Here is a 57,671-nt window from a genome sequence, read left to right on the forward strand (position 1 = left end):
CCCAAATAATGCGCCTACCAAAAGAGTCTGATAGAGCGGCATTTAAGCAAGATTTTAAAGGTTATGCTCTGGGTTGGGCCGTAGAGAGCTATTTGGGTTATAAGCGTGTGGGCCATATGGGCGGGATATTGGGTATGGGCTCGCAAGTTGCAATGATCCCAGAAAAAGGGCTAGGGGTTGTCATTTTATCGAATCAACACGCCTACCCTGCGCTCAAAGCAATTACCAATGAAGTATTCGAACAGGCACTTGGTTTAGAACCTCAAGACTGGGTAGCACAAAGCTATCAGAGCTATAAACAACAGCGCGACGCGCTGTACAATAATCTTGGTCCTGAAAAAGTTATTGATAAGCAAGCGAGTTTACCTTTGAGCCACTACACAGGTACACTTCGCAGTCCTTGGTACGGGGACGTGATTGTGGAAGAAATCGCAGGGCAATTACATATTGATTTTACACATACCAAACTGTTGAAAGGGACATTGAGCCATCATAATGGCAATACCTTTGTGATTAAATGGCATGAAAAGCTATTAGAAGCTGATTCATATATTCATTTCACCATGCATGATCAGCACGTTAAAAGTGCTGATTTGGAGTGGGTAAACCCAGATGTTACTGACTTTAGTTTTGATTTTCATAATCTTGGGTTAGTCGCGGTGCCTCAAGAAGATTAAGGCAGAACGGGTTACTGGTATATCAAACCAAAGTATCAAAGCATGTAACCCCATGCTTTGATACACTGGTCACTCAGTTTTTGTAAGGACAGCGGATATGCGCACTGCAATCATCTCCCACCCATTGTGTCGTCGGCATAAAATGGCGAGTGAACACCCCGAATCACCGCAGCGTCTAGATGCGATTTCTGATCGGGTATTAGCTTCTGGGTTGGACATCGCGGTGACTCATTTAACTGCACCCAAAGCAGAAATGTCACATTATATATTGGCACATGATACTGAGCATGTTGAGCGGGTGTTGTCGGCAATTCCAGAGCATGGTCTTACGGACTTAGATGGTGATACGGCACTGTGCCGAGATTCATTCAAAGCTATAGAGCGGGCCGTTGGTGCGGGTATCTTGGCAGTCGATGAAGTACTTGCAGGGCGCCACGATGCTGCTTTTTGTTCAGTGAGACCGCCAGGGCATCATGCAAGTCAAAATAAGTCAGCGGGGTTTTGTATTTTTAACAATGTTGCGATTGCTGTCAAATATGCGCAAACTAAAGGCATTAAGCGCATTGCAATATTGGATATTGATGTGCACCACGGTGATGGTACACAAGCAATTGTAAAGGAGGATCCTAATGTTCTCTTTTGCTCTTTGTTCCAATACCCTTTTTATCCAAACTCTGAAATTGAAAATACCGAGACTGTCGTTAATTCGCCATTGGCCGTTGCGAGTGACGGCAATGATTTACGAGCATTGTACAGTCAACAATGGCTACCTAAACTGCGCGCATTTAACCCTGAGTTGCTCTTTATTAGCGCCGGGTTTGATGCTCATTTAGAAGATGATATGGGTGGGCTCAAATTTGTCGAAAGTGATTACGCTTGGTTTACTCAACAGATCGCGCTCTTAAGTAAAGAGCTTGATTGTCTTGGTATCATCTCATACCTAGAGGGCGGCTATGATTTGTCTTCTCTTGGCCGCAGTGTTGAAACACACATAAGAAACTTAGCTGAATCGTAAACTTTCTAGATAGTTTCCGCCATTAAACTAAATACCTGTTCTATATCAGAAATGTGTATTTTTGCAGTGCAGCAGTGACCTTCAGAAGCGAGCTTTTGTTGCACTAAAGGCGTTAAATTGGCAAAACTATCCAGCGTTATTGGCTCGCCATTGAGTGTACTTGCACTTCCATCCTTAAAAATACATGTGGTTGTTTTTATTTGCTTTTCAGTTAAATAAAACACACTTTCTTGCAGTGATTGTGGGCTGTCAACATACTCTATACTTTGGTCGAATATCAGCACTAATGGGTATGATTTAATCGTCATTATTTGTTCTCAGTCAAAGTTAGCACTAGGTAGCCAAGTATACTCAAGATGGTAGTTAGAATGCGAGGAAAGTGCTTATGATAGGTGACTCACGTCAGCTGAAAATTAAAGACGTGTTTTCGACTAGCTTGTTATCTTGTGATGAATCAACCAGTTTATACGATGCACTCGTCAGAATGCGACAGCATAGCGTAAGTTCCATTTTTATCACGAAAGATGGTGAGATAACGGGTATTTGGACAGAATCAGATTGTGTAAAGCTAGATCTTAAACATATTCACCTTACAGAGCTCCCTATTGGTGAGGTCATGACCTCGCCAGTGCACGATATTCTGCTTGATAAAACATTGAGCGAAGCAACCATTAAACTGCATCAACTTGGTATCCGACACTTACTGGTAATTGATTCGAAAAATGAACCGGCAGGTGTGGTTTCGCTATCAGATATAGTTCGTAATCAGGGCTTGGATCACTATCTGCATTTTCGTCCTATTGCCGATCATTATGACAGCTGTGTCAGTGTGTTGGATAGTCAGCAGTGCATCAGCGACGCGATTGAAATCATGCGCAGAGACAAAACAACCGCAGTGTTAGTTCATCACACTGAACTGCAAGAGTACGGGATCATCACACAACGTGATATTGCATATGCCATACTCGATCCGCAGTGGCAAATGCCATGCTGGCAGCTCGCGAGTTATCCTATGTTATCCATGACTCCGGAGGAAAGTTTATTTGATGCCTACCGTATGATGACGGCTAAGTCTATTCGCCACCTCGTTGTCAGAGATGCGACATCGAATGAAGTCATTGGTCTTTTGGCACTGAAAAATGTGCTTACAGAAATCGAAACAGCCTATTGCAGTGAGCTTGAGAATGTATTGGCACAGCGAGATATCGCATTACGCAAATCGGAGAAAAACCTCTATTTAGCGAATCGGATCATCGATGCATCACTCGATGGCATTATGATCACGCGTAGCAGTGGAGAGATCATTCAAATTAACCCAGCTTTTAGTGCTTTGACAGGCTATCAAGACTACGAGGTGATAGGGCAAACTCCGAGCCTACTGAGTTCAGGCCTTCACGATGAAAGCTACTATAACAGAATGTGGGAAGCGCTGAGAGAGAAGGGGGTGTGGCAAGGCGAAATTTGCAACAAAAAGAAAAGTGGGGATATTTATGTCGAGTGGCTCACAATTATTGAAATCAATGACCCCTATAGTGATGAAACGTTATACGCAGCGATATTCAGTGATATTACTGAGCGTAAAAATGCAGAAGAAAAAATTGCGCGCCTTGCATATTTTGACGAGTTGACAGGACTGCCTAATCGGCGCTTGTTTTATGATAGGTTGTCTATGGCATTGGCATCGGCACATCGCGACCAACATAAGATCAGCGTGATGTTTATCGATTTAGATCGCTTTAAAGAGGTAAATGACACCCTAGGGCATAGTGCTGGTGATAAGTTGCTCACGCAAGTAAGTGAGCGGATCAAAAGTATCCTCAATGAAGGGGATACCTTGGCACGGCTCGGCGGAGATGAGTTTGTGGTTTTGCTGACAGAAGTGGTCGATGTGGATTCTGTGGTTAATTTTGCAGATAAGCTGTTATTACAGTTTAATAAGTCATTTGACTTGGGAAACATCTGTGTTGCTGCCACTGCGTCATTGGGCGCGTCCATCTACCCCGATGACGGTTTGGATAGTGAGAGCTTATTAAAGCATGCTGATGTGGCTATGTATCGCTCCAAAGAGCTGGGACGAAACTCATTTCAAATGTATAAGGCTTCAATGAATGCTCGTTCATTAGAGCGCTTATCGATGCAAAGTCGATTTCAAAGTGCACTTGAAAATGGTGAGTTTGAACTTTATTTTCAGCCTCTAAAGTGCCTAGTAAGTAGCCGCTTGACAAGTTTGGAGTGTTTATTGCGCTGGCACGATCCCAATCTTGGGATGATCTCTCCTGCGCAATTTATCCCTCTAGCGGAAGAGCTGGGGTTAATTGTAAAACTGGATGAGTGGGTGATTGATCGCGCTTGTGCACAGCTTGCACATTGGAGGAAGACCAATATTGAAATACGGCACTTAGCTATTAATATTTCTGCGCAGCACTTAACACAAGGGGATCTAGTTAATACTTTACGCTATGCGTTAGATAAATATAACCTGAGTGGTACACAAATTGAGTTAGAGCTGACAGAGTGCAGTTTTGTCAGTAATTTTCAGCGAGCTAAGGCGGTACTGACTGAGCTGAAAACAATGGGGGTCAGTATTGCCTTGGATGATTTTGGCACCGGTTATTCCGCTTTAAGTTATTTAACTAAGCTACCGATTGATATCTTAAAAATAGATCCAAGTTTTATTGCCAAGATCCCTGATGAATATGGAAACAGCGAAATTGTCAGCGCTATTATTGCGATGGCCAAAGCGCTTAAACTGCACGTTGTCGCTGAGGGAGTAGAAAAGCAGGAGCAAATGCGTTTTTTACAAAAGCTAGGTTGTCATGCGATGCAAGGATATTTGTATTGCAAGCCGCTTACTCAAGCGGCTTGGTATGAGTTTTATCAAGCAGAAAAACTGACTTCGTAAGAGGTGAACTTACGAATGTTGATAACCCCATTGTCAAAGATCAAATACTGGCCTTTAATCCCTTTTAAGATCCCGGTCACAGAGGGTTCTTTGTCAAAATTAAATGAACTGATCTTGGTTGGGTAGTCTTCTACTGGGAAGGCTAGATCAACCACCTCTTCATCGAGGCGCTCGATTGCTGTGGCACCAAACAGCTGTGCAAGTTCATCGAGTTTTTCTTGGATCTGAGGGATCAACTCCTGAGCACTTTGCTTCAGATCTAACTCTGGGTTGATACCCTTGAGCATGTTGCGCCAATTGGTTTTGTCGGCAATGAAGTTTGCGAGCGCAACTTCTACCAAACCAGACTGGAGGCGAGTTTGTACTTTAAAGATTGGTAACGCCTGTGTTGCGCCTTGATCTATCCAGCGGGTTGGAATTTGAGTATGGCGTGTGATACCAACCTTCAACCCTGATGTATTCGCCAAGTAGACATAGTGAGGGATCATGCAATTGGCTTCTCCCCACTCAGGTTCGCGACAAGTACCTTGGTCATAATGACAAGTTTCAGGCTTCATGATGCACATATCGCAGCTAGCGAGTTTTTTCATACATACAAAACAATGGCCTTGGGAGTAGCTTTTTTTAGTCTTTTTACCACAACTACAGCAATATATATTACCCGTGAAAGTCAAAGTTATTTCCTGACCGAAATAGTCATTTAAATTAACTAATTGATCGCCAATGGGTAGTTGATATTGAATTGGGTTTGTGAGGGTGGCTTTAAGTTTACTTAGTGTGCCCTGCATCTTTACGCCCCTAAAGATGATACAAAAGGAGATCCTAGCAAGACAGCCAAAAAATACCAATGATAAAATCAAAAAAAATTATATATTTCAATTGTTTGCAATTGATATTGGTTTTTGTTTTTATTTGCGTTATTTAAAATTGAAATAAAAAAAGCGGCTAATTTTGAGCCGCTTTTATAGGATACCTAATTTGATTACTGCTCACGTGCAATGGCACGATAAGCAATATCAGTGCGGAACTCTACACCTTCCCAGTGGATATCTTGGACCAGTGCATAAGCGCGCTTTTGCGCCTCTGTTACTGAGTGTCCTAGTGCTGTCGCACAAAGTACACGTCCACCAGCCGTTACAACAGCACCGCCTTGCTGTTTAGTGCCAGCATGGAATACTTTCTCGCCTTCAGAGTAATTTACTTGAAGACCAGAGATTGCATCTCCTTTAGGGTAGCTTGCAGGGTAACCTTTCGCAGCGAGTACAACACCGACAGCAGCTCTTGGATCAAACTGAATCTCAGTTTGATCCAGCTCTTGGCGGTTTGCAGCTTCAATTAAAGATACAAGATCTGATTGTAAACGAAGCATGATTGGCTGTGTTTCAGGATCACCAAAGCGACAGTTATATTCAATGACTTTTGGTGTGCCGTCAGCTGTTATCATCAAGCCAGCATATAAGAAACCTGTATAAGGGTGGCCTTCAGCTGCCATTCCTTCTACCGTAGGGTAGATCACTTCATCCATAATGCGATTGTGGATCTCTTGAGTTACAACAGGCGCAGGCGAATATGCACCCATACCACCGGTATTAGGCCCTTGATCACCATTGTATGCACGTTTGTGGTCTTGGCTGGTGGCAAACGGTAAGACGTTTTTACCGTCTACCATGACGATAAATGAAGCTTCTTCACCTTCTAAAAACTCTTCAATTACCACGCGGCTGCCAGCATCACCAAATGCATTGCCTGCTAGCATGTCGCGGATCGCTTCTTCCGCTTCAGCTTCGGTCATTGCTACGATCACGCCTTTACCGGCTGCCAAACCATCTGCTTTGACTACTATGGGTGCACCTTGCGCTTTGACGTATGCAATTGCAGGGTCAATCTCGGTAAATGTCTGGTAGCTCGCTGTTGGGATTTTGTGTCTAGCTAAGAAGTCTTTAGTAAATGACTTTGAGCCTTCAAGTTGTGCTGCTGCTTGAGTTGGGCCAAAAATAGCGAGGCCTTCAGAGCGGAAGCGATCAACAACACCAATCACCAATGGTGCTTCAGGACCAACAATCGTCAACGATACTTTTTGCTCTTTGGCAAATGCAACAAGTGCATCAAGGTCTTCAACACCAATTGCAACGTTTTCTAATTTTGGTTCTAAAGCAGTACCAGCATTACCAGGTGCTACAAATACAGTTTTTACAGATGGGTTTTGAGCGGCTTTGAACGCAAGTGCGTGTTCACGGCCACCGCTGCCAATGACAAGTACATTCATGGCAAAGTTTCCTATTAAATCTTTTTAAACTTTAAAGTCATTCGGTCGCTTTCCCCAATCGCCTTGTATTGCGCTGATTTTTCATCACCCAACGCAAGTCTTGGCGGTAGTGTCCAAACACCGCGAGGGTGATTTGCACTATCAAGTGGGTTAGCGTTAATTTCACTGCTTGCTACCAATTCAAAGCCTGCTTTTTTAGCCATTTCTATGACATAGCTTTGCTTCATATAACCTGAACGCTTTTGATCTTCTGTATCACGGTGCTCTGGTAAGCGATGCTCAACCACCCCTAAGATCCCACCAGGCTTAAGCGCCTTATGGAATGCTTTGAATGATTTAAGTACACCTTCATCACCAGGGCGCATATACCAGTTATGAACATTACGGAAAGTTAAAACCATATCCGCAGAGCCTGCTGGTGCGATATCATGATGAGTCAATGCAGAGAATTCAGTCATTTTGATTTCGCTAAAACGTGTATCACTTGAAATCTTACCTTTAAATGCGGCTAATGACTTTTTGTAATACTCAACCTCGGAATCGGCCGGGAAGTGTGCTGCGTATAAAGTACCTTGGCCTTTTATTGTTGGCGCTAGGATCTCTGTATACCAACCGCCACCTGGTGCGATTTCAACGACAGTCATATTGGGCTTAAGACCAAAGAACTCCAATGTTTGGACTGGATTACGGTATTTATCACGCGCACGATTACTCTCAGCGCGTTCACTGCTTTGTGCCGCTTTTGCAATATTTGCATTTGAGCTATCAGAGCTTGTTGTACTGCTACAGCCTGTGATTGCAGTGACGATGCCTGCAGCGATTAATGCTTTAATACCTAATTTCATTATTCAGTTCCTTCAAGGTTATTGTGATTGTCTTTTGGTCAGAATACTTTAAATTGGTGCAAACAAAAAGCGCGAAACGTTAAACGTTTCGCGCTTTTCGATTAGTGGCGGAAATGGCGCATTCCGGTGAATACCATTGCCATGCCAGCTTCATCAGCCGCGGCAATAACTTCTTCGTCGCGCATAGAGCCTCCAGGTTGGATCACTGCGGTGATACCAGCCTCTGCTGCAGCGTCGATGCCGTCGCGGAATGGGAAGAATGCATCTGATGCCATAACAGAACCTTTCACTTCAAGGTTTTCGTCAGCGGCTTTGATCCCCGCGATTTTCGCTGAGTAAACACGGCTCATTTGGCCTGCGCCCACACCAATCGTCATACCATCTCGAGCATAAACAATGGCATTTGACTTAACGAACTTCGCTACTTTCCAGCAGAATAGTAAATCTTTTAACTCTTGCTCTGTAGGTTGGCGTTTAGAGACAACTGTTAGATCGCCCAATGTAACCATACCTTGGTCGCGATCTTGGATAAGTACACCACCGTTGACACGTTTGATATCAACACCTGTCGATTTCGCTTCCCACTGGCCACACTCTAAAAGACGGACATTTTTCTTTTCAGAAACAATCTCAGCAGCTTCAGCAGAAATGCTTGGAGCAATGATGACTTCAACAAACTGACGCTCGATGATAGCTTTGGCTGTCTCAACATCTAGTTCACGGTTGAAGGCAATGATGCCACCAAAAGCCGATGTCGGATCAGTTTTAAACGCTCTGTCATAAGCACTTAAAATGTCTTTGTCTTCAGCGACGCCACAAGGGTTAGCATGTTTGACGATAACACAAGCAGGCGCTTCGAAGCTTTTCACGCATTCAAGCGCAGCATCAGTGTCTGCAATGTTGTTGTAAGATAATGCTTTACCTTGCAATTGCTTCGCTGTTGCCACTGACGCTTCTTCAATATCATTTTCCACATAGAATGCGGCATCTTGATGAGAGTTTTCACCATAGCGCATGTCTTGCTTTTTAGTGAACTGCATATTGATAGTGCGCGGGAACTTGGTCTCTTCGGCTGCTTCTTCTGTGTAATCAGCAACAAGCTTACCGAAGTAGTTTGCTATCATGCCGTCGTACTGTGCTGTATGCTCGTAGGCAGCAATAGCAAGATCAAAACGTGTTTTATACGTTGTTGAGCCTTGGTTTTCTTTGATTTCAGCTAAAACGCGATCATAGTCGCTTGCATTGACCACGATTGTAACGTCTTTGTGGTTTTTAGCTGCGGCACGCACCATTGTTGGGCCGCCGATATCAATATTTTCAATTGCATCTTCTAGGCTGCAGTCAGCTTTTGCAACAGTTTGTGCAAAGGGGTATAAGTTAACTACAACCATATCAATAGCAGAGATACTGTTGTCTGCCATAACGTCTTCATCTTGGCCACGACGCCCCAAGATCCCACCGTGTACTTTCGGGTGGAGAGTTTTCACGCGACCATCCATGATCTCTGGGTGGCCTGTGTAGTCAGATACTTCCGTTACCTGAATGCCGTTGTCGGCTAGGAGTTTACAAGTACCGCCTGTAGAAAGAAGTTCAACGCCTGACTCAGCTAGAGTGCGGGCAAACTCAACGATACCAGTTTTATCTGACACGCTTAATAGTGCGCGACGAATAGGACGATGTATATCCATGATGGTTTTGATTTCCTCAATGATTAGTTAAGGGCTAGCTTAGAAAGGCTGTATTTTAGCTCAACTAGGATGAGAAAACGATGGAAATGATGTTAACGAGATTGAGAAATACTGAACTTTCTATATTGAGGAGGGTAAAGTTAGGATTTCAATATTAAAATTGGATGAGTTAAGCAGAATAAAATGTACTATCAGCATATCACTGAGCAGAAAAGGGGGCTCGAAAACGTCTTGGTAAAGACGTTTTCGAAAAATACGGATTAGTTCATGCCGTACTTTTTAAGCTTCTTACGAAGAGTACCACGGTTGATACCTAGTAAGATTGCAGCACGAGTTTGGTTACCACGTGTGTAAGTCATCACTTCTTCTAGTAATGGTGCTTCAAGCTCTGATAAAACTAGCTCATACACATCTTGCACGTCTTGACCATTTAACTGCTTTAAGTAGTGGTGGACAGCTTTTTTAACTGCATCGCGTAGTGGTTGCGGTTTCTCTTGTGACTGAACATGAGCGTTAGTGATAAAAGGAGAAGTCACATTTTGTTCGAACATCTTTATGTCTCTTTCTTAGTTAGCTGCTAGTGTTTCAAAATAGTTTTCTAATGCCTCGATTTGCGCTTTTGGCTCCTCAAGTGCATTGAATACTCGCCTAAATTGACCTTCTTGGTCATGGGACTGCAAGTACCAAGATACATGTTTGCGTGCGATGCGCGCACCCATTGGTTCACCGTAAAACTGATGGAGGTTTACAAGGTGCTCCATCAATATGCCACGCACTTCGGATACTTCCGGTGCTGGCAAGTGTTTTCCAGTTCGCAAATAATAGTCTATCTCTCGGAAAATCCAAGGACGACCTTGGGCGGCTCGACCAATCATGATGGCATCTGCGCCCGTATAATCCAAAACCTGTTTTGCCTTTTCTGGGGACGTTATGTCGCCATTAGCAACAACAGGAATAGAAACCGATTGCTTTATCGCTTTGATAGTGTCGTATTCCGCTTCACCTTTATACATGCATGCACGGGTTCTACCGTGTACTGCCAGTGATGCAATACGATTGCGTTCGGCTATTTTCGCAATTTCAACACCATTGCGGTTTTCCGGATCCCATCCTGTGCGGATCTTCAAGGTAACAGGTACATCGACTGCACCAACGACAGCTTGTACTATTTCCTCAACTAGATCTGGATACTGCAATAGTGCAGAACCTGCGAGTTTCTTGTTCACTTTTTTGGCTGGGCAACCCATATTTATATCTATGATTTGCGCACCATTTTTGACATTGAATTGTGCAGCCTGTGCCATTAGCTCAGGGTCTGCTCCTGCAATCTGCACAGAACGTATTCCTGACTCACCAGAATGATCCATACGGTTCATCGACTTATCAGTTTTCCAAACCTTTGGATTTGATGACAACATTTCTGACACCGCTAACCCTGCGCCAAGACGCCGACATAACTGTCTAAATGGTCGGTCTGTTATACCAGCCATTGGAGCTACGATCACATTGTTATCAAGTTGGTATGGACCAATACGCACTACTATTCATCTGCCTCATTTCAAGGGGCGCTAAGTTTACGGTTTTTTTTGCAAAAATCAAAGGCTATAAATTGAACATAAGTGTTTTTTTTTTGAACTTTTTGGGTTGACTTTTGGTAACAATATGAAGGGCTACATAAATTGCTGTAAATTTGTTCAAAAAATCTTTTTTGACTTAATTGAGGTCGGCCGATTGGCTGTAAATAAAGCGTAAAGCCTGTTAAGTTCAGGCCTTACGTGTAATAGATTACTAACTCAGAAGATAGTCGTTACACTTGTTATTGTTTTGTAATTCCGCTTACTCGTGTCCATTCGCCCTCTTGCTTTATTGCGTCTAAATCAATATATGGGGCGTATACATCTGCTACAGATTGAGCTTGCTCTTCTAAGATGCCTGACATTGCAATTGCACCTTGTGGCTTCAAAAAGCCAAGGATAATTTCATGGAGTTCGCGCAGTGGCTGTGCCAGGATATTTGCTACAACAATGTCGGCTTTAAAGTCAGGTTGGTTTTCTGGTAAATAAACTTCCAGCTTGTCTGCAACACCATTTCGTTCGGCATTATCTCTGCTTGCAACTAGAGCTTGCGGGTCGATATCTATGCCGATAACTCGCTCTGCGCCGAGTTTAATAGCTGCTATTCCTAAAATACCTGAACCACAACCAAAATCGACCACTGTTTTACCGCTAAGATCCTGTGCTTCAAGCCATTTTAAGCACAGCGAAGTGGTTGCATGTGTTCCGGTACCAAATGCTAGCCCAGGATCTAAAAGTACGTTTACTGCGTCAGGTTCCGGTATGTCACGCCAACTAGGGCAAATCCACAAACGTTCACCGAACTTGATTGGGTGGAAATTATCCATCCACTCTCTTTCCCAGTCTTTATCTTCTAGTTGTTCGACTTTATATTTTGGCGCTTCAGCCATGTTGGCAGTGAGGTAGTCAATGACGGCTTGCATGTCATGTGTCGCTTCAAACAAACCTATCACTGTTGTTTCAGGCCATAAAATGACTTCTCCAGGCTTAGGCTCATAGACAGGGTTATTTTGACTATCGATGAATGTGACAGAAGGGCATCCAATGTCCATCAACAAATCACTGATAAGGTCTGCTGTTTCTTTGTTAGCATCAATTCGGATTTGGATCCAAGCCATAGTGTTGTTCCTATTAAACTTTTTTCATCTATTGATTGCGCACAACATTTCACGGCTGTAGCACGTGAAAGAGCACGACAGATTGCGTGTATATGGCCTATCAGCTTATTTCAGCCGTTTTAGGGATGCACACATTTTATTCAAATAAAAAGGCCGCATAATGCGGCCTTTTTTTGTATTTATTACTCTTAGCCTTTGACGTCTAAGAAACTTTTCAGTAAATCAGAACGAGAAGGATGGCGAAGTTTACGTAACGCCTTCGCTTCGATTTGACGAATACGCTCTCGGGTTACGTCAAACTGCTTACCAACTTCTTCTAACGTGTGGTCAGTGTTCATATCAATACCAAAACGCATGCGAAGTACTTTTGCTTCTCTGGCCGTCAAGCCTGCAAGGACTTCATTGGTGGCACCACGCAGGCTTTCCATTGTTGCAGAGTCAATCGGAGATTCAATGGTTGTATCTTCGATGAAATCGCCTAGGTGCGAATCTTCATCATCACCAATTGGTGTCTCCATTGAAATTGGCTCTTTGGCAATTTTTAATACTTTGCGGATTTTATCCTCTGGCATCATCATGCGTTCTGCCAGCTCTTCAGGACTAGGTTCACGACCCATTTCCTGTAGCATTTGACGAGAAATACGATTAAGTTTGTTAATCGTTTCAATCATATGCACTGGAATACGGATTGTTCTTGCCTGATCAGCAATTGAACGGGTGATAGCTTGTCGGATCCACCAAGTTGCATAAGTTGAAAACTTATAACCACGACGGTACTCGAATTTATCAACCGCTTTCATTAGACCAATGTTACCTTCTTGGATTAAGTCCAAAAATTGTAGGCCACGGTTGGTGTATTTTTTAGCGATTGAAATTACAAGACGTAAGTTAGCTTCAACCATTTCTTTTTTCGCACGGCGTGCTTTCGCTTCACCTATGCTCATTCGACGGTTGATGTCTTTGATGCGTTCGACACTCAAGCCTGTGCTTTCTTCAATGGCTTTGAGCTTATTGACGCAGCGCTCAATTTCAGGCTTAACTTCACGAAGTTTATCTGAGTGTTTTTCTCCAGATGCGATTTCTGCATCAATCCAAGCGACATCTGTCTCATTGTTAGCGAAGTGCTTAACGAAAGTTTTCTTAGGTAGCTTCGCAATCTGAACAGCTTGTTTCATGATGATACGCTCTTGTACGCGTACTCTGTCCATCATTTCACGCATGTTATTAACCATGCGGTCAAACTGTTTTGGTACTAATTTAAATTTGCGGAACAACTCGCCAATTTCTTTGATAGCAGCTTGCGAATCAGGGTGACTACGGCCTTTGTCTTCGAAACACTGACGTGCGCTAGTATATAAAGAACGTAGCTCTTCGAAATGTTCACGGGCAACTTCAGGATCCGGTCCTGATTCACCTTCTTCCGAATCATCGTCATCATCACTCTCATCGTCTTCGTCATCTAAGTCTTCTTCACTTAATTCAGAGCCAATGTGGGTTGCAGAGATGGTTGCTTCGTCATCTTCCAGTGAGTCAAAAAAGCCTGTAACGATGTCGCTTAGGCGCATCTCTTCAGCTTCGTATTTGTCCCACTGTTCAAGTAAATACGTAATTGCTTCAGGGTATTCAGCAACAGAAATCTGTACTTGATTTATCCCTTCTTCAATACGCTTTGCTATTAGAATTTCGCCTTCCCGAGTCAGTAGCTCAACGGTGCCCATTTCACGCATATACATACGTACAGGATCAGTTGTTCTGCCAATTTCTTTTTCTACCGTTGCTAGCGCAGCTGCTGCCGCTTCTGCCGCATCCTCGTCGGTGGTTGTTTCTTGCATCATCAGCTCATCGGCATCAGGGGCTGCTTCAGAAACCTGAATACCCATATCATTGATCATGCTAATGATATCTTCGACTTGATCCGAATCTATGATGTCTTGTGGAAGGTGATCGTTAACTTCTGCAAAAGTTAAGTAACCTTGCTCTTTACCTTTCTGAATCAGAAGTTTGAGTTGTGACTGAGGAGATTGATCCATAGAGATTTTTGCTTCCACTCTGATAAAGTTTATACAACGGGCGCCAGCTAAAAACAGCGTTATTTTGGTTGACGCAGTGAATAGAACATTATAACACCAAAAATTAATTTTGACCAGTTCTACGAGAGCCTAAAGCTTGTGTTAATAACGCACATTCCAGTCGTTCATCGCTACTTAGGCCTTCTGTTTTGTCTTTTATAAGTAAGGTCTCTAGTCGCAAATTTAAACACTGGTCTTCAATAAATTTAAATGTATGTTTAAATTCATCTTCTAAAGCCTCTTCATGAATATTATGCTGCCAAGTAGCAAGCTTTTTTAAAGCCTCATAATCTTGGCCATTTCGAAACGACTCTAAGATATGTGCAGTGGTATATTGAGTGTTTTCTAAACACGTTTGCTGCAACTTTAAAAACAACGCCATACCAGGTAATTGCATATGCGCAAGCTCGGGCAAATAGTCAACGCTCTGTGCAAGCTGGGGGTGTTGTAACAACAAACCGATAGCGCGACGCATAGGTGTTACTTTAAACTTTCGTTCTATGGTATGTTGTTTTTTGGGTGTTGAAAGCTTAGCGGTGAGTTGCTCACGGGTGCGTCCGATCAATCTTGCTAATGTAGTTAGTAGCGACTCTTGGTAAAATTCACTGGGTATATTATTAATCAGTGGGATCGCTTCTGCCATTAACTTGGCCTTTCCAGCATCAGTTGTTAGGTCGCACTGCTCAGACAGACGATTAAAGAGTACTTTACTATAATCATCCGCACTTAATAACCTCTCTTCGAAATGCGCTTTTCCTTCTTTTTGCACCAAAGAGTCAGGATCTTCTCCATCAGGTAAAAATACAAAGCCAAGTGATTTACCATCTTTTAGATTGGGTAAAGCATGTTCAAGAGCACGCCATGCGGCATCCCGTCCAGCTCTATCACCATCGTAACAGCACACAACTTTATCAGTGTTGCGAAATAATGTTTGCATATGCTCAAGGGTTGTCGCAGTACCGAGTGCAGCGACCGCATAGTCAATACCATACTCTGAAAGGGCTACGACATCCATGTATCCCTCTACGATCAGCACTTGTTCTAGTTTTTTATGTGCTTGTTTTGCTTCGTAGAAACCGTACAGTTCAAAGCTTTTGTGGAAAATTCTCGTTTCTGGTGAATTCAAATATTTTGGGCCTTGATCTTGACCCATAACACGTCCACCAAATGCGATAACACGGCCTCGTTTATCACGAATAGGGAACATCAAGCGGTCACGGAAAAAATCGAATTGTCTGCCAGGTGTTTTTTCACTTGCCAGTTTTAATTCTACAAGTTGTTGCCGCTGTGACGGGTTACGTGCAAGCTTCCCAATTAAGGCATCCCACTCTGGCGGGGCATAGCCAATTTGAAATTTGTTGACTGTTTGTTCTGAAAGTCCTCTTCCTCTGACATAGCCTTGTACTTGCGCCGCATTACTATGTGTATTTAATTGCTGCTGGTAAAAGCGGGTAGTGTGCATCATTAAGTCATAATCTGACTTCTTTTCTTCAAAACTTCTTTGTGGCCCACCGATCCCTTGCTCTCTTGGGATCTCAAGGTTATACATACCAGCAAGCTCTTCAATGGCATCAACAAACTCAAGTTTGTCGTACTCCATCAAGAATGAAATGGCATTACCATTGGCACCGCAACCAAAGCAATGATAAAACTGTTTATCTCTGGAGACGGTAAACGAGGGGGATTTTTCATTGTGAAATGGACAGCAGGCCTGATAGTCTTTTCCTGCTTTTTTGAGGCCAACTCGACCGTCAATTAATTCGACGATGTCAGTTCTAGCCAATAAGTCATCGATAAACTGTCTTGGAATTTTGCCAGCCATAGTTTTCCTAACGCTTATACGAAGAAACCGAGCACAAGGCTCGGTTTACTAATTTCATACATTTGTATGTGGGTAATTATGCGCTTAATCTTTGTTTAATTAAACCAGAGATTTTGCCCATGTCGGCACGACCTTCCGCTTTCGCTTTGATCACACCCATTACTTTACCCATGTCTTGCATACCAGCTGCGCCTGTGTCAGCGATTGCAGCATCGATCATCTCAAGTACTTCTTCTTCAGACAAAGGCTGAGGTAAGAATGACTCAAGTACTGATATTTCACCAGCCTCGATTTGTGCTAAGTCTTCTCTTCCAGCATCAGTATACTGTGTGAAAGAGTCTTTACGCTGTTTAACCAGTTTAACCAACACCGAGGTGATACCAGCATCATCTAACGTTGTCTGGTTATCAATTTCGCGTTGCTTGACTTCAGCTAGAGCTGCTCTGATAGCCGTAAGACGAGGTTTGTCTTTGGCTTTCATTGCTTCCTTTTGGGCGTCTTTTAGCGTCGCTAATAAGCTCATATGTACAAGACCAAATGTTAATTAGTATAGTTTAACGCGACGTGCGTTTTCACGAGAAAGCTTTTTCATGTGACGCTTTACAGCTGCTGCTTTCTTACGCTTACGTTCTGCAGTTGGCTTCTCATAGTGCTCGCGACGACGAACTTCTGAAAGGATACCTGCTTTTTCACATGAACGCTTGAAACGACGAAGTGCTACGTCAAACGGTTCGTTTTCTCTTACTTTAATTACTGGCATTAAAAATTCACCTACCTAAATAATGAGCTTGGCTCAAATTGACCGAAAAATGGTCAATTGGTTCAAAAATGGTGCGGTATTGTAAGCCGAAGCGAGACCGCGTGTAAAGATCAAATTATAGCGGATCTGAATAATTGTGTCATGCACTAATATCCATGGGCGATTTAAGGCGCGGATATGTCAGTTCGGCGAAAAAGCATGCAGTTCACTTGACCAGCTTTTTTCTCTTTTAGCAACTGCCAGTTAGCTGGAAAATCCGGTTGTGCTTCTTTCTCAAATTCGACATAAATTAGCGAGTCATTATTTAGCCACCCAGCACTTTCGAGTAATTCACAACAAGGAGAAACTAGGTTCTTTCTAAACGGGGGATCGAGATAAACAATGTCGAAATTGCGTTGTTGTGAGTTGTTACTCAAATAATCTAATGCGCTACCGTTTATCACCTGTGCGTTGTCCAACGCAAGTGTTTGTATATTTTGTTTGATTTGGGCGGCCGCGGTTTTGTCTAATTCTATAAAGGTTGCATGATTGGCAAATCGTGAGAGAGACTCTAACCCTAAGCTGCCGGAGCCCGCAAAACAATCCAGAACATCTGCATCTCGCGTGTCAGCCATTAGCCAATTGAATACAGTTTCTTTCACTCGATCGGTCGTAGGCCGAAGGCCTTCAACATCTTTAACTGGCAACTTTCGGCCTTTAAATTTACCGCTAATAATTCGAATGTGGCCATCCGTTCGAGTTTGAGGCTTTCTTTTTTTCATATATTTTCGCTATCGAGTTGGTTGTGCTCGATTATAAAGTTTTCATCTACTTGGAACATGATACACTACGCGCATATTATGGCGTTAACTTAGTGATTATAACAATTATCGCAAAGTCTTTTATGTGATTATTGATGTCTTTGTACAAGCCTTAGAGCCTAATAAACACTGATAAATAGTGAAGCGCAGTCAATGCGGCACTGCACAGCGTTATGCTTTATGGTGGTGATCATAGATACGGTTATGGCGACTAAATCACGATACAAACTTTAATGGTATTAGTTGGTTATGGGAAAGAAAAACAAATTTTTATCTTGGTTGGGGTTTGGTAAATCCGACAAAGAACAGGCTGAGCGAGAAGAAGCAGAACGTTTAGTCAAAGAACAAGCAGAGCGCGAAGAAACAGAACGTCTTGCCAAAGAACAAGCTGAGCGTGAAGAAGCGGAACGTCTAGCTAAAGAACAAGCAGAACGTGAAGAAGCAGAACGTCTTGCCAAAGAACAAGCAGAGCGTGAAGAAGCGGAACGTCTAGCTAAAGAACAAGCAGAACGTGAAGAATCGGAACGTCTAGCTAAAGAACAAGCAGAACGTGAAGAAGCAGAACGTCTTGCCAAAGAACAAGCAGAGCGTGAAGAAGCGGAACGTCTAGCTAAAGAACAAGCAGAACGTGAAGAATCGGAACGTCTAGCTAAAGAGCAAGCAGAACGTGAAGAAACGGAACGTTTAGCTAAAGAACAAGCAGAACGTGAAGAAGCAGAGCGTCTTGCCAAAGAGCAAGCTGAACGTGAAGAAGTAGAGCGTCTTGCCAAAGAACAGGCTGAGCGTGAAGAAGCAGAACGTCTAGCTAAAGAGCAAGCAGAACGTGAAGAAGCAGAGCGTCTTGCTAAAGAAAATGCTGAACGTGAAGAAGTAGAGCGTCTTGCCAAAGAACAAGCTGAACGTGAAGAAGCGGAACGTCTAGCTAAAGAACAGGCTGAGCGTGAAGAAGCGAAACGTCTAGCTAAAGAGCAAGCAGAACGTGAAGAAGCAGAACGTCTTGCCAAAGAACAAGCTGAACGTGAAGAAGCACTGCGTCGTGCCAAAGAACAAGCTGAACGTGAAGAAGCAGAGCGTCTAGCTAAAGAACAGGCAGAACGTGAAGAAGCACTGCGTCTAGCTAAAGAGCAAGCTGAACGCGAAGAAGCAGAGCGTCTAGCTAAAGAGCAAGCTGAACGCGAAGAAGCACAGCGTCTTGCCAAAGAACAAGCTGAACGCGAAGAAGCAGAGCGTCTTGCCAAAGAAAAGGCTGAACGTGAAGAAGCAGAGCGTCTAGCTAAAGAACAGGCAGAACGTGAAGAAGCAGAGCGTCTTGCTAAAGAACAAGCTGAACGTGAAGAAGCTGAGCGTCTTGCCAAAGAGCAAGCTGAACGCGAAGAAGCAGAGCGTCTTGCTAAAGAACAGGCAGAACGCGAAGAAGTAGAGCGTCTTGCTAAAGAAAAGGCAGAACGAGAAGAAGCAGAGCGTCTTGCCAAAGAGCAAGCTGAAGCGGAAAAACCAAAGAAAAAAGGTTTTTTTGCACGTTTAAAACAAGGCCTTTTGAAAACAAAAGAGAATATTGGGTCTGGTTTTGCGTCGATATTCCGAGGCAAAAAAATTGACGACGATCTGTTTGAGGAGCTTGAAACACAGTTACTAACAGCTGACTTGGGCGTTGAAACAACCATGAAGCTGATTGACAACTTGACCGACGCAGCCGATCGCAAGCAATTAAAAGATGGCGATGCGCTATACGAGTTGATGAAGAGTGAAATGGCTGAGATCTTGAAGGATGCAGAGCAACCGCTTGAAATTAATCCGGGTAAAAAGCCTTACGTCATTCTAATGGTAGGTGTAAATGGAGTCGGTAAGACCACAACTATAGGTAAAATGGCGAAGCAATTCCAATCGCAAGGGAAATCTGTGATGCTGGCTGCTGGTGATACTTTCCGTGCAGCGGCAGTGGAGCAGTTGCAGGTTTGGGGTGAGCGAAATGATATCCCAGTAGTCGCACAGCACACTGGTGCCGACAGTGCTTCTGTTGTATTTGATGCCTTTCAAGCTGCACAGGCTCGCAATGTCGATGTGCTAATCGCTGATACGGCAGGTCGTCTGCAAAATAAAGACAACCTCATGCAAGAGCTTGAAAAAATTGCGCGAGTAATGAAAAAGCTAGATCCTGAAGCGCCTCATGAAGTGATGTTAACGATTGATGCGGGCACAGGACAAAATGCAATTAGCCAAGTTAAACTATTTGATCAGGCTGTTGGTTTGACGGGTATTACTCTGACCAAGCTAGACGGTACAGCTAAAGGTGGGGTTATTTTTGCGGTTGCAGATCAGTTTAAAGTGCCAATTCGTTATATTGGTGTCGGTGAAGGAATCGATGATTTGAGAACCTTTAAGAGCGATGACTTTATCGAGGCACTATTTAGCCAAGATGATGAAAAGTAACAGCTAAGAGTTAGAAAGCGCCCACTTAGTCGAGGCGCTTTTTAATTTTAAGGATGGAGCATACGCATTTTGTAGGTCGCATATGATTAAATTTGAACAAGTAAGTAAAACTTACCCTGGTGGTCACCGAGCTCTAGAAAAAGTAAGTTTCGAGCTTGGAAAGGGTGAACTGGCTTTTTTAACAGGCCACAGCGGCGCGGGGAAAAGTACGTTGCTGAAGTTGATTAGCTTAATGGAGCGCCCCTCCGCAGGAAAAGTATTTATCAACGATGTTGATTTAAATAGTATCTCCAATCGCCAAGTTCCTTTTGTTCGTCGTGATATCGGCATTATTTTTCAAAACCATCGATTGCTTGAACGTTATAATGTCTTCGACAACGTTGCTTTACCTCTGGTAATTGAAGGTACACACAGAAAGCACATTACTAAGCGTGTTCATGCAGCATTGGACAAAGTTGGATTATTGGACAAAATCAAGTGCCAGCCTAGTACGTTGTCAGGGGGGGAGCAGCAGCGAGTCGGTATTGCACGCGCGATTGTAAATTCTCCGCCTTTGCTGCTAGCAGATGAGCCAACAGGTAATTTAGATCCAGAATTATCAATGGAAATTTTAAGCTTGTTTGAAGATTTTAATCGTCATGGTACATCTGTGCTTATCGCCACCCATGATTTGGGTTTAATTGCCCGTATGAAGTACCGCAGTTTGACACTTGATCATGGTCGCATGCTACAAGACCCTCTAGCCATTGATCCTCTTAAAGGTGACTTTATCGGGGGGACACTATGAGTTTGTTATTCAAAGGTCGCGGCAACCAAGTTAATAGCCAAGATAAATCTGTGGTTTTAAAGTTGTACTTTTTTGTACTGACCATTTTTCGGCACGGCATACACAGCCTAGGTGAGATGTGGCGCACACCTATGGCTTCAATGATGACGATTTTGGTATTGGGCTTAAGCCTAACCTTACCGACAACCCTATATGTAGTCGTAAAAAACGTTCAGAAAGTCAGCAGTGGGTTTCAAGAAGCAGCTGAGATATCTCTGTTTGTAAAAGAAGATATTAGTGCTCAAGAGACACAAACATTGGTAAAACGATTAGCACTTTACCCCGAGGTAGAGTCGGTCAGTTTTATTTCTCAATCTCAGGCACTAGAAGAGTTCAAGCAGGTGTCGGGCTTTGGTCAAGCATTGGATTATTTAGAAGAAAACCCTCTTCCCAGTGTGGTATTGGTGACTCCAACCAAGCGTCACCGAGGCGCGGAAAGTGCTCAAGTGTTATTAGAAAAACTTGAAAGTGAGCGTGAGGTTGAGTTTGGTAAACTAGATATTGAATGGCTTGAGCGCTTGAATGCACTACTTGGCTTATTAAAAGAAAGTGTATTTACAGTAGGGGTCTTATTGTTAAGTGCAGTGGTATTGATTATTGGCAATACTATACGTTTATCGATTATGGATAAAAAAGAAGAGATCCAGGTATTGAAGCTTGTAGGGGCAACCAATACCTTTATTCATACTCCCTTTTTATGGACTGGGATATGGTACGGTATCGTTGGAGGGTTGGTCGCTTTTATATGTGTTGTTTTGATGCTGTGGTGGCTAGAGTCTGCTGTATCTCTTGTCGTTGGTGTTTATCAAAGTAACTTTGTGCTAGAAGGGTTAAATCTCTCAGAGCTGTCCTTTTTACTCATGTTAGCTATTTTTCTCGGCTTTATCGGTTCTTATCTATCAGTGCAAAAATATATCCGAGAAATTGAGCCCGAAAAGGTGTAGTTTTAACTTTTTAGCAGGCTTGTTTGAAACAAGTCTGCGTTGTTTTCATAGCTACCTACCATCACGCTAAAATTCATCAATAATTAACCCTATAAATATCAATGGCTTATTTGTTCATTTATTGTTAATAATAAAAAGCTTGATCTTTGGTCAAGAAAAGTAGTAGATTGCAGTTAGCACTCTAAGGGTTAGAGTGCTAAAATAGACTAAGAATTTATCACTGAGGTGAAAAATGAGTAAAGACACATATGCAATGGCATTAACAGTTGGGCAGCAAAGTGCAAGTATTGAAGGGTATTTGCAGGCTGTTAGCACTATCCCTATGCTGGACGCTGAAAAGGAACACAAGCTTGCAACTCGTCTTCATGAAAATGGTGACTTAGATGCAGCTAAACAGCTCATTATGTCTCACCTCAGATTTGTAGCGCACATCGCAAAAAGTTACTCAGGGTATGGTTTGCCGCAAGCAGATCTTATTCAAGAAGGTAATATTGGCCTGATGAAGGCGGTAAAACGTTTTAACCCAACAGTAGGTGTCAGATTGGTTTCTTTTGCCGTACATTGGATTAAAGCTGAAATCCATGAGTATGTACTTAAAAACTGGCGAATCGTGAAAGTTGCTACGACAAAAGCACAGCGCAAACTATTTTTTAACCTTCGTAAGAACAAAAAACGCTTGGGTTGGTTCAACCAAGAAGAAGTTAGCACTGTGGCTTCAGAGCTGGGTGTTAGCGAAAAAGAAGTACGTGAAATGGAATCTCGCATGAGTGGTCAGGACATGGGTTTTGATTTAGGTGCAGATGAAGATGAAGGTAGTCAAAGTGGCAACTTCTCACCAGTTCAGTACTTAGCAGATTCAAACAGTGACATTGCCGAAGTGATTGAAGAAGAGCAGTTTCAACAGCAGTCACAAAACCGCTTGTTGGCGGCAATGAAAACGTTAGATGAGCGTTCTCAGGACATTGTTGCAGCGAGATGGTTGGCTGAAGACAAAGCAACCCTACAAGATTTAGCTGATAAATATAGTGTTTCTGCTGAACGTGTTCGCCAGCTAGAAAAGTCAGCAATGAAAAAACTGCAGGCTGCTATGAGCTAAGACTAACTTGTAATAATTTTAAGAATACCGCCCCAATTATGGGGCGGTATTTTTTTGTGTCATAAAAAATTGAGCTTACAAGTGTACGCTTATTTGATTATAATACACCGCTCAAGTTATAGGAGGGCTGAGTTTGTTAGCTTTATTACGAATTTTGGCCATGGCCATATTTATTGTTTTTAGTTGTATTTTTGGTTTGGCGCTATGTATTGTCAGGCCGTTTCACCGAAATAACGTGCATATTATCGCCTCTTGGTTCGGTTCTATGGCTAAAGTCATAGGTGTAGATCTGGTGATAGAAAGAGCGCCTGGCGTCGCTAAGGTTGGGCCTGCACTATATGTGGCAAACCATCAGAACAACTATGATTTATTCACACTACCTGCGGTAGTACCACGCAATACGGTGAGCATGGGCAAAAAAAGTCTGAAGTGGATCCCATTTTTCGGTCAGCTTTATTGGTTATCAGGCAATATTTTAATTGATAGAGCGAATCGCTCAAAAGCGGTTGGTACGTTGGATAAATCAGTAGAGAAAATCAAGCAAAAAGGCTTGTCGCTGTGGATGTTTCCCGAAGGAACTCGCAGTTACGGCCGAGGGCTTTTGCCTTTCAAAACAGGGGCTTTTCATGCGGCCAAGAATGCTCAAGTTCCCATTATCCCTGTCTGCATGAGTTCCACTCAAGATAAAATTAAACTAAACCGTTGGAACAACGGTAAAGTGTATATTTCGATGTTGGCCCCAATTGAGTTATCAGATGATTGCTCTGCAAGAGAGCATGCGAATAGTATTCATGCTAAAATGGCCGATAAAATCGCACAATTAGATAAAGGTGAATAAAGCTGATGGAAAATTGGCAAGAGATCAGTGAAGACATCGTGGAGTCACTACTTGAAGATGGCTCTAATCCGGAAAAACTTTACGAAGTAGAACATCACTTTGTATGTGAGAACTTTGATAAGCTGGAAGAGGCTGCTTTAGCGGCTTTTAAACTCGGTTATGATGTTGAAGAACCTGCAGAGCTTGAGCTTGAAGATGGCGGAAAGATCTGGGGCTTTGATATTGTTGTTGAAGCTGAGCTCAACGCAGAAGTTATCATGGAGGATGTCTCTAAGTTGGTAGCAGTTGCTGAGCAAGCTGGCGTTGAATATGACGGTTGGGGTACATACTTCCAGGACTGATCATGTCACGCTGCTAGCAAAAGAAAGAAATGGATTTCTCTCTACCTTTATTTACTAATCCTTTATTCTTGTATTTATATCTTCTAGTAGACAATTTAGTCGTAACTATGCATATTATTGCGGTTTGATTAAAAAAGCTTCTCTAAGGAACCATGCACGCAACTATTCCCATCAGTGAACTTGTACCAGGTATGTTTGTTGATAGTGTCCACAAATTAAAATCTGATGCAGAAATTAAATTAAAGTCACGAGGGATGGTGCGTAATTCGGCGATTATTTCCCAGCTTGAAGCGGATGGCGTACTTGAACTTAATATTGATGTTACTCAGAGCCAAGTACCAGTGCCTGAACGCTTTATCAGAGCGAATGTTGCCAATGTAGAAAGAAAGCATATAGGGCAGCAAGGTGAAGCTGATCAGGGGGCTGATGAGGAGGAGTTATTAACTTCCCATCACAATCAAGTTTTACCTACCGCAGAGGTGTTTTCAGCAGCTTTAAATCAGTTTGAAGTGCAAAACAAAAAACTGCAATTGCTCTACGGCAACATTTTGGGTGGTGAAGCGCTGCAGATGCATCTCGTTCATGATATTTGTCAGGAAATCATTACTTCAGTTACTCACCACAGCAATGTAATGGCGATATTGACGCGACTAAAAGACAAACGCAGTTTTAGTTGGCGCCACATGATCAACAGCACAATATTGATGACTATATTTGCCAAATATTTAGGCCTTAAACCGCATGTTGTCGAACAAATGGCGATGGCCGCAATGTTACATGATGTTGGTAAAAGTAAAGTGCCACAGAGCATTCAAGAAAAAAAGTCGCCGCTGACCGAAAATGAAACGCGTCATATGCAAAAGCATGTTGCCTATTCAGTTGCAATGATCAAAGAAGAAAGGGGAGTGACTCCATTGATTATCGACATGGTGGTGAATCACCATGAACGACTAGATGGCAGTGGTTTCCCTAGAGGACTGGAGGGTGATCGACTCAGTAAAGCGGCAAGGGTAATGGCAATCGTCGACACTTATGCGACGCTGACCACGGAACAGCCGGGCAGTAATGCGATAGAGCCAGTCCATGCACTTAGATTCTTACTCTCAAATAAAAGCCAGTTTGATGCGGTGCTTGTGCAAAAGTTTATAAAGTGTATTGGTATTCATCCGGTGGGCACGATTGTAAAACTGACCAATGAGCGTTTGGGGCTGGTTATGGCTGGTAATGATATTTTGCCAACTTCTCCCGTTGTAAGAGTATTTTACAACGTAAAGCACATGCACCAAGTTACATTGAAAGATTTAGATCTAAGTGCAAGAGATGACGTAAAAATTGTCGCCAATGTTAAACCTCTCGATTATCAAATTAATTTATCCCGTCTGTTGCAAGAGAGTTTGCTTGTTTAGCTTGTTTGCACCGCTTTAATTTTTGTACTTTTGCAGACAACAGCGCACCCGCTAAACAACTAGACATCAATACAATCCAAAGCAATGTGCCTTTTTCGCTATGTAGTGCAAAGCAACAGCAAGCTAGTGCAAGCAAAGCAGCAATAATTGCTCCCAGCCAATAGTGATTAACGGGGTTGTCACATTGTCCAGCTCTTTGACAGGCACAGTAATTTGCTTTGCATAAACAGTACACGCTGACGCCTGAAAACAGCAGCGCTGCCATAATCAATAACACCATCATGGTATTTCTCCTCACATTGATGGCAAAGAGTATATGTGAAACTCGCCTTTGGTTCAATGATATTGAGAATTAGTCTCATTTAAAGTTTTCATAAAGATGTCTAATTTGTGGTCTGACTTGTTACTAAAAGTAACTAAAAGTTTTTATTTTACGCAACTGGTGGGTTAAAAGTCTCAAAGTTGAAGATTTTCAATGCGTATTTCTGTAGTGTGTCGAGCCATTAATTTTATTGTAATTCGAAGTTAAGAGGCAAGAATGAACAGAATTATGGTTGCACTATTGGGTGCGGGTGCAATGGTCACATCCATGCATAGTTTGGCTGCTGCGTTTCAGTTAGCTGAGCAAAACGTATCGGGTTTAGGTAGGGCGTATGCAGGAGAGGCCAGTGTAGCAGACGATGCGTCTGTGGTTTCTCGAAATCCTGCATTGATGAACAAATTACAAGGAACGCAAGTGAGCGTCGCCGCTATGTATGTAAAGCCAGATGTCAGCTTGCAAGGTACTAGTACGAACAATGGCGTACCAGCATCAGCGCTGGACAACAAAAGTATAGCGCCTAGTGCAATTGTGCCGAGTGCGTTTGTCACTGCGCAGATCAATGACAAATGGTCGCTAGGTGGTGGTATGTACTCACAGTTTGGCCTTGCAACAGAGTTTGGTGATGACTATGTTGCTGGTCAAATCGCGGGTGAAACGGAAATAGTGACCATTAACTCTGGCATTGCAGCCTCATATCAAATAAATGATAAGTGGAGCTTGGCACTTGGCTTGAACCATGTATACGCCGATGCCAAAATTTTAAGAAACCTGGGCGCAAATAAACAGGGTATTCCAAGTAATACCGAAGTCGTCAACCTTGAGGGAGATGACACAGGGTTTGGCTGGAATGTAGGCGCAGTCTATAACATTGACGCAGACAATCGTTTTGGTTTTCACTATCGCAGTGAAACAGATATCACTTTTAAGGGCACTTTCAGCAATCAGCTACCGGCAGTTGCACCTTTCAATGGTACTGCCGGAAAGGCTTTACCTGGCAGTGTCGCGATCACTTTGCCTGCTATCGCTGAGGTATCAGGTTCTCATCAGTTAGATAAGCAAACCGCACTGCATTACAGTATTTTGTGGACTGGCTGGAATAGCTTTCAGACACTGGCGGCGAATGTTGATAACGTAGGCACAGTGTTTAGCAAAGATGAGAACTTTAGTAATTCACTACGCTACTCGATTGGCACGGATCACCAGTGGAATGAAGATTTAAAACTGCGAGCGGGCTTTGCGTATGACGAATCACCAGCAGATGAACATCATATGTCTATCTCGATTCCGGATACAGATCGCGTTTGGTATTCGTTTGGTGCTGAGTACCAATTGAGTAAAGTCGCGAGCGTAGATATTGGTGTGAGTATTATTCGTGGTAAAACTCAGCGCTTTGTTGAAAAAGACAATTCTGGTAGTGAGTGGGGCTTTAAATCAAAAGGCCATGCATCTGTATTTGGTTTACAGTACAACCACATACTTTAAACACTGAGATGGTTTGAAATAAAAAGGGCTGCAATTACGCAGCCCTTTTTCTTAAAGTTTGTCTTTCAATTGATAAAGCAATGCATGGGCTTGCTTTGGCGTAAGGTCATCTGGATCGATTGACTCGAGGAAGCGTTCAACTTCCGATGGTTCTGGACTCAAAACAAGGTTGTGCTGCTGAGGTACATTGGCAGGTGTACTGTCTACGACACTTTGATGTTGTTCGAGCAGAGCCAGCTTTTGCTTGGCAAGTTTGATAACTGTTTTTGGCACACCAGCCAAGCTCGCTACTTGTAATCCAAAGCTTTTGCTCGCAGCGCCATCAAGTACAGTATGTTTAAATGCAATAGTATCATTGTGCTCGATCGCATCTAAGTGAACATTCACTAATCCTGACTGCTGCTCCGCTAGTTCAGTCAATTCAAAATAGTGAGTTGCGAACAAGGTTTTCGCTGAAATTCTATTTGCCAAATAATCCGCAGTGGCGTACGCAAGTGATAGGCCGTCATAGGTGCTAGTACCTCGGCCTATTTCATCCATCAATACTAGAGACTGCTGCGTTGCGTTATTTAGAATGGTTGCAGTTTCTGTCATTTCGACCATAAATGTTGAGCGCCCAGAAGCTAGATCATCACTGGCGCCAATGCGTGTAAAGATGCGGTCAACTTGGCCTATTTGAGCGCTGCTAGCAGGCACAAAGCTGCCTATATGAGCCATTAAGACTATCAGTGCAGTTTGGCGCATGTAGGTCGATTTACCGCCCATATTTGGACCCGTGATCAACAACATCTTTCTTTCTTTACTTAAGTGAACAGGGTTTGCGATAAACGGCTCATTGCTGACGTGTTCCACCACTGGGTGGCGGCCCGCTTGAATATCAATCCCATCAGCCGATGTCAGTTCAGGTTTGCAATAGTCAAGTGTCTGTGCGCGCTCAGCTAATGTATTAAGCACGTCCAAGTCCGCTAGTGCAGCGGCCATTGTTTGCAACTGCTCTAGATAAGGTGCAATTAACTCGAACAATTGTTCATATAATTGTTTCTCTAGAGCCAGTGCTTTTGATTGGCTACCAAGTACTTTGTCTTCATGCTCTTTTAACTCAGGAATGATATAGCGTTCATTATTTTTCAAAGTTTGGCGTCGGATATACTCAGGCGGCGCAAGATGAGCGCTGGCCTTACCAATCTCAATGTAGAAGCCGTGTACCTTGTTATAGCCAATTTTCAATGTGCTAATACCGGTGCGTTCGCGCTCGCGCTCTTCAAGTTGGTCGAGGACATCAGTTGCACCTTCGCTCAGCGCCCGCCACTCGTCTAACTCGGCATTGTATCCGGTTGCTATGACGCCGCCATCTCGAATTAACACTGGTGGGTTGTCAATGATCGCACGCTCTAACAAATCCTGTAAATGCGGTAGCTCAGGGGATTGAGCCTTGATCTGCTGAATACGTTCGTCATTACTCTCGTTGAGAAGTTGATGAAGTGGTGGCAGCGCTTGTAAGGCACTGCGAAGACGGGTTAAGTCTCTCGGTCTTGCATTGCAAAGAGCAAGTCTTGCTACCACACGCTCAATATCACCAATTTGGCGCAGTGCATCATACAGCTCCATGCCTAAATGCATATCAATGATGCTTGAAATAGCATTTAGTCGAGCGTTTAGCTCATGTCTGTCTCTGATCGGCGTATGAATGCGGCGTTTGAGCAATCGAGAGCCCATTGGGGTTGCCGTTTTATCAAGTACTTGAGCAAGCGTATTGTCGATAGAACCTGATAAGTTAAGAGTCAGCTCTAGGTTTTTTCGTGTCGCCGCGTCGAGAATAACGGCGTGCTCATTTTTTTCTAGCGTAATGGCCCTAATGTGCGGCAGTGCCGTGCGCTGCGTATCTTTGACGTATTGCATCACACAGCCAGCCGCAATTAAGCCCGCGGTCGCATTTTCAACACCGAACCCTATTAAATCTTTGGTTTCGAATTGCTGGCAAAGCAAATGCCTTGCAGTATCTAAATCAAACTCCCAGTCTGGGCGGCGGCGGCTACCTTTGATCTGCTCAAGGACAATGAGATTTTGGAATGATTCTGGGTATAAAAGCTCGGCAGGTTGCAAGCGTTGCAACGTTGATATCAGTGCTTCATCGGTTGCCAGCTCGACAATGTTAAAGCGGCCGGAGTTGATATCTAAGTAGGCCACACCATATTTGCTTTTGTCTTGCCACACGGCAGCAAGCAAGTTGTCTTGACGTTCTTGCAGCAGCGCTTCATCGGTGACTGTACCTGGTGTGACAATGCGCACGACTTTACGTTCGACAGGTCCTTTGCTGGTTGCTGGATCACCGACTTGCTCACAAATGGCCACAGACTCACCCATTTGTACGAGTCGTGCAAGATAGTTTTCAACCGCATGATAAGGTACACCAGCCATAGGGATTGGGTTTCCACCCGCTTTGCCGCGGTGTGTTTGCGAAATGTCGAGTAATTGTGCCGCGCGAACGGCATCATCAAAAAATAATTCGTAGAAATCACCCATACGGTAGAATAGCAGGATCTCTTGATGTTGGGCTTTGATCCTAAGATACTGCTGCATCATAGGTGTTTGTTGCTTTATAGTATGTTCAGAATAAAGATCTAATGACATGCTTCTACCTAAGGTTTTTTGTATGGAAATACACACTAAAATCGCCGCACTTGCGGCACAATTGGGCGCTATTCTAACGAATAAAAGCTTCGTGATCACTACCGCTGAATCTTGTACTGGTGGTGGAATTAGTTATGCGCTCACAGATACGCCGGGAAGCTCAGCCTATATCGATCGTTGCTTTGTAACTTATAGCAATGAGGCTAAGCATGAATTATTGGGTGTATCAGAGCAAACGCTTGCTGATTATGGCGCTGTAAGCGAGCAGACAGTAATAGAAATGGCGGCAGGTGCGAGAGTAGCGGGTAACGCCGATATTGCAATATCGGTATCGGGTATTGCGGGACCAAGCGGTGGGAGTGAACAAAAGCCTGTGGGTACTGTATGGTTTGCGGTGGATATACAGGGACATAGCCACACATATTTGCAAGTTTTTCCAGGGGCAAGAGCGGAAGTTAGATTTCAAGCTATTGAATTTATTTTAGAAAAAATAATTTCTTTAATAAAACAGTAAAAGGCTCTTGATACTGTAATTCTATACAGTATACTTGTTCGCATTACGCTAGATTGGAGAAACAGATGAACGATAACAAACAAAAAGCATTAGATGCTGCATTGTCGCAAATTGAGCGTCAATTTGGTAAAGGATCAATTATGAAGCTGGGTGATAGCCAAGCTTTAGACATCGAGTCAGTATCGACTGGTTCGTTGGGACTGGATATTGCTTTGGGTATCGGTGGTCTGCCAACTGGTCGTATCGTAGAGATTTATGGTCCTGAATCATCAGGTAAAACAACCTTAACATTACAAACTATTGCACAAGCGCAAAAAATGGGTAAAACCTGTGCGTTCGTTGATGCTGAGCACGCTCTTGACCCTGTTTACGCTGAAAAGCTAGGTGTTAATGTTGACGAGTTACTGGTATCTCAGCCAGATACTGGTGAGCAAGCACTAGAAATTTGCGACATGTTAGTACGTTCAGGTGCAGTAGATGTTGTTGTCGTTGACTCGGTAGCGGCACTAACACCAAAAGCAGAAATTGAAGGCGATATGGGTGACTCTCACGTAGGTCTTCAAGCGCGTTTGATGTCACAAGCACTGCGTAAGTTAACGGGTAACATTAAGCGTTCAAACACACTTTGTATCTTCATCAACCAAATCCGTATGAAAATTGGTGTGATGTTTGGTAACCCTGAAACAACCACTGGTGGTAACGCACTGAAATTCTATGCATCAGTACGTTTAGATATCCGTCGTATCGGTTCTGTGAAGGAAGGCGATGAGGTTGTTGGTAACGAAACGCGTGTTAAAGTTGTGAAGAACAAAGTTGCTCCGCCATTTAAGCAAGCTGAATTTATCATCATGTATGGTGAAGGTTCTTCGAAGCAAGGTGAGTTAATTGACCTTGGTGTGAAGCACAAGTTAGTTGACAAAGCAGGCGCTTGGTTTAGCTACAATGGCAACAAGATTGGCCAAGGTAAAGCTAACTCAATTAAGTTCTTAAAAGAAAATGTAGCGATTGCTGACGAGATCGAAGGCAAGTTACGCGAAATGTTGCTACTTCAAGCGACAATTAAAGATGAAGAAGGCGAAGATAAAGGCCTTGCAGACCTAGAAGATCAGCTATAACACTTCCTATCTAGCGCATATTCTAGAGTAAAAAGCCGCTTTTAAGCGGCTTTTTCGATCCTTGGTGTTTGTGTATGTTAAACACTGATCAGTCTCTGCGTGTTAGGTTACACGGCGCCGTCGAAGTCGAATTGTCGCCAAGATTCATAGACAAAAACAGATACAGCATTGGATAAGTTCATACTGCGGCTATCTGGCTTCATTGGAATTCTGAGTCTTTGTTCTTCAGGCAGCGAAAAGATAATTTCCTCAGGCAATCCTCTTGTTTCAGGACCGAATAGTAAGGTATCGCCAGCTTGGTATTTTGGTGCGTGGTGGTATGCTTTACCTTTTGTCGTGCAGGCGAAAACACGTTTTGGTTTGCGTTGCTCTAAATAAGCTTCGTACGACGGGTAGCGTTTTACTTCACTGAATTCATGGTAATCCAGTCCTGCGCGTCTTACTCGTTTGTCGTCCCAGTCAAATCCCAGCGGCTCAATTAAATGCAATGAGTAGCCTGTATTGGCACATAAACGAATGATATTACCTGTATTTGGTGGGATCTCAGGTTGATATAAAACGATGTCTAACATGATTAACCTCTAACTCAATTTGAGCGCAGTATAGCTTATTGGGCGTTGAGCAACTAGGAAATAAAGCCACTTGTATGTAGTGTTAAATTTTGGAGGCCATCAATTATATAGCATAGGCTGTATTTATGCAGTGTGGTTGCCATTTACCAAAGTGGGGCACTAAATATAGGTAAATCAATGTTTTTTTTGATGCAAAGTTTCTATCTAACGATTAAATTATCGTATGATGAGAAGGTGGTCTTCTGCGTTATTAAGGGGGAAGTGTGGCGCAAAACTATGACGCATTAGTACGTTTTTCCAGTATTTTTACCATTGTAATGGCTGGCGTAATGATTGCTGCGAAAGCTTGGGCGTGGTTGTCTTCAGGAAGCGCAGCCATGTTGGGCTCTTTGACAGACTCAATGTTGGATGTGACGGCATCACTGATGAGTTTTTTTGTTTTAAGCTATGCGCTTCGTCCTGCGGATGACGATCATAGATTTGGCCACGGCAAAGCCGAGGCACTGGCCGGGCTTGGTCAGGCGGCATTTATTTCCGGCTCAGCATGTCTGCTTGCTTTTCATGGGGTAGAACGTCTTTTTAACCCTGTTGAGATCAATCAAAGCTTGCTGGGTGTATGGGTAAGTGTGTTTGCAATTGTGTGTACTTTGCTGGTGGTTGTTGTTCAGCATCAAGTGGTCAAACGGACACAATCACTCGCCATTAAAGCAGACTCAATGCATTACAAAGGGGATATTCTTCTCAATATTGCGGTGTTGATCGCCATGATGCTCAGCCATTATCACATCGGCTGGGCTGATCCTGTATTTGCAATTGGCGTTGCAATATATTTATTGTTTAACTGCTGGGGGATTGCGCGTGAGAGTGCTGACCACCTTATGGATAAAGAGCTCCCTGAAAGTGAAAAGGCAGACATCATTGCCATCGCCAACTCCCACGCGGCGGTATACGGCGTTCATAATTTAAGAACGCGACAAAGTGGTAAAGTAAAGTTTGTACAGCTCCATCTTGAATTAGATGACGATATGCCGTTAATGGAAGCGCATCAAATCGCTGACGAAATTGTTGCTCGGATCCAAGCTAGCAGTGTGGGCGAAATAGACGTATTGGTGCATCAAGACCCAGTTTCGTTGAGTGTAACTGACTCGGCAAACTCATAACATTGGGCTAAAACAGCCTGACGGATCGTGTCTATTTCGCACAAAAGTTCATGTTTACCTGGATAAGTTTTTACGAAACATTGCTCTTGCTGCGCAGCAAAATACCTATGTGCATCACTATCTACAATGCTGTCATGCTCTGCGCTGGCGATGCTAATTGGGATTGATATTTGTTGCTTGTGCGTGTTTGCTGTTTCTGACAGTGCGGCATACAGCCAACCAAAGCTCACGCCCCCCAATTGCAATACATCGTGGGTATCATACAGTGCTCTAAATTGCTGATACCGTATGCTGCAGCCTGTGAGTTCATTGTCAGTGAAAGGCTTTGGCTGATATGGCTGTTGGCCAATAGCATACTGGTGAGACTGACCCAGTTTACACGCCGCATTGGCCACCCATTTTGCAAACCACATCGGATAGGGGGATGTATTGATTGCAAACATTGGCGCAGATAAAAATGCGCCTTTGGCGACTGTGTTTGGCGTATGTGCAAGATAATTTCGCACAATAGCGCCGCCCATGGAGTGGGCCAAAAATAGCCAATTGTTGGTATAGGGGAGCACTTGTTCAGAAATGATTTGCTCGAGCACTTCACGGTATTGTTTAAAATGATCTATATGGCCTATCTGTCGATTCGCGAGTAATCGGGACGAGAACCCTTGGCCTGGGTGGTCAAAAGTGACGACGCCAATATTATTGTTGCCAAGCTCCCACAGCAACTCTTTATATTTGTAGGCACTTTCGATACGACCGTTTACCAACAGTAAAGTATATTTTGCGTGTTCAGGAATATGACGCAAATAAAAAATCTCGCCAAATGGGGTTGTTAAATTGCCTTTGGTGCATGATTGCCAATGTTGTTCAATGGCTGATTGATTGTCGATAAGTGAAGTACTGTGACTATAAAACATTAGGGTTGCTGCAATGGAATTGTTAAGGTCACACTAAGACCTTGCTGATTTTTAAACTCAATATGACCATGATGCACTTTTATCGCATGTTGTGCAATTGCCAAGCCCAGCCCAAAACCACCCATTTTACTGCTATCAGGCGTTCTCGATTGAGAGGCCCGATAAAAAGGGATACACAACTTATCTAGCATTTCGTCACTGACACCCGGACCATCATCACAGACCTGAATCACCAAATCTCGATCTTGAATATGGCAGATAATACTTACTTGTGAGGTTGCGTATTTTAATGCGTTGCGAATAATGTTCTCTATCGCCCGGTTGAGCAAAATGGCATCGCCATGTACGACTGCTTCTGGCAACTCATTTGTGTTCAATAGCTTGTTGAGTTGTTGGCTTTCAAACTCGGCATCGTTAATGATGGGTGTTAGCAAATCAAAAAGAGAGATAGGGTGAGGTTCAAAATGATTGTTCCCCGATTCTAGTTTAGAGAGTTGCAAAATATCACTTAACATATGCTCTAATAGTTGAGACTCTTTTTCTATTCGCTGTAGGTAACAGTCTAGATCGCCGCTCGCTTTGCCTGCAGCAATACCTGTTGCCATTTGCAAGCGGGTCAGCGGAGAGCGCAGTTCATGTGAAATATCTGCGAGTAGACGCTTTTGGCTGAGTACTTGGGATTCAAGCTGTGACGCCATGGTGTCAAAGTCCTTTCCCAATTGCCCCAACTCATCTTGGCGACGGCTATCTACGTTAGCACGTGCATCAAGTTTTCCATGAGCAAGTTTAGCTGCGGCCAATTGTAATTGTCGGATAGGTTTGAGTAGTCCTCTGGCAAACCAATAACTGAGTAACATACTTGCAAGTAACAATACCAAGAGTTTTAACCATTGCGGCATTAGTCGAACTTTTAAAAATAGGTCACCTTCACGATTGTCTAACACCATAAAAAGCTGGAATTCATCACCACGGAGTTGAATTTTAAGTGGGCCATATGCGCGAAACTTCTCAGTATTGATGACCTTGGGTTCACCATCGATCGCAAAATTTAAAAGTGCTAAGTCATACTCATACAAGGTTTGTGTACTGACAAGGCTCTTCTCTGCTTCGCGGTGTTTTAAGTAAACTTTGGCACGCCTCGCATGGCGTCGATTGGAGATCACATATTCAATAGATTGCTCTGGCGCTCGCTCAATATGTCGCTTAAGTGACTTTTTAAGGTGGAATAAGTTTTTTAGCATTGGTGGCGAAATATCTTTTGTTGCCAGCATATCAGGCTGCAACAAACTAATGCTGATCAGCAGCAAAATTGTGCACAGCACTGTCAGCCAGAACCAAAAAAATACTTTAATTGCTAAAAACTTTTTCATGTTAAGCCGTTAAAAAAATATACCCAGAACCACGCAAGGTCTTAATAAATGTATGACTGCTGTGTTGAGCCAGTTTTTTACGTACATTACTGACGTGCATGTCGACAGAGCGATCGTATGCAACCAGTGGGCGGCCGAGCACACTTTGACATAGAGTTTGTTTGCTGACTACCTCTCCGGCCGCTTTCATCAATTGGTACAATACTTCGTACTCGGTTCCAGTAAGCGAAATGGGATGGCCGTTTAAACACACTGTTCTTGAAGCCATATCTAATACTAGGCCATGGACCTCTAGTTGGAGATGTGAATTGTTTTGTGTGAGATGCGCGACGCGGCGAGTGATGGCTTTGATCCTAGCGAGTAATTCTCTGTGATTGAAGGGCTTAGGTATATAGTCATCGGCACCTAGTTCAAGGCCAAAGATACGGTCAAAATCATCGCCTTTTGCGGTCAACATTATCACTGGCGTCATCTTTTGTGCTCTCAGCGCTTTGAGCACCTCGAAGCCATCTTTTTTTGGCATCATGACGTCCAACAATATTACCGCATATTCATTCGTCAACGCACTTTGTAGACCCTGTTCCCCATCATATTTGCACTCAACAGTGAATTGCTCTCCCTCTAAATATTCACAAAGTAGCTCACATAGTGATTGGTCATCATCGATGATCAGGACAGAAGTACTCATAAATCTCATTAACCTATTGTTGGAGTATTCATTTTACTTAACTATAAAAGGCTTCGAATTGAATTTACACTTCTTTACCCATCGTGACGGTAATTTGTCAGGTTTAATATTGTTTGCACATTTTTAAGGAAAATAACTGGGGTGAGAAGTCTTGTTAATTACTTTTGACAAAACTTTACGTAGGCTTGACGTTGCTTTTCTTTTGGCTTGCTAAAGTAAACCCTGTCGTTAAACAGGACGCTCTCAATTAAAAGGAGTAAGAGCGACTTATCGCTTACCAGCAATCAACCGGAGATACTTTGATGAATAAATTAGCCAGCCTATTACTAGCCAGTTGTATGAGTGTGGGTATGATCCCACTGAGTGCTTTAGCAGGTGACGCAAACAGTCATGAGCTTAAAGCAAAACATCACCATATGAAGCCGTTTGCACATTTAGAAAAGCGACTATTGTCGGAAAAAGCCATACGTCATCTTGCATTGACCCAAGAGCAGCAAACAAAATTAAAGACAGTTTTTACTACTTATAAAGCGCAGCTAGAAGATTTAAAAGAGTCTTACCCAGAGAAACCGCGGCAAGCATTCAAGTCAATCATCGAAGCTGAAACTTTTGATAAAGCACAAGCTCAATTGTTACTAGAAACACACTCACCAAAAAAACAGGCATTTATGCTGACTATGCTGGAAGCGAAGCATGCTATCCATCATATTCTCACAGAGGAGCAGCGCGACAAAATTGCGAAAAGAAAACGTAAATTCCTCGCCAGAATGCATCACAAAAACGATCAGTAAAGCCTATTTTTGGCCGAACACAGCTGTTCGGCCAAACTACTTATTTGAGAAACAATAACAGTTGGTTTCCAGCTGCGATGGTATTGTTTTCACCTTCGAAGATATTGCTAGTATTTTTGCTAATTACGGCTCCGTCCAACCACTCGTAAACTTCTTTGTTGAAGGTAACCAACATTTCAATCGGAAAGTCATAGTCTATTGGAAGTACCATTAATACATTGGCAACTTCATCTATGATCAACGCGCCATCGTTAAATTCAACGCAAAAGTACAGGTTGTTAGCGACTTCCTTAAACCCGTTGGCAATGTGCTCTAGGCGTTCTTTGCTTTTTCCTTGGGATTGCAATAATCCAAGCTCAACATCCACTTCTTGAATAGATTCGACCAGTGAAGAAACGTCTTCATCATCGATGGGGTTTTCGCGCCAAAAATCGTCCGCACTGAGTAAGCCTTTGTCTACCTTGTGTCCCAAAGCCCCCATTTCATCTGGGGAAAAGTCGAAAAAGGCATCTTCAAATAAGTCTGCATTTTCGTCAGTTCTCAGCCCACCAGCATAAATTTTTTGGTTGTCTTTCAATGATTCTAAGACGTCTTTGCTCTGCGCCTCTTTGTCTTTTTTAGTGGTTGAAAGGTAAAAATCTTTAAAGCTCTCATTACTTTTCTTAACTTGCTTCGCTAGGCGGTGGAAGTTGCTTAAATCCTTTTGCATTGAGATGTAGTGAGTGACGTCACCCTGTTCATTTTTAATTTCAGAAATATTCCACTCCACAGGATACATGCTGCCATCTTTGCGGTAATTAATAGAGGCGCCATAAAAAAAGCCTTTTTCTTGCAGTGCGGGAGTGAGTTTATCTATTACCCGTCGATTACTTTTTGGTCCTTGTAGTATTCGAGGGGATGTTCCGACCAGCTCGGCCAACTCGTATCCGGTATGGCGACAAAATACAGGGTTTGCATAAATGATCCGATAACCTGCACTTGGATCTGCGTCAGTGATCACTATCGCGTGATGAGAGTGCATTAGGATTTGTTTTAACAACTCCAGTGGAGAGCACTCGTTAAGCATTTGACTAAAAAACAGCATTTCTTCCATGTCTTTCGATTGGTGTGGCATGAGCAGGCCTTTATATGGCTGTATAATTGGATCTAAGTATTGTCTGGAACAGTCAAAAAGCCAAAAAATAGCAGGTAAAAACGCACAGAGTTGCCCAGCTTCGACAGAAGAAGGGCATCAGAACGAGAGACTTGATATGTGCCAAAACCTTGAGTGTCAGCGGTATTAAAGAGAGTCGAATAACGGGTTATCAAGGTTTTGTCTGCTTTTACTAGATATTATTGACCTTGTTTGGATTGATATTGAATTTCTGGGAAGCTTTCTAAGTGCTGGATAAGCTCGGTGTGCGTACCTGTATTATTTAGGTATAAATCGATAAATTTCAAACTGGTTGAATTTACGATGTCAGTGACTAGGTAAGGGTCAATACTTCCCAGATATGCTTGGTTTCTATCTTGCGGAAAAACATAAGGGTAGTCAGAAAAGTCCCAGTGCAGCGCGCCGTCAATTTGCATCATGTAGGTGTCTGCGATTTGTTGCTTAAATACGACACTGTGATCTGCACTTAGCGGTAGTTCCGAATGCATCATTAAATATGGCTTTGTAGAGGGTACGGTAGGCGATAAATTAAAATGAAGCCCGTCAAAATTGATGGCTGCTTTACATTGATATACTTGCTCGCAAAAGGCGGCAACTGTTGGGCCACCAAATGAGAGTCCAACTGCTGCTAAACGGGAAAGATCAAGTTTACCTTTAAAGGTCTGTAGGTGCTCACCCAGATAATGCATCCCCCAATACTGTCCATACTGTAGGCGAGTCATTTGATCGAGTGCAAAGTGCATATCAGCAACCCAAGTACTGAGTGCTTTTCGATCGCCCTCGGTCCAGCTCATCAATTGATATACGCGCGCAACTTGTTCATCACTGAGTTCAATTCCGGCCAAAGAGTCTAACTCAGCAACCAGCTCATCAAAGTTAACATCTGCTAGTTCACTAATATAGAAGTCATTCGCACGTGCATCAGGGTCATATGTGGCACTGCGATTGTGGCTTTGGGTGACAAATTGGGCGTGATGAGGGTGACCTACGCTGACCACAATGAAGCCCTTTTGAGCTAGCTCTATCATTAATATTTCTTTGTCTTCCACAGTAGATTGATATCCGTGCGAGTACATTACAATAGGAAAGGGGCTTGAGCGGTTGGCAAGAGGTGCATTTTTATATAATTCAAACGGCAATGTTTTTAGATACTGGTGTAACTGTCGGTCAAAATTGGAGGGCCTAGCAGTTGAATAAGGGAATTGATCGGTGTGATAGTGTAGGTAGCTAGTATTTTTTGAATCAGGCGTCGTTGTTGGATACCAAATCTTGATCAGTATATCGCGATAGTCTGCATTATTTGGTGTTAACTTTTCCGTTCGGCTGTAATCAGTTGCGGTAAAATAAGTTACACCGACTGAGTAGTTTACTGCAACTGCATTACCGCTGAAGAGGGTAATATACAGCAAATAAAATATGCTTGAAATTGAGTGCTTGAACATAGCAACTTTCCTTATCATGTTGTATCGAAATTTATATTGATAAAAATATGAATTTAAATGCAAGCGTGATTTTGAGGTTGCTTTTTGAGCCGATGATAAGGTTTTATTTTTCAGTTATTTGATAAACATGAAACTTTATCAATATAAATAGTGTATAAGCTATAACCATTCTGGATGGGGGACTAGAGCAAATGAAAAGACGGTTAAAACAATTGATGGCCTCGACGCTAAAATAAGGATACTACCCTAGTCCTGAAATAGGTTCTAAAGCATCTATCACAGAACCTATTACCAGAATTATAAATAGCAGCATAAGCAGTTAAGAACTTTGGTGGCTTCTTATTTTCGTAATTAACTCGCTGAGGTCAATAGAGCAAAATGCACAAATGGCAAAAAATTGATTTAACTTTGGCTGCCCTACATCTCTTTCCCAATTTTCGTAGGTTTTACGACAAACACCAAGATGTTTTGCCATGATTGCTGTTGTTACCCCTTTTTTCTTACGCAGTGCTCTTAGGTCATCGCCTGTGATATATCTTGCAAAAAAATCCACCATTTCCTCTTCCTTTTAACACCTATTCCGTTACTCAGTTACAATATTTAAAAGACAACCATGTATGACAAGTGTGATTGGCTCTAATCGGTACTCACTTGGTAACAATCTAAAAGTTGTTCTCTAGCTGTTTAACCAATTTAGCGCACAGAGCTATCCAGCATGCTCAAATATCATCGGCGCAATTACGAAACTAAACCATGGCTTACAAAGTACTAACTTCGTATATGAGCTGTAATTTTCACAAATTTTTATCACATTAAATTAATACTGTCTATTGTTCATGCAACAATATGAAATGTTTCATAGAGGGCTGATTTTCCCCTAAGAAGCTGTTTAATGAGTAGTAAAATTCACAGTCTCATTTAACTGATTTCATACTTGCGGCATGTTCGTTGCTTTTAATATGCTCGTTTTATGTTTTGATACTTATGTATCACCATGATTATATTTGTTTTTTAATGATTATATTAATTTTTCACCAATTTTTTCACTGCCATAGCTTTTTAGGTAGTGAGGTAATCATTGAACAAGGGGAAAACTCTAAAATACACAACAAAGTTATAAAGCTGGATGTGTATTGTTGTTAATTAGGCATTAATAGAGGTTGGTATGTTTTATTGTGTGATTATTTCAGCGCTGTGATACTACGAAAGAATACTGTTGCTAGTGAGTGGTTAGGGGTTAAGGTGTAAAAGTAGGGTGACAGCTTCAGCAGTCACCCGACATCTAATTAACTGGCAATCCAGCTAGTTGCAGTTGCTAGGATCCCCTCACTGTCGAGGCCCATTTCGCTGTGCATTTGGTCTTGTGTACCGTGTTTGATGAATTCATCAGGGATACCCAAGTGTTTAACCGGACGCGCTATATTTTGCTGTGCCAAAAACTCACTGACTGCGCTACCTGCACCGCCCGCGATGGCATTGTCTTCAAGGGTGATAAAGTGCGTGTGAGTTTGCGCAAGGGTGGTCAACAAAGATTCATCCAGTGGCTTAACAAAGCGCATATCAATCAGCGTTGCATCCAATTGCTGCGCAACACTGCGGGCGTTGTCCAGTAATGTTCCAAAGTTTAAGATAGCCAGTTTCTGGCCCTCTCGAACGGTATTCGCCTTGCCTATTGGTAATTGGACCATCTCTGAGCTGGGCTCAACGTCACCAGCTGAACCTCTTGGATAGCGCACAGCAGCGGGTTTATCGAGTAAATGTCCAGTGTAGAGCATTTGTCGACACTCATTGAGGTCACTCGGAGCCATGATCACCAAGTTAGGGATACATCGCATAAAGCTTAAATCGTAAGCACCTTGGTGAGTTTCTCCATCAGCACCAACGATGCCAGCTCTATCTATTGCAAATAGCACGGGCAGATCCTGAATTGCCACGTCATGAATAACTTGGTCGTAAGCACGTTGCAGGAAGCTTGAGTAGATAGCTACTACTGGATTGAGCCCTTCGCATGCAAAACCAGCTCCTAATGTGACTGCATGTTGCTCTGCGATGGCAACATCAAAGTACTGACTTGGATGCTCTTTAGAAAAGCGTACCATACCAGAGCCTTCACGCATTGCTGGGGTGATGGCCATTAACTTAGGGTCTTGCTCTGCCATATCACATAGCCAATCACCAAACACTTTTGAGAATGTTGGCGCACTCGGCTTACTTTTTGGTAGTTTGTGAATACTAGGATCAAACTTTGGTACACCGTGATAGCCGATCGGATCTGCTTCAGCCGGTTGGTAACCTTTACCTTTTTGAGTTTTGACGTGCAGCAGTTGCGGACCTTTTAGGTTGCGCATATTTCTCAGCGTATCTACCAACATATCGACATCGTGGCCATCGATGGGACCGATGTAGTTAAAGCCAAGCTCTTCGAAGAAGGTGCCTGGGATCACCATGCCTTTTAAGTGCTCTTCCATTTTACTGGCAAGCTCTTTAACCGGTGGGACGCCTGACAGCAGTTTTTTACCGCCTTCACGGATATTAGTGTAAAAACTGCCGGATAAAATACGAGCGAAGTGGTTGTTCAATGCACCAACGTTCTCTGAAATAGACATTTCGTTGTCATTCAAGATAACCAGCATATCTGATTTAACATCACCAGCGTGGTTCATCGCTTCAAAAGCCATACCTGCGGTCATTGCGCCATCGCCAATCACTGCTACGGTTTTGCGGTTTTTCCCTTCTTTTTCAGCCGCGATAGCCATAGCAAGTGCTGCCGAGATCGATGTACTAGAATGGCCAACACTGAAAGTATCAAATTCGCTTTCTTCGCGGTACGGGAAAGGGTGCAAGCCATCTTTTTGGCGAATGGTATGCATCTGTTCTTTACGGCCAGTTAAGATTTTATGTGGATAGGCTTGATGGCCTACATCCCAAACGAGTCTATCAACTGGGGTATTATATACGTAGTGGAGTGCGACGGTGAGTTCAACGGTACCTAAACCTGACGCTAAGTGGCCACTGCTCTGCGACACAGAGTCTAATAAATAGCCTCTCAGCTCTGCACTAAAGTCATTCAGCTTGTGCTGAGGTAACTGCCTTAGCTGTTGAGGCTGATCAACTAATGCCAATAATGGATACTTGCTACTATCAAGAGTCATATTATTTGTAATATCCTTAGCAAACCTTGCCCAATTATATACAAAGCTTGCCGATAGTTTTATAAATTTAAAAGGAACTTGTCATCAAATAGTCATTTAGGTCGGTGCGAATATCAATGATCTCGAGCGATTATGTATCTTGCTAGTTCTGCAAGTAGGCGCGTATCTGCATCAATGTTATCCAGTGCAGCTAGCGCCTGAGTGATAAGCGCCTGCGCTTTCGCTTTTGCCCCTTCCATGCCCAGTAATGCCGGGTAAGTCGACTTATTATGTTCTAAGTCGGACCCTTGTGGTTTACCGAGCGTGTGTGTATCGCCTTCAATATCGAGAATATCGTCTTGAACCTGAAACGCTAGTCCAATAGCTAATCCAAAGTCCTTTAACTGACTACGTGTTAATTCTGTTGTGTTCGGTGCACAAAGTGCCCCTAATTCAATGGCGCAATTAAGCAGTGCGCCGGTTTTTAATCTGTGTATGTGTTCGAGTGCTTCAATACTGATCTGCGCATTTGTTGCCGCAATATCTAGTGCTTGCCCACCCACCATACCTTGCAACCCAGAGGCTTGTGCCAATACTTTAATCATAGCGAGCTGCTGCTGAGCTGGCACATCAAACTGGTGTGATGCAAGTAATTCAAAGGCCAGTGTTTGTAATGAATCTCCGGCTAGTATTGCCTGAGCCTCATCATATGCAATGTGGCAGGTCGGTTTTCCACGTCTAAGGTCGTCATCATCCATTGCTGGTAAATCATCATGGACGAGAGAATAACTGTGGATACACTCGACCGCTGCTGCGGCAATATGCAAATCTTCAATGTTAGCACCGAGCATTTCGCCAGTGGCGTAAACTAAAAATGGTCGCAGTCGTTTTCCACCGTTACTAATCGAATAGAGCGCAGCTGCCTTTGCCGTTGCATCGGTATCCAAGTCTTGTTCAAAATAAGCGTTTATTGTTTTTTCGACATCTTGTTTGGCGATGCTTAATCTTTGATGTAATTCCACGCAGTTAATCTACCTGATCGGAAAACTCGCTCGGCGCGCTAGCTTCGTCATTGGCGAGTAAAATATTGACTTTCTGTTCTGCTTGTTGAAGTTTATGGTTAGAGGCTTGAGTGAGTTTAATTCCTCGTTCAAACTGTTTTAGGGATTGCTCCAACGTTAGCTCTCCGTGTTCCATTTCTTGTACGATCGACTCGAGCTCGTTGACAGCTTCTTCAAAGCTCATGTTTTCCGGTTTTTTGACTGCCATATTTTTATTCACTCTCAAGCAAAACTTTAGGAAGCCAATTTTATGGGTTATAAAGATTGAGGTCAAAGTATCTGATAGACTTTTTTATTGGCTATCATTGCGAAATTGATCTGATAGTTTGGGTTAATTCTCGCAATTTAAAGGCTTTTTAATATAATTGAATTAAGTTATTGCAAAACCTGCCGATAACTCAACGTATAAGAATAACTGCGTGATATCTCACGAATAAATGCCTTTGGAGGGTGTGTGGATTTAGCAACCGTTATAGGTATCCTAGGTGCTATAGGTCTTATTGTCATGTCTATGGTACTCAGTAGTGATGGGCAACTTGCCATGTTTTACAATACCCCGTCAGTCGTTATTGTATTTGGTGGCTCTATCTTTATTGTGTTGTCTAACTTTACATTGGCGCAGTTCTTAGGCATTGGTAAAGTGGCTGGTAAGGCGTTTATGTTTAAAATAGAAACGCCAGAGGAATTAATTGAAAAAGCTGTAGAGCTTGCAGATTCTGCACGTAAGGGGGGATTTCTCGCATTAGAAGAAGCTGAAATTCCCAACCCATTTATGAGAAAGGGTGTCGATATGCTGGTCGATGGACACGATGCTGATGTGGTCCGGGCAACTTTGCAAAAAGACATCGCACTGACCGCAAATCGACATGAACTAGGTGCTGGGCTATTTAAATCACTCGCAGATATCGCACCCGCCATGGGAATGATCGGTACGCTGATTGGCTTAGTGGCAATGCTATCTAATATGGATGACCCCAAAGCAATTGGACCTGCGATGGCTGTTGCACTATTAACGACACTCTACGGTGCATTTTTAGCCAACGTTGTAGCTATTCCGATTCAAGTTAAGCTAGAACTTAGAAAAGATGAAGAAGAGCGAAATCAGCGGCTGATCTTGGATGCAATCTTGGGGATCCAAGATGGTCAAAATCCAAAAGTAATTGAAGGCATTTTGAAAAACTACCTGCCAGAGTCTAAACGTGGTGATGGTGGTGAGGAGTAAATAATGTCAGACGAGAACGAATGTAAATGCCCGCCCCCAGGGTTGCCTGCATGGATGGGGACGTTCGCAGATCTTATGTCTCTGCTAATGTGTTTCTTCGTTCTGCTACTGGCGTTTTCTGAGATGGACGTTCTGAAATTTAAGCAGATTGCAGGTTCAATGAAGTTTGCTTTTGGTGTTCAGAACAAAATTGAGGTTAAAGATATTCCCAAAGGTACAAGTGTCATCGCAATGGAGTTTACACCGGGTAAACCTGAGCCGACTCCCATTGAAACCATTCAGCAACAAACGGTAGAAATGACCCAGCAAATGTTAGAGTTCCAAGCAGGTGAAGAGAGCTCGGCTGGTGGACGCCAAGAGCAGCGGGGTAATAAGCGAGGCGGTGAATCAGCCAGTACGGCACAAGAACAATCGATGACGCAAGCCGTTGCTGCTGCGGATCAGGAACAGGTTAACGAGCTAGTCAAAAAAATCTCCCAGCAGTTAGAAAAGCAAATTATGGATGGGGCGATAGAATTAGAGTCACTAGGCCAACAAATTATCATTAGGATCCAAGAAAACGGTTCATTCCCGTCGGGCAGTGCTTTTTTACAACCTAAATTTAAACCGGTAATACATGATATTGCAGAGTTGCTCAAAGATGTACCGGGGGAGATAACCGTATCTGGACACACCGACGACTTCCAAGTTTCCAATGAGTTATATTTCAATAATTGGGACCTATCAGCAACCCGAGCGGTCGCCGTGGCGAGTGAAATGCAAACAGTCAGTGGTTTTGACAAAAATAGAATGGTTGTGGTTGGCCATGCGGATACTCGTCCTTTAGTACCAAATGCCAACGATGTGGACAGAAAGCGCAATCGCCGGGTAGAGATATCAATTTTACAAGGTAAAGCGAAAGAGTCTGATCCTATTGAGGTTAGAAGGGAAAGTAACTAGAAAAGATTGCGTCTAAGCGCAATTTGGGCTACCGTACTATAGCTTTTTTTTAAAAATGTTTAAGGGAGTTTTTATGTCTAAATTATATAAATTTGCCGATATGCCTGGTGGTAATGGAACTGGTAGCGATGGTGGTAACGGTGAAGAAAAATAACTTTTTCGCCTGATTAAGTGAGCTAACGTGTTCAAAAGCGATCTAGTTTCTTATTTGAACAGTGATGAGTTTCACAATACATTTATCACTGTTCTTGATGACTCTCTAACACTGCTTGCCTTTGTTGCATGCTGTATCTTTATTGTTATCAAGGATAAAGCGGCATTCCGCTATTCTTTTCTCTGTCTTGTTTTTTATGTCGCCGGAAACTTTACATATGGGCCCATATTGTCGTTTGATAGCGGCATTGTTTATCGGTATATTATTTGGGCGCTGAACGACATTGTATTTATCGCCATCGTTGCTTATTGGGCTTTAAAAGACAAGATGTATATGTGGCAAAGTATCATGGTGCAATTAGTCGTTTTACCTGCACCGGTGTTACAGCTTTTCCGCCTTGTCGATAGACATCTAATGGATTTAAGTTACTCAACGTATCTATATAAGTCAGTATTACCCATTGTAAATACAGTGACAATTATTCTTTGTTTTGCTCCATTAATTTGGCATTTTAGCCAGAAAATCAAATGGAAAAATGGCTCTTTAAATAATTAAACCAAAGAGCTAGTTTGCCTTATTAAGGTTTATATTTTGATGTTGTTTACTTTCAGAGCTGCGTCTGTGCCAGAGTTAAATATTAAAGAGCCCGCAATTTTCACTGTCGATTTATTCCCAGTTTGATCCGGTATTATTGCGCTTGTTGAGTCAAGCTGACAGTTTTCTAACCCCGTTTCTTGAACAATAGCGACTGCTAAGCAATGTGTTTCACTCTCTAACCCAACTTGCTTTTCTTCACAATAGGCTGGGTCCATTTTACTTACTGCAGTCGCGATGACTGGCTGAACTTGGAGAGTTAGGTCCAGTGTGGAGTTATTGCATACCAATTTAGCTGCTGTGGTGTTTTGGTCACCAAAAGTGATGAGATTATTATCTCTGTCTCTGTAGTGAATTGTTAGTTTAACCGCTTCAATCGGTTGACTGACAGTACTCGGTTGACCTTTATTGCGCCAATCTGCTAAAGACGTAAAGTCAGGTAGAGGGGTGTTAAAAATTAGCTCGGGCGCATAGTAAAATAGCTCTCCTTGCTTGAAACTGCTGTTGCTGGCGCCTTGCCAAGTTTCAGCACTGGTCGAGCCAAATACTGCTGCGCTCAACATACACAGGGTCTCGTCTGATGAAAGTGTGTGAGTTGCCCCTAAAGAGTGTTTATCGGCATAGAGTCTAAATTCTGGTTTAGGTTGTAACACTTCGCTATCTGCATGCCAAAATACACTGGAAAACTCAAATTGATTGAGCGAGCGTTCGGCTGTGAAGTTGGCGCCACAGTCATTACTAGGCTGTTGTGTTGTCGGTGTATTTGGCTGTGCAGTGTTATCTTTTTGCAGCGGTGTGTCGCTTTCACCACCACATGCGCTCAGTAGCAATAATGGCACGGTAGCCATTGTAACCCTAATCATAATTAACTCCTTGGTAAGTGAGTCAATTATATTCATATCAGGGTAGTTAAAGCGACACTTGAATTGTAAAAAGTAGTAACGCGTTCTTACATTTTGAGATGGATTAGGCTGAGTGCCTAATCCATTTTTGCATTTACCCCAGAGCTGGGATCACGCCAAACATTTGCAGACCTTGTGCTGAAATAATTAATACACCACATAAACCGGCACATATTAATCCGAGATTGCCACCTTGTACTTGATAACCTGAATTTTGTACTTTTCGTTGTTGCCACACCATGGCGACAGGTAGAAAAACGGCTAAAACAACTAAGGCTATCGCAGCGTAGCCTAAGGCCATGATAAAACCTTGAGGGTAGAATAATGCAAACCCCAGCGGTGGAGTGAAGGTGATCAGTGCGGTTTTTACTCTATCTAACCCTGAATTTTGTTGCTTGAATGCGTCGGCAAAAAAGTCAAAGAGTCCAAGGCTTACACCTAAAAATGATGTGGCGAGTGCCAGATCAGCAAAGATGGTCACAAAAGTATGTACTTGGCTATTGTGTGCAATATTCGAAATCGCGGCGACAAAACCGGGTAAACCAGCGCTTTGTAGCAGTGCCTCTTGTGCCATGACACCTTGACTTAACAACTGCCAAAAAACGTAAATAGTCAATGGCAGAGCAGCACCCGCAATCATAACTCGACGTAAAGTTTTTATGTCTAAACCAACGTATTTAACAATCGATGGAATAGAACCATGAAAGCCAAATGAAGTAAAAATAACTGGGATAGCAGATAGGATAAGGCCTTGTTCCATAGGCATGTTGAGTAGGTGTTGGCCATGGACATAAGGCGTAAGAACAAAGAATAAGCTTGCCAAGACAATTATTTTTATTGTGAATAGTATTCTGTTCAACTTATCAACGGTGCTGGTACCTAGTGCGACGATTGTGGCAACCAGTAATGCTAAAACAATAGAACCAACTTGCGGCGCAATATCCATCCCTGTAAAGCTACTGAGCTTTTCTTGTAGTTGAGAGCCGCCACCTGCGATATAGGCTGCGCATAAAGCGTAAAACAGGAATACCATAGAGAAGTTTGCAATGTATTGGCCTTTTTTACCGAGAATTTGCTTTGCTAAGGTGTTCAGTGTAGCTTCTTTATTTGCAAATTGATGCACTTCTAGCATGAGCAGGGCGGTGTAGGTCATTAACAACCAAGTTGCAATGATCAATATTAGCGAGGTTGAAAACCCAAGTCCTGCTGATGCAATTGGCAGCGCCAGCATGCCTGCGCCAATTGTCGTACCTGCGACAATGAGCATACTACCTAGCGTTTTATTATTAAGCACAAATTGCCCCTATATTTGTGAGAGAAACAGGCACAATATACTGGACTGGGAAAAATTGAAATAGTTTTGCTGCAAATCAAAATGAAAGTTTGTAATTTGTGTTTTACAAAAGTTAACTCACTTTACATCAGTGATGTTAACTTGTTGATTTTATGTATGGTAAATAATGAGCTGGCAGGCTGAATTTTATCCAGAAACAAAAAAGCCAGCTTGTGCTGGCTTTTTAAAGAGGTTACTGAATGCCAAAGTTAGGCATCGTCTTCAACCAATGTCATCAGTGATGTGTTACCACCTGATGCGGTAGTGTCGATACTGATGGTTTTTTCAGTAACGAGACGTCCTAGTAGCGTGTCGTAGTACTCTGCACTGATCACAGGCAAGATGGCACCACTGCGGGCTGCAAGTTGGGTGCTGACATAGCCTTTGCGCTCACAACCATTGCCAACGACTGCGCCAGCTAGGTGCTCATGGGCCAGGATTGCTGGTAGCTGGTTTAGCTTAGCAACCTGAAGTACGCCCTCAGCAATGCCACTGCTTAGTAGCTTGTCTCTAAACGCGATCGCTTCTTCATGGAATAAGTCAGAAACGACAGTGATAACAGTGTTACCTGATGCTAATGCAGTGATCACAGAAAGCACCCAGAAGTTGAAAGAGGTGTCTTTATCTGCATAACAAACCACACAGCCGCGCGATTCGTAGCGTAATGTATTTGATTCACCTGTTGGGCCTGGTAATTCAATTACGGTATCTAGACGCTTTTCAACACGGATAAGCTGCTCACGCGCATCAGCCAGTGTCTTATTCAAATCATCGGCAAGGTTATCTAAGATCTCAACGTTAGCAAGTTTAGCCAGTAGCTGACGCACCGCTGATACACGGTTGTTCAGTGGCATTGCACGCCAAGCCTTCTCATCACGTTTTGATAGCGACATCATGCGTGATACTTGCTCTTGCGCACCTTGGTAAGCCGTGATCTCTTCGTTATCTATTTTAAGGTTAGTCGCCTGAATGTTTTGCTCTGCTTGGTTTTCTTTTACCAAACGGGCAATGTAGTTTGGACCACCTGCTTTTGGACCAGTACCAGAAAGGCCACGACCACCAAATGGTTGTACTCCAACTACAGCACCAATCATATTGCGGTTTACGTAGATGTTACCCGCACGAGATAGCTTAGCGAGGTATTGTGCACGCTCTTCGATACGTGTATGGATACCCATTGTAAGACCAAAGCCTGTGCTGTTTACTTGATCGATCACATTATCGATATCACTGCCCTTAAAGCGGATCACGTGAACACATGGACCGAATACTTCTTTTTTCAGCACTGAAAGGTCACTGATCTCATATAAGCGTGGTGCAAAGAAGAAGTGACCGTTATCACCCATATCAGGTAGTGAACACTCATAATGTAGTGTTGCATTACCTTTTAGGTATTCAACGTGTTCATTTAGTGCATTCAAGGCCTTCTGGTCAATCACTGGACCCACATCAGTAGACAGATGTGCAGGATCGCCAATGTGCAATTCTTGCATTGCGCCTTTGATCATGTTGATCACTTTGTCTGCGATCTCTTCTTGTACAAAGAGTACACGAAGTGCAGAACAGCGCTGGCCAGCGCTTTGGAAACCTGAAGAGATAACGTCATCAACAACCTGCTCAGGCAGTGCCGTTGAGTCAACGATCATACAGTTTTGACCACCTGTCTCTGCGATCAGCGGCACTTGAACGCCACCGCGCTCAGCCAATGTTTGTGAAATACGTGTGCCCGTTTCAGTAGAGCCAGTGAACATCACCGTTTGGACACGTGTATCAGGCACGATATGCTTACCAACTTCACTACCGCGAGCGATAACAGGCTGTACGATACCTTTTGGTAAACCGACTTCTTCCATTAGCTCAATGGTACGAAGCGCAACTAGTGATGTTTGCTCTGCAGGTTTTGCGATAACTGTATTACCAGTAACGATAGCTGCAGCAACCTGTCCAAGGAAGATTGCCAGTGGGAAGTTCCAAGGGCTGATACATAAGATCACACCGCGTGGGCTAAAGCGCTCATCCAGTGCAAGTTCTTCTGCTTTTGCTGCGTAGTAGCGGCAAAAATCAACGGCTTCGCGTACTTCATCGATGCCATCTTGGGTGATTTTACCCGCTTCTTTGATACACATCGCGATAAGTTCATCACGATGACGCTCAAGTGCATCACCTGTGCGTCGCAGAATTTCTGCACGTTCGCTTACTGGCGTCTGTGACCAAGTTGCAAAAGCGGCTTCTGCGCTAGCAACAAGCTGTTGCATTTCTTGTGCATCTTGGTGGCGGATAGAGCCAACAACTTCGCTGTGGTTTGCTGGGTTCAATACTGCTTCGTGACCTTCAGGCACATCCGCTGCAGTGATCAGGTTATCATCAACCCACTTTTGTAAGTTGTCACGCATTGGCGTGATGTGATTGATGTTGGTTAAATCTAACCCTTTAGAGTTATTACGCTCTTCGCCGTATAGGTCGATAGGCAATGTGATCTGCATGTTGCGCTTGTGTTTAACTCGTTGGATCTTTTCTACTGGATCTTCAAGTAATGATTCAACAGGTATTGATTCATCAACAATTGCATTTACGAATGACGAGTTAGCGCCATTTTCAAGGAGACGACGAACAAGGTAAGCAAGTAGGTCTTCGTGCTGACCAACAGGTGCGTAAACACGACACTGTACTTTGTCTTCTGTTACTACTTGGTTGTACAGTGAGTCACCCATGCCGTGTAGACACTGGAACTCGAAGTTATTGAATTCACCATTGGCAAGTTCAAGGATAGTTGCAGCAGAGTATGCGTTATGCGTTGCAAACTGAGGGAAAATCACTTCACGTGCGTTCATGAGTTTGATAGCACATGCTTTATAAGAGACGTCAGTCGTTGCTTTACGGGTGAAAACAGGGAAGTCTTCAAGACCATCAGTTTGCGTCAGTTTAACTTCAGTATCCCAGTAAGCACCTTTTACAAGACGAACCATCATCTTGCGACCAACGCGACGACATAACGCCTCTAACCAATCGATAACCCAAATAGCGCGTTTTTGGTATGCTTGCACTGCAAGGCCAAAGCCGTTCCAATTACCCAGTGCGTCATCTGAGAACACCGCTTTGATGATATCTAAAGAGATATCCAAACGATCAGCTTCTTCGGCATCCACAGTGAAGTTGATGTCATACTGTTTTGCTGCAAGTGCTAATTCTTTAAGTTTAGGCACAAGCTCTTCAATAACACGATCACGGTGCGTAAATTCATAACGTGGGTGGATAGCTGATAGTTTTACAGAGATACCTGGGCTCTTAATTGGACCACGACCGTTTGCCGCTTTACCAATGACATGAATAGCAGTCATATAGCTGTTGAAGTAACGCTCTGCATCAGCCATAGTACGTGCGCCTTCACCTAGCATATCGTATGAGTATGCGTAGCCTGTGGCTTCTTTTTCTTTTGCGCGTTCAAGTGCGGCTTCAATCGTGGTGCCCATAACAAATTGTTGGCCCATGATCTTCATTGCATACTGCACTGATTTACGAATAGCTGGTTCACCAATACGACCCATGGTGCGCTTTAGTAAACCAAATTGTTCTTCTTTATTTTTGTCCGCGTAGTTAACCATTTTACCAGTTAACAATAGGCCCCAACTTGATGCATTTACAAATAGTGAATCGCTATTGCCTAAGTGTGCGCTCCAGTCCCCTTTGCTCAACTTATCGCGAATTAACATATCTTGTGTTTGTGCATCAGGCACACGTAAAAGTGCTTCTGCTAAACACATCAGTACAACACCTTCTTCAGAAGATAGAGAGTACTCTTCTAGTAGTGCGTCTACACCGCCTTGACCGTGCTGGTCTTTACGGATATTTAATACCATCTGACGAGCACGTTCCCATGCGCGAGTACGGGCAGAAACACCGACCTCTGCCAATGGTAAAATGTGATCGATAACAGTTTCTTCATCAATGCGGTAGAAGTCACGGATCTTTTGACGGATCGGACACTGGGTTGTTAAGTCGCCTTGAAATAGCATAGGTTAAACCCTCTATTGAAAACCTAAATACTACAGAAAGCAGAGCCAAGGGCTGCGATTGCTTTCTTGCCTCATTATATAGAATGAGCGCTGCGTAATTTTGTGGTGGTTAAATTTTAGCCCCTTTGCTAGCAGAAACAAACTTCATGTAAAAAGGGACATCCATAATAATTTCCGAGCATTGTATAGAAAGTGCAGCAGAATGTGCTGTCTTATTTTTATGAATTACGGTAAATTCGTGTTTTATTAGACCTTATCTCAGCATTTTATACTGTATGACGACTTCAATAAAAACCCGCGTTTTAGATCGTATCGACCAAGCCATTTTGGATGAATTGCAAAAAAATGGCCGAATTTCAAATGTTAACCTAGCAAAAGCGGTTAATTTAAGCCCCAGTCCTTGCCTTGATCGCGTAAAAAAATTGGAATCTGAAGGGTATATTGAGGGATATACTGCGAGACTAAATGCACAAAAGCTTGGACAACAGCTCGTTGCACATGTCGAAATTACATTGAAAAGCTCGACCGAGTCAGTATTTGAAACATTCAAGCAGCATGTTGTAGAAATACCTCATGTTGTGGCATGCGATATGGTGGCTGGTGGGTTTGATTATTTATTGAAAATCCGAGTGTCGGATATGCGACAGTATCGAGAAGTGCTTGGACAAATTGTGGAAATTCCAGGTGTTGGTACAAATCACACTTATATGGTGATAGAACACGTTAAGGAAGATAGTGGCGTCACAATATTACCAAAAGGTTAATTCTAATCTTTTAAATCGGCTTGGTTTAGCTAGGGGGCGCTCTGAAGTTGGGTTCTAAAAAATTTAGTGATAGAAGGCTGATTTATTTTTTTATACTTGCTTTAAGTTACTAATATAATGAAAAAATACTAACTATTTTAAATCTTTAGGATCACGTTTTTTTGGAAAAATATATTACATGACATTACAAATAGGCCCTATTTATCGCTTTCTTAATTTAGATCAACAAATATTTAACTGTTGTAAAAAATAGGTTTTTATTGGCAGTTTTTTACCCTAGGCTGAATTGACATTTGGCAATGCAAGGTAAAAAAGATGACATCAGCGACGCGTACAAAGGATATTACGCCCTTAGACTCAATTACATTTAAAGTTTTCATAGATGAGCAGCCAATAACTGCGTGTGAAGGTGAAACTGTCTTATCGGTGTTACAAGCCGCGGATATGAAGCGTATTTGTGAGAATGATCGCAAAGTGGTATCAGGAGCATATTGTGCTATGGGAGTGTGCCACTGCTGCCATATTAAGGTTAACAAGCGCTACAAACAGAGAGCTTGTCAAACACTTGTCGAACCAAATATGCAAGTCGAGACATTGAGCAATCGCTTTAAAGATAAGGGGTTAAACCATGGAAAAGCCTAACCCTGTTGTCATTGTTGGTGGCGGACCATCCGGTACTGCCGCGGCAGCTCTGCTCGGAAAATATCGGATCCCATCAATCATAATTGATGAAGCGCCTAAGATTGGTGGCGTAATATATCGAGGGCCATTGCGTAACACAGCCACTTTGCCCCACTTAGATGATAATTTGCAGCGTGCGATGAGTGCGCTGCGTCGACGTTACGAAAATTATAAGTCATTCATCGAATTAAAATTACAAACTCGGGTTTTAGGACCGGAGGGACAGCAATCATTATTGTTAAATGAAAGTGGTGGACTGACAACACAAAAGTACGATGAACTCATTTTAGCGACGGGGTGCCATGAGCGCAGTGTTCCTTTTCCTGGCTGGCAGTTACCAGGGGTTATGCTACTTGGAGGTGTTCAATTACAGATTAAAAGTGGGCTGGTAAAACCGGGCACAAAAATGGTGTTAGTAGGTACTGGACCACTGTTGCCACTTGTTGCTTGTCAATTACACAAAGCCGGTGTCAATGTCATTGGTGTATACGAAGCAAGTGCATTTAATAAACTGGCTAAAGAAGCCGTCGCTTTGTTGAACAAGCCAAAACTAACGCTGAGTGGCCTCAGTATGATGAGTTATCTAAAAAAACATCAAATACCTTTTCACTATGGCTATGGCGTCGTCAATGCACAGGGAGATGAGCACTTAGAACGTGTCACAGTTGCTCCTTATGATCAATATTGGCGAGCAGACCTTAGCCAGGCAAAATCAATAGATGTTGATGCTATTGGCGTTGGTTATGGGTTTGTTGCACGTACTCAGCTTGCTATGTTGTTGGGACTAGAACATACATATACGAAAGTAAGCGGCTACATTCCTACGCTTAGCAGTGAGTTCGAAAGCAACCAAAAAAAGACGTATGTTGTAGGAGATAGTACGGGGTTGCTGGGCGCTGATGCAGCAATTTGTGAAGGCCAAATTGCGGCATTGAACATCGTAAAGCAGCGGGGCGTATTAAGTGCTACTGAGGCGAAAAATGAACAACAAAAAATCGCGCGTAAACATGCCCGGATAAAGCGTTTTAGATTTGGCTTTGATCGTTTTAGTGAGCGTCAATCTGGTTTGCTTGAGTTAGCGCAAGATGACACTGTGGTCTGCCGCTGCGAGCAAGCGACAAAGAGGCAACTTAAGCAAGCGATTTCAGAGGGCGTAAAAGATCTGACAACGCTGAAAATGCGCACTCGAATAGGCATGGGTGATTGCCAAGGCAAAACATGTAGCAGCTTTGCCCTTGATTTACTACACCAAGCGGGTCATGACAAAGATACCGGCGTGATAAAGCCACGCTTTCCGCTCGACCCTATCCCTTTTACTTTTATGGAAGAATCATTAAATGAACAAGTATGATGTCATTATTGCAGGTGGTGGAGCTGTTGGGGCTGCATGTGCTTATTTTTTGAGTCGTGATACGAATTTAAAAATAGCCTTAGTTGATATAAAAAAAGCAGGTAATGCGTCGCGCGCTTCGGCCGGTGGTTTGTGGGCTATTGGTGAGTCAGTTGGATTAGGGTGCGGTGTTATATTTTTTAAGACGTTATCTAAATTACACAGTGAAGCGCAGGGAGAGGAGATCCCAACTATGCGCCCACACCAATTACCGGACTGCTTTTTTGAATTTGCACTCAAATCCAATGCTATGTATCCCGAGTTATATGAAGAGTTACGCAATAAACACAATGTTGATTTTAAGTTTGAGCGTACGGGCCTTAAATTTATTATGTATAACCGTGAAGATGAGCTGTACGCCGATCAAATCGTCAGTGGTATTCCTCACTTACGCGATCAGATCCGTTGGCTTGATGCGAAGCAACTTAAAGAAGAAGAGCCTTTTGTGACTCCCGACGCCATTGGTGCAATTGACTTCGTTTGCGATCACCAAGTAAATCCTTATCGTTTAGTTGAGTCGTATACTGAAGCCGCCAGACAAAATGGTGTAGAGCTTTTTTTAAATACTGAAATTCAACAGGTGCTCAGAGAAGGCAAGCGTGTCGTCGGTATTCAGACTGCTTCAGGTGAACTGCATTGCGACACCTTGGTAAATGCAACAGGTGCTTGGGCAAATTCGCTATTTAAACAAGCGACAGGGCGTGATATGCCAGTTTATCCCGTCAAAGGGCAAATCGTATTATCTGAACGCATGCCTAAAATCATGAATGGCTGTATCAGTACCAGTGATTGTTATATTGCGCAAAAAGATAATGGAGAGATACTCATAGGCTCCTCTACTGAGGAAAAGGGCTTTGATACCACTAATAGCTTGGACAAAATACAGGAGTTGTCGAGAGGGGCGATGAAGTGCTTACCCATTTTAAACGAGTCAAATATCAAACGTTGTTGGGCTGGCCTTAGACCGGGTACGCCGGATGAGTTGCCAATCTTAGGTAAGGTGCCGGGAGTAGAGGGGTATCTCAACGCTTGTGGTCACTTCAGAACCGGTATTTTAACTTCTGCGATTACTGGTAAATTGATCACAGAGTTAGTCACTGAGCAACCGACTTCCATCGATTTGACCCCTTTTAGTGTCGCCCGCTTTTTTGACAATCCAGCCTAATTCATCGCATCTCAAATACAGTTGGCTCGCAGTGGATACTGCGAGCCATATATTCACCAATTTACATTATGTGACAATTATTATGCTCTTATTGATGGGTATTTTTGTGCTTTTTGTCGCATCAACCTGACTTTATGAGTGAAATTGTTATCATGTAACAGTCAAATATATATACGAGATAATAATGAAAATTAAGCACTTGTTTGCAGCGATGGCTGCTGTGCTTGGGCCTCTTGCCAGCCCTATGGCGAGCGCCTACAGCACTGAAGATACCCGTTTATTACGCTTTCCTGATATTCACAAAGAGCACGTAACTTTTGTTTACTCTGGCGATATCTACGTGGCCAATACCAATACAGGTCAAAGCACGCGTTTGACGGATCATATTGGATTTGAAACTTTCCCTAAGTTTTCACCTGACGGCGAAAAAATTGCATTTGCCGCAGAGTACAATGGTAGCCGTCAGATATATGTGATTAACCGCGATGGTTCAGGCTTAAAACAGCTTACTTACTACAACGATGTTGGCCCGATGCCACCGCGTGGCGGTTTTGATTATCGTGTTTTAGACTGGACGCCAGATGGTAAACATATTGTGTTCCGCGCTAATCGCACACCATGGGGTAAACGTATGGGTCGCCCTTATATGGTACCAGTTGAAGGTGGTTTAGAGCAGCCGCTTGCGATCCCAGAAGGTGGCGGCGGCATGCTATCTGGTGACGGCAGCAAGTTTGTATACACGCCAATTGACCGT

51 protein-coding genes (2 of these 51 only partly in view) are annotated in these 57,671 nt (G+C 43.1%); 23 read left to right on the top strand and 28 right to left on the bottom strand.

The annotated features are described in order from the left end of the window. On the top strand, positions 1 to 677 hold the 3' portion of the coding sequence (locus N483_RS04585; protein ID WP_023397458.1) for a serine hydrolase. It extends 886 nt beyond the left edge of the window; the window shows 677 of its 1,563 coding nt (coding positions 887-1,563); its start codon lies off the left edge, out of view; the stop codon is at positions 675 to 677. Positions 678 to 774: 97 nt separating this feature from the next. Continuing rightward, positions 775 to 1,692, top strand: a complete 918-nt coding sequence (locus tag N483_RS04590; RefSeq protein ID WP_023397459.1) for a histone deacetylase family protein — start codon at positions 775 to 777, stop codon at positions 1,690 to 1,692. 5 nt (positions 1,693 to 1,697) lie between these two features. Here N483_RS04590 and N483_RS04595 read toward each other — a convergent pair whose 3' ends face one another. Next, positions 1,698 to 2,000, bottom strand: coding sequence for a hypothetical protein (locus N483_RS04595; protein WP_023397460.1), 303 nt, complete (start codon positions 1,998 to 2,000; stop codon positions 1,698 to 1,700). Positions 2,001 to 2,077: 77 nt separating this feature from the next. On the opposite strand from N483_RS04595, the gene N483_RS04600 reads away from it, so the two are divergent. Beyond that, positions 2,078 to 4,594, top strand: coding sequence for an EAL domain-containing protein (locus N483_RS04600; RefSeq protein WP_023397461.1), 2,517 nt, complete (start codon positions 2,078 to 2,080; stop codon positions 4,592 to 4,594). On the opposite strand, the gene N483_RS04605 is transcribed toward N483_RS04600, so the two are convergent. The 12 genes from N483_RS04605 to rsmD form a co-directional block, all read right to left on the bottom strand. Then, the gene (locus tag N483_RS04605; RefSeq protein WP_023397462.1) at positions 4,570 to 5,382 is read right to left on the bottom strand and encodes a DUF2797 domain-containing protein; all 813 of its coding nucleotides are present in this window, start codon (positions 5,380 to 5,382) and stop codon (positions 4,570 to 4,572) included. The two genes, N483_RS04600 and N483_RS04605, sit on opposite strands and share 25 nt — an antisense overlap. A 194-nt stretch (positions 5,383 to 5,576) precedes the next feature. Then, the gene (gene purD / locus N483_RS04610; protein WP_023397463.1) at positions 5,577 to 6,860 is read right to left on the bottom strand and encodes a phosphoribosylamine--glycine ligase; all 1,284 of its coding nucleotides are present in this window, start codon (positions 6,858 to 6,860) and stop codon (positions 5,577 to 5,579) included. Positions 6,861 to 6,874: 14 nt separating this feature from the next. Further along, entirely contained in the window at positions 6,875 to 7,705 is an 831-nt protein-coding gene (locus N483_RS04615; protein ID WP_023397464.1) for a class I SAM-dependent methyltransferase, read from the bottom strand. 101 nt (positions 7,706 to 7,806) lie between these two features. Continuing rightward, positions 7,807 to 9,393 (bottom strand): bifunctional phosphoribosylaminoimidazolecarboxamide formyltransferase/IMP cyclohydrolase, encoded by a 1,587-nt coding sequence (gene purH, locus N483_RS04620; protein ID WP_023397465.1) that lies wholly within the window; start codon positions 9,391 to 9,393, stop codon positions 7,807 to 7,809. A 260-nt stretch (positions 9,394 to 9,653) separates the two neighbouring features. Next, entirely contained in the window at positions 9,654 to 9,944 is a 291-nt protein-coding gene (fis, locus tag N483_RS04625) for a DNA-binding transcriptional regulator Fis (protein WP_010374122.1), read from the bottom strand. 15 nt (positions 9,945 to 9,959) lie between these two features. Further along, positions 9,960 to 10,931, bottom strand: coding sequence for a tRNA dihydrouridine synthase DusB (gene dusB, locus N483_RS04630; RefSeq protein ID WP_023397466.1), 972 nt, complete (start codon positions 10,929 to 10,931; stop codon positions 9,960 to 9,962). A 278-nt stretch (positions 10,932 to 11,209) separates the two neighbouring features. Further along, positions 11,210 to 12,085 (bottom strand): 50S ribosomal protein L11 methyltransferase, encoded by an 876-nt coding sequence (gene prmA / locus N483_RS04635; RefSeq protein ID WP_023397467.1) that lies wholly within the window; start codon positions 12,083 to 12,085, stop codon positions 11,210 to 11,212. Positions 12,086 to 12,273: 188 nt separating this feature from the next. After that, entirely contained in the window at positions 12,274 to 14,115 is a 1,842-nt protein-coding gene (gene rpoD, locus N483_RS04640; protein WP_023397468.1) for an RNA polymerase sigma factor RpoD, read from the bottom strand. A 103-nt stretch (positions 14,116 to 14,218) separates the two neighbouring features. Next, positions 14,219 to 15,976: a DNA primase gene (gene dnaG, locus N483_RS04645; protein ID WP_023397469.1), complete on the bottom strand. Its 1,758-nt coding sequence runs from the start codon at positions 15,974 to 15,976 to the stop codon at positions 14,219 to 14,221. Positions 15,977 to 16,052: 76 nt separating this feature from the next. Further along, the gene (locus N483_RS04650) at positions 16,053 to 16,499 is read right to left on the bottom strand and encodes a GatB/YqeY domain-containing protein (protein WP_023397470.1); all 447 of its coding nucleotides are present in this window, start codon (positions 16,497 to 16,499) and stop codon (positions 16,053 to 16,055) included. A 21-nt stretch (positions 16,500 to 16,520) separates the two neighbouring features. Beyond that, positions 16,521 to 16,736: a 30S ribosomal protein S21 gene (rpsU, locus tag N483_RS04655; protein WP_010362466.1), complete on the bottom strand. Its 216-nt coding sequence runs from the start codon at positions 16,734 to 16,736 to the stop codon at positions 16,521 to 16,523. Between the two features lie 164 nt (positions 16,737 to 16,900). Next, positions 16,901 to 17,497, bottom strand: coding sequence for a 16S rRNA (guanine(966)-N(2))-methyltransferase RsmD (rsmD, locus tag N483_RS04660; RefSeq protein WP_023397471.1), 597 nt, complete (start codon positions 17,495 to 17,497; stop codon positions 16,901 to 16,903). A gap of 288 nt (positions 17,498 to 17,785) precedes the next feature. On the opposite strand from rsmD, the gene ftsY reads away from it, so the two are divergent. The 7 genes from ftsY (at position 17,786) to N483_RS04695 (ending at position 25,417) form a co-directional block, all read left to right on the top strand. Next, positions 17,786 to 19,966, top strand: coding sequence for a signal recognition particle-docking protein FtsY (gene ftsY / locus N483_RS26545; RefSeq protein ID WP_081223994.1), 2,181 nt, complete (start codon positions 17,786 to 17,788; stop codon positions 19,964 to 19,966). A gap of 82 nt (positions 19,967 to 20,048) precedes the next feature. Continuing rightward, entirely contained in the window at positions 20,049 to 20,753 is a 705-nt protein-coding gene (gene ftsE, locus N483_RS04670; RefSeq protein WP_023398886.1) for a cell division ATP-binding protein FtsE, read from the top strand. After that, positions 20,750 to 21,736 carry a permease-like cell division protein FtsX gene (ftsX, locus tag N483_RS04675; RefSeq protein WP_023398887.1) on the top strand — a complete coding sequence of 329 codons (987 nt, stop codon included), beginning with the start codon at positions 20,750 to 20,752 and terminating at the stop codon, positions 21,734 to 21,736. Before ftsE ends, ftsX begins: the two co-directional genes overlap by 4 nt. 232 nt (positions 21,737 to 21,968) lie before the next feature. Next, positions 21,969 to 22,832 (top strand): RNA polymerase sigma factor RpoH, encoded by an 864-nt coding sequence (gene rpoH / locus N483_RS04680; protein ID WP_023398888.1) that lies wholly within the window; start codon positions 21,969 to 21,971, stop codon positions 22,830 to 22,832. Positions 22,833 to 22,965: 133 nt separating this feature from the next. Further along, positions 22,966 to 23,670: a 1-acylglycerol-3-phosphate O-acyltransferase gene (locus N483_RS04685; RefSeq protein ID WP_023398889.1), complete on the top strand. Its 705-nt coding sequence runs from the start codon at positions 22,966 to 22,968 to the stop codon at positions 23,668 to 23,670. 5 nt (positions 23,671 to 23,675) lie between these two features. Then, positions 23,676 to 24,011 (top strand): ribonuclease E inhibitor RraB, encoded by a 336-nt coding sequence (gene rraB, locus N483_RS04690; RefSeq protein WP_023398890.1) that lies wholly within the window; start codon positions 23,676 to 23,678, stop codon positions 24,009 to 24,011. A 152-nt stretch (positions 24,012 to 24,163) separates the two neighbouring features. Further along, complete coding sequence (locus N483_RS04695) at positions 24,164 to 25,417, top strand: HD-GYP domain-containing protein (protein ID WP_023398891.1); 1,254 nt, start codon at positions 24,164 to 24,166, stop codon at positions 25,415 to 25,417. Here N483_RS04695 and N483_RS04700 read toward each other — a convergent pair. Next, positions 25,377 to 25,700 (bottom strand): hypothetical protein, encoded by a 324-nt coding sequence (locus N483_RS04700; RefSeq protein ID WP_023398892.1) that lies wholly within the window; start codon positions 25,698 to 25,700, stop codon positions 25,377 to 25,379. The genes N483_RS04695 and N483_RS04700 overlap by 41 nt on opposite strands. A gap of 255 nt (positions 25,701 to 25,955) precedes the next feature. On the opposite strand from N483_RS04700, the gene N483_RS04705 reads away from it, so the two are divergent. Further along, positions 25,956 to 27,221, top strand: a complete 1,266-nt coding sequence (locus N483_RS04705) for an outer membrane protein transport protein (RefSeq protein WP_023398893.1) — start codon at positions 25,956 to 25,958, stop codon at positions 27,219 to 27,221. Positions 27,222 to 27,272: 51 nt separating this feature from the next. Here the strand turns inward: N483_RS04705 and mutS are convergent, their stop codons facing one another. Then, on the bottom strand, positions 27,273 to 29,852 hold the full coding sequence (mutS, locus tag N483_RS04710) for a DNA mismatch repair protein MutS (RefSeq protein WP_023398894.1): 2,580 nt from the start codon (positions 29,850 to 29,852) through the stop codon (positions 27,273 to 27,275). Between the two features lie 22 nt (positions 29,853 to 29,874). On the opposite strand from mutS, the gene N483_RS04715 reads away from it, so the two are divergent. After that, complete coding sequence (locus N483_RS04715) at positions 29,875 to 30,366, top strand: CinA family protein (RefSeq protein ID WP_023398895.1); 492 nt, start codon at positions 29,875 to 29,877, stop codon at positions 30,364 to 30,366. Positions 30,367 to 30,431: 65 nt separating this feature from the next. Further along, positions 30,432 to 31,481, top strand: coding sequence for a recombinase RecA (gene recA / locus N483_RS04720; protein WP_023398896.1), 1,050 nt, complete (start codon positions 30,432 to 30,434; stop codon positions 31,479 to 31,481). 107 nt (positions 31,482 to 31,588) lie between these two features. Here recA and trmL read toward each other — a convergent pair whose 3' ends face one another. Beyond that, on the bottom strand, positions 31,589 to 32,053 hold the full coding sequence (trmL, locus tag N483_RS04725) for a tRNA (uridine(34)/cytosine(34)/5-carboxymethylaminomethyluridine(34)-2'-O)-methyltransferase TrmL (RefSeq protein WP_023398897.1): 465 nt from the start codon (positions 32,051 to 32,053) through the stop codon (positions 31,589 to 31,591). 263 nt (positions 32,054 to 32,316) lie between these two features. Between trmL and N483_RS04730 the strand changes: the two genes are divergently transcribed. Continuing rightward, positions 32,317 to 33,213, top strand: coding sequence for a cation diffusion facilitator family transporter (locus tag N483_RS04730; protein ID WP_023398898.1), 897 nt, complete (start codon positions 32,317 to 32,319; stop codon positions 33,211 to 33,213). On the opposite strand, the gene N483_RS04735 is transcribed toward N483_RS04730, so the two are convergent. From N483_RS04735 to N483_RS04745, 3 genes are read right to left on the bottom strand one after another with little or no spacing between them, the layout of a single operon-like run. Further along, on the bottom strand, positions 33,168 to 34,124 hold the full coding sequence (locus N483_RS04735) for an alpha/beta fold hydrolase (protein ID WP_023398899.1): 957 nt from the start codon (positions 34,122 to 34,124) through the stop codon (positions 33,168 to 33,170). The genes N483_RS04730 and N483_RS04735 overlap by 46 nt on opposite strands. After that, a complete protein-coding gene (locus N483_RS04740; RefSeq protein ID WP_023398900.1) occupies positions 34,124 to 35,494 on the bottom strand; it encodes an ATP-binding protein in 1,371 nt (456 codons plus the stop codon). Before N483_RS04740 ends, N483_RS04735 begins: the two co-directional genes overlap by 1 nt. A 1-nt stretch (position 35,495) precedes the next feature. After that, the gene (locus N483_RS04745; protein WP_023398901.1) at positions 35,496 to 36,182 is read right to left on the bottom strand and encodes a response regulator; all 687 of its coding nucleotides are present in this window, start codon (positions 36,180 to 36,182) and stop codon (positions 35,496 to 35,498) included. Positions 36,183 to 36,484: 302 nt separating this feature from the next. Between N483_RS04745 and N483_RS04750 the strand changes: the two genes are divergently transcribed. Then, entirely contained in the window at positions 36,485 to 36,973 is a 489-nt protein-coding gene (locus tag N483_RS04750; protein ID WP_023398902.1) for a Spy/CpxP family protein refolding chaperone, read from the top strand. Between the two features lie 40 nt (positions 36,974 to 37,013). Here N483_RS04750 and N483_RS04755 read toward each other — a convergent pair whose 3' ends face one another. The 6 genes from N483_RS04755 to N483_RS04780 all read right to left on the bottom strand — a co-directional run bounded on the left by N483_RS04755 (position 37,014) and on the right by N483_RS04780 (position 43,968). Further along, entirely contained in the window at positions 37,014 to 38,087 is a 1,074-nt protein-coding gene (locus N483_RS04755) for a PAS domain-containing protein (protein ID WP_023398903.1), read from the bottom strand. A 218-nt stretch (positions 38,088 to 38,305) separates the two neighbouring features. Then, the gene (locus tag N483_RS04760; RefSeq protein ID WP_023398904.1) at positions 38,306 to 39,568 is read right to left on the bottom strand and encodes an isoform II; all 1,263 of its coding nucleotides are present in this window, start codon (positions 39,566 to 39,568) and stop codon (positions 38,306 to 38,308) included. Between the two features lie 319 nt (positions 39,569 to 39,887). Beyond that, positions 39,888 to 40,124, bottom strand: a complete 237-nt coding sequence (locus tag N483_RS04765) for a helix-turn-helix transcriptional regulator (protein WP_023398905.1) — start codon at positions 40,122 to 40,124, stop codon at positions 39,888 to 39,890. A gap of 730 nt (positions 40,125 to 40,854) precedes the next feature. Next, positions 40,855 to 42,720 (bottom strand): 1-deoxy-D-xylulose-5-phosphate synthase, encoded by a 1,866-nt coding sequence (gene dxs, locus N483_RS04770; protein WP_023398906.1) that lies wholly within the window; start codon positions 42,718 to 42,720, stop codon positions 40,855 to 40,857. A 113-nt stretch (positions 42,721 to 42,833) separates the two neighbouring features. Then, a complete protein-coding gene (gene ispA / locus N483_RS04775) occupies positions 42,834 to 43,721 on the bottom strand; it encodes a (2E,6E)-farnesyl diphosphate synthase (RefSeq protein WP_023398907.1) in 888 nt (295 codons plus the stop codon). A 4-nt stretch (positions 43,722 to 43,725) separates the two neighbouring features. Then, positions 43,726 to 43,968: an exodeoxyribonuclease VII small subunit gene (locus tag N483_RS04780; protein WP_023398908.1), complete on the bottom strand. Its 243-nt coding sequence runs from the start codon at positions 43,966 to 43,968 to the stop codon at positions 43,726 to 43,728. Between the two features lie 246 nt (positions 43,969 to 44,214). On the opposite strand from N483_RS04780, the gene pomA reads away from it, so the two are divergent. The 3 genes from pomA (at position 44,215) to N483_RS04795 (ending at position 46,630) form a co-directional block, all read left to right on the top strand. Beyond that, positions 44,215 to 44,982 (top strand): flagellar motor protein PomA, encoded by a 768-nt coding sequence (gene pomA / locus N483_RS04785; RefSeq protein ID WP_023398909.1) that lies wholly within the window; start codon positions 44,215 to 44,217, stop codon positions 44,980 to 44,982. A gap of 3 nt (positions 44,983 to 44,985) precedes the next feature. Then, a complete protein-coding gene (locus N483_RS04790) occupies positions 44,986 to 45,921 on the top strand; it encodes a flagellar motor protein MotB (RefSeq protein WP_023398910.1) in 936 nt (311 codons plus the stop codon). 181 nt (positions 45,922 to 46,102) lie between these two features. Continuing rightward, positions 46,103 to 46,630, top strand: coding sequence for a hypothetical protein (locus N483_RS04795; RefSeq protein WP_023398911.1), 528 nt, complete (start codon positions 46,103 to 46,105; stop codon positions 46,628 to 46,630). A gap of 29 nt (positions 46,631 to 46,659) precedes the next feature. Here N483_RS04795 and N483_RS04800 read toward each other — a convergent pair whose 3' ends face one another. The 3 genes from N483_RS04800 to putA all read right to left on the bottom strand — a co-directional run bounded on the left by N483_RS04800 (position 46,660) and on the right by putA (position 52,917). Continuing rightward, a complete protein-coding gene (locus N483_RS04800; protein WP_023398912.1) occupies positions 46,660 to 47,532 on the bottom strand; it encodes a hypothetical protein in 873 nt (290 codons plus the stop codon). Between the two features lie 133 nt (positions 47,533 to 47,665). Continuing rightward, a complete protein-coding gene (locus N483_RS04805; protein ID WP_023398913.1) occupies positions 47,666 to 48,865 on the bottom strand; it encodes an aromatic amino acid transport family protein in 1,200 nt (399 codons plus the stop codon). Positions 48,866 to 49,113: 248 nt separating this feature from the next. After that, positions 49,114 to 52,917, bottom strand: a complete 3,804-nt coding sequence (gene putA / locus N483_RS04810) for a bifunctional proline dehydrogenase/L-glutamate gamma-semialdehyde dehydrogenase PutA (protein ID WP_023398914.1) — start codon at positions 52,915 to 52,917, stop codon at positions 49,114 to 49,116. 275 nt (positions 52,918 to 53,192) lie between these two features. On the opposite strand from putA, the gene N483_RS04815 reads away from it, so the two are divergent. The 5 genes from N483_RS04815 to N483_RS04835 all read left to right on the top strand — a co-directional run. Continuing rightward, entirely contained in the window at positions 53,193 to 53,681 is a 489-nt protein-coding gene (locus N483_RS04815; protein ID WP_023398915.1) for a winged helix-turn-helix transcriptional regulator, read from the top strand. Between the two features lie 315 nt (positions 53,682 to 53,996). Continuing rightward, entirely contained in the window at positions 53,997 to 54,323 is a 327-nt protein-coding gene (locus N483_RS04820) for a 2Fe-2S iron-sulfur cluster-binding protein (RefSeq protein WP_023398916.1), read from the top strand. Further along, the gene (locus tag N483_RS04825; RefSeq protein WP_023398917.1) at positions 54,310 to 55,713 is read left to right on the top strand and encodes an NAD(P)/FAD-dependent oxidoreductase; all 1,404 of its coding nucleotides are present in this window, start codon (positions 54,310 to 54,312) and stop codon (positions 55,711 to 55,713) included. Before N483_RS04820 ends, N483_RS04825 begins: the two co-directional genes overlap by 14 nt. Further along, positions 55,700 to 56,917, top strand: coding sequence for an NAD(P)/FAD-dependent oxidoreductase (locus tag N483_RS04830; RefSeq protein WP_023398918.1), 1,218 nt, complete (start codon positions 55,700 to 55,702; stop codon positions 56,915 to 56,917). Before N483_RS04825 ends, N483_RS04830 begins: the two co-directional genes overlap by 14 nt. 184 nt (positions 56,918 to 57,101) lie before the next feature. Beyond that, a protein-coding gene (locus tag N483_RS04835) for a S41 family peptidase (RefSeq protein WP_023398919.1) crosses the window boundary here: on the top strand, positions 57,102 to 57,671 show its start. 2,664 nt of this gene lie beyond the right edge of the window; the window shows 570 of its 3,234 coding nt (coding positions 1-570); the start codon lies at positions 57,102 to 57,104; its stop codon lies off the right edge, out of view.

This window comes from Pseudoalteromonas luteoviolacea NCIMB 1944 (assembly GCF_001625565.1).
Lineage (GTDB): Bacteria > Pseudomonadota > Gammaproteobacteria > Enterobacterales > Alteromonadaceae > Pseudoalteromonas > Pseudoalteromonas luteoviolacea_F.

Excerpts from the sequence above, each read along its gene's own strand:
- dnaG (WP_023397469.1), bottom strand. The coding sequence starts at position 15,976 with ATGGCTGGCAAAATTCCAAGACAGTTTATCGATGACTTATTGGCTAGA.
- N483_RS04605 (WP_023397462.1), bottom strand. The coding sequence starts at position 5,382 with ATGCAGGGCACACTAAGTAAACTTAAAGCCACCCTCACAAACCCAATT.
- N483_RS04765 (WP_023398905.1), bottom strand. The coding sequence starts at position 40,124 with ATGGTGGATTTTTTTGCAAGATATATCACAGGCGATGACCTAAGAGCA.
- N483_RS04700 (WP_023398892.1), bottom strand. The coding sequence starts at position 25,700 with ATGATGGTGTTATTGATTATGGCAGCGCTGCTGTTTTCAGGCGTCAGC.
- ftsX (WP_023398887.1), top strand. The coding sequence starts at position 20,750 with ATGAGTTTGTTATTCAAAGGTCGCGGCAACCAAGTTAATAGCCAAGAT.
- N483_RS04590 (WP_023397459.1), top strand. The coding sequence starts at position 775 with ATGCGCACTGCAATCATCTCCCACCCATTGTGTCGTCGGCATAAAATG.
- N483_RS04600 (WP_023397461.1), top strand. The coding sequence starts at position 2,078 with ATGATAGGTGACTCACGTCAGCTGAAAATTAAAGACGTGTTTTCGACT.
- rpoD (WP_023397468.1), bottom strand. The coding sequence starts at position 14,115 with ATGGATCAATCTCCTCAGTCACAACTCAAACTTCTGATTCAGAAAGGT.
- N483_RS04650 (WP_023397470.1), bottom strand. The coding sequence starts at position 16,499 with ATGAGCTTATTAGCGACGCTAAAAGACGCCCAAAAGGAAGCAATGAAA.
- recA (WP_023398896.1), top strand. The coding sequence starts at position 30,432 with ATGAACGATAACAAACAAAAAGCATTAGATGCTGCATTGTCGCAAATT.
- N483_RS04745 (WP_023398901.1), bottom strand. The coding sequence starts at position 36,182 with ATGAGTACTTCTGTCCTGATCATCGATGATGACCAATCACTATGTGAG.
- mutS (WP_023398894.1), bottom strand. The coding sequence starts at position 29,852 with ATGTCATTAGATCTTTATTCTGAACATACTATAAAGCAACAAACACCT.
- ftsE (WP_023398886.1), top strand. The coding sequence starts at position 20,049 with ATGATTAAATTTGAACAAGTAAGTAAAACTTACCCTGGTGGTCACCGA.
- N483_RS04595 (WP_023397460.1), bottom strand. The coding sequence starts at position 2,000 with ATGACGATTAAATCATACCCATTAGTGCTGATATTCGACCAAAGTATA.
- rsmD (WP_023397471.1), bottom strand. The coding sequence starts at position 17,497 with ATGAAAAAAAGAAAGCCTCAAACTCGAACGGATGGCCACATTCGAATT.
- N483_RS04740 (WP_023398900.1), bottom strand. The coding sequence starts at position 35,494 with ATGAAAAAGTTTTTAGCAATTAAAGTATTTTTTTGGTTCTGGCTGACA.
- N483_RS04695 (WP_023398891.1), top strand. The coding sequence starts at position 24,164 with ATGCACGCAACTATTCCCATCAGTGAACTTGTACCAGGTATGTTTGTT.
- N483_RS04815 (WP_023398915.1), top strand. The coding sequence starts at position 53,193 with ATGACGACTTCAATAAAAACCCGCGTTTTAGATCGTATCGACCAAGCC.
- N483_RS04830 (WP_023398918.1), top strand. The coding sequence starts at position 55,700 with ATGAACAAGTATGATGTCATTATTGCAGGTGGTGGAGCTGTTGGGGCT.
- purH (WP_023397465.1), bottom strand. The coding sequence starts at position 9,393 with ATGGATATACATCGTCCTATTCGTCGCGCACTATTAAGCGTGTCAGAT.
- dxs (WP_023398906.1), bottom strand. The coding sequence starts at position 42,720 with ATGACTCTTGATAGTAGCAAGTATCCATTATTGGCATTAGTTGATCAG.
- N483_RS04615 (WP_023397464.1), bottom strand. The coding sequence starts at position 7,705 with ATGAAATTAGGTATTAAAGCATTAATCGCTGCAGGCATCGTCACTGCA.
- purD (WP_023397463.1), bottom strand. The coding sequence starts at position 6,860 with ATGAATGTACTTGTCATTGGCAGCGGTGGCCGTGAACACGCACTTGCG.
- N483_RS04750 (WP_023398902.1), top strand. The coding sequence starts at position 36,485 with ATGAATAAATTAGCCAGCCTATTACTAGCCAGTTGTATGAGTGTGGGT.
- N483_RS04755 (WP_023398903.1), bottom strand. The coding sequence starts at position 38,087 with ATGCCACACCAATCGAAAGACATGGAAGAAATGCTGTTTTTTAGTCAA.
- putA (WP_023398914.1), bottom strand. The coding sequence starts at position 52,917 with ATGCTATTTCAAGGCGACTTAACAACCCAGTGTCCGATCCGTCAAAAG.
- N483_RS04780 (WP_023398908.1), bottom strand. The coding sequence starts at position 43,968 with ATGGCAGTCAAAAAACCGGAAAACATGAGCTTTGAAGAAGCTGTCAAC.
- N483_RS04715 (WP_023398895.1), top strand. The coding sequence starts at position 29,875 with ATGGAAATACACACTAAAATCGCCGCACTTGCGGCACAATTGGGCGCT.
- rpoH (WP_023398888.1), top strand. The coding sequence starts at position 21,969 with ATGAGTAAAGACACATATGCAATGGCATTAACAGTTGGGCAGCAAAGT.
- trmL (WP_023398897.1), bottom strand. The coding sequence starts at position 32,053 with ATGTTAGACATCGTTTTATATCAACCTGAGATCCCACCAAATACAGGT.
- N483_RS04705 (WP_023398893.1), top strand. The coding sequence starts at position 25,956 with ATGAACAGAATTATGGTTGCACTATTGGGTGCGGGTGCAATGGTCACA.
- N483_RS04735 (WP_023398899.1), bottom strand. The coding sequence starts at position 34,124 with ATGTTTTATAGTCACAGTACTTCACTTATCGACAATCAATCAGCCATT.
- rpsU (WP_010362466.1), bottom strand. The coding sequence starts at position 16,736 with ATGCCAGTAATTAAAGTAAGAGAAAACGAACCGTTTGACGTAGCACTT.
- N483_RS04790 (WP_023398910.1), top strand. The coding sequence starts at position 44,986 with ATGTCAGACGAGAACGAATGTAAATGCCCGCCCCCAGGGTTGCCTGCA.
- rraB (WP_023398890.1), top strand. The coding sequence starts at position 23,676 with ATGGAAAATTGGCAAGAGATCAGTGAAGACATCGTGGAGTCACTACTT.
- N483_RS04760 (WP_023398904.1), bottom strand. The coding sequence starts at position 39,568 with ATGTTCAAGCACTCAATTTCAAGCATATTTTATTTGCTGTATATTACC.
- N483_RS04820 (WP_023398916.1), top strand. The coding sequence starts at position 53,997 with ATGACATCAGCGACGCGTACAAAGGATATTACGCCCTTAGACTCAATT.
- prmA (WP_023397467.1), bottom strand. The coding sequence starts at position 12,085 with ATGGCTTGGATCCAAATCCGAATTGATGCTAACAAAGAAACAGCAGAC.
- ftsY (WP_081223994.1), top strand. The coding sequence starts at position 17,786 with ATGGGAAAGAAAAACAAATTTTTATCTTGGTTGGGGTTTGGTAAATCC.
- N483_RS04825 (WP_023398917.1), top strand. The coding sequence starts at position 54,310 with ATGGAAAAGCCTAACCCTGTTGTCATTGTTGGTGGCGGACCATCCGGT.
- N483_RS04800 (WP_023398912.1), bottom strand. The coding sequence starts at position 47,532 with ATGATTAGGGTTACAATGGCTACCGTGCCATTATTGCTACTGAGCGCA.
- fis (WP_010374122.1), bottom strand. The coding sequence starts at position 9,944 with ATGTTCGAACAAAATGTGACTTCTCCTTTTATCACTAACGCTCATGTT.